We start from the raw sequence: 49,917 nt of genomic DNA on the forward strand, positions 1-49,917 counted from the left end.
CTACAACGAACCCAGCAGCCAACTATATAAACTCCATGAACAACTAGATAAACTAGTGATGGAAGCCTATAAATTTAAACCTGAAGATGACATTTTAGAGCAACTCTTAAAATTAAACCTAGAGCTAGGAAAAAAAGAAAAACAGAATCAACAGGTAATTGGACCCGAAGCAGTTTCTTAGATCCCACTTAGCGACCTTTGCGTTTAAACACCGGACAGGCGATCGCCCCAAAGATCCCCGACTTCTAGATAAGTTATGGTAGGGTATCGCTAATTATGTGAGAAGTCGGGGATCTAGTAGACTTCTAGCTAAATTATGGTAGTCAGATTCATCTGACATCAGCTATCAGACAGGGGTTTATAACCCCTGGTTTCTTACATCCCACCCCACCAAATAAAACATCTTCCCAACAAACACCTTTGCGAACCTTTGCGTGTACTTAGCGACCTTTGCGTTTAAACACCGTACAGGCGATCGCCCCAAAGATCCCCGACTTCTAGATAAATTATGGTAGGGTATCTCTAATTATGTGAGAAGTCCGGGATCTGGTAGACTTCTAGCTAAATTATGGTAGTCAGATTCATCTGACATCAGCTATCAGACAGGGGTTTATAACCCCTGGTTCCCTGGGTAGCATCAAACGGAGTTTATAACCCCTGACTCCTCTAAATAAAAAACAACTGAATAAAAAACATAAACTTAAGTTAAATTTTGTTAAAATCAGGAAGAGTGTTAACCTTCACAACCATCCCCTACCCCAGAGAAACTTGATGCTGCGACTCGAACATATCAGTAAAATATATCCCACAGGTGAAGTTCTCAAAGATGTTAACTGGGAAGTCAAACCTGGAGATCGCATAGGCTTAGTAGGAGTCAACGGAGCGGGAAAATCAACCCAGCTAAAAATCATCACCGGGGAAATAGAACCCACAGCGGGGGAAATAATTCGCCCCTCCAGCTTACACATAGCTTACCTGAACCAAGAATTTGAAGTAGATCCGAGTCGCACAGTCAGAGAAGAATTTTGGCGAGTCTTTGCGCAAGCAAATCAAGTACAAATTTCCCTAGGGGAAGTACAGAGGGAGATGGAGACCGCCAGTTTAGAAGAACTAGATAAACTGATTAACAAACTAGATCGCTTACAGCGAGAGTTTGAAGCCTTAGACGGGTATAACCTAGATGCAAGGATTGGGAAGATATTACCAGAAATGGGCTTTGATAGCGAAGACAGCGATCGCCTAGTCAGTGCCTTTTCTGGTGGTTGGCAGATGAGGATGAGTTTAGGTAAAATTCTCCTACAAAAGCCCGACCTATTGCTACTGGACGAACCGACGAACCACTTAGACTTAGAAACCATAGAATGGTTAGAAAATTACCTCAGAGGACTAACCACCCCCATGGTAATAGTTTCCCATGACCGGGAATTTTTAGATAGGCTGTGTACCCAGATTGTAGAAACAGAGAGGGGTGTTTCTACTACTTACCTAGGTAACTATTCAGCATACCTCCAACAAAAAGCGGAAAATCAACTAGCCCAGTTAAGCGCCTACGATCGCCAACAAAAAGAACTAGAGAAACAGCAAGCATTTGTAGACAGATTCCGCGCCAGTGCGACTCGTAGTACCCAAGCCAAGAGCCGGGAAAAACAACTAGAAAAAATCGAGCGCATCGAAGCACCCACAGCCAATGTAAAAACCTTACATTTTCGCTTTCCCCCTTCTCCCCGCAGTGGGAGGGAGGTAGTGATCATTAAAGACCTAACTCATATATATGATGATAAGATATTATTCTTAGAAGCTAGTTTACTAATTGAAAGAGGCGATCGCATAGCCTTTCTGGGTCCCAACGGAGCGGGTAAATCCACCCTATTAAGGGTAATAATGGGGACAGAACCAGCCACAGAAGGAACCGTAAAACTAGGAGACCATAACGTTATACCGGGATACTTCGAGCAGAACCAAGCGGAAGCCTTAGACCTAGAGAAAACAGTCATGGAAACCATCCATGATGAAGTTCCCCAGTGGACAAACGAAGAAGTGCGCACACACCTAGGGAGATTTCTCTTTACAGGGGACATGGTATTTAAACCAGTAGCGGCTTTAAGTGGTGGAGAAAAAGCGCGGTTAGCCTTAGCAAAAATGCTGTTACGTCCAGCCAACCTCCTAATTTTAGATGAGCCGACCAACCACTTAGACATTCCCGCCAAAGAAATGTTAGAAGAGGCGCTACAAAACTATGATGGGACAGCCATAGTAGTTTCCCACGACCGCTATTTTATTTCCCAAGTAGCCAACAAAATCGTAGAAATCCGGGATGGGGAATTTCGTGTTTACCTAGGAGACTATCATTATTACCTCGATAAAATTGCCGAAGAAAAAGAACAGACCAGACTAGCAGCAATAGCTGCGGAAAAAGCTGCTAAAAAAGCAGGGAAATCTTCTGGAAAAAGGAAATAAGTAAAAATTCACTTGCACTGTAGATTAGCAGTGGTATTATTCGGATATTACAGAAAGTAAAGGGCAAGACCATGACCAAAGCACCTGTTGCTCCTGTGGTGCTAGTCATTTTAGACGGGTGGGGCTACCGCGAACAGCAGCGAGGAAACGCAATTACCGCCGCTGAAACCCCCATTATGGAAAGCTTATGGGCAGCTTACCCCCACACCCTCATCAGCACATCAGGAAAAGCCGTAGGGTTGCCAGAAGGTCAAATGGGCAACTCGGAAGTTGGTCATTTGAACATTGGCGCTGGACGGGTAGTACCCCAAGAATTAGTCCGCATCTCCGATGCAGTCGAAGATGGTTCTATTCTCAGTAACCCAGCACTTGTGAAGATTTGCCAGGAAGTCCGCTCTCAAAATGGTAAATTGCATATAGTGGGGCTGTGTTCTGAGGGAGGGGTACACTCACATATCAGTCATCTGTTTGGACTACTAGACCTAGCCAAACAACAGGAAATTTCAGAAGTTTGTATCCACGCCATCACCGACGGTCGTGATACTCTCCCCGGGGATGGGATCAAAGCCATCAAGTTATTGCAAGCACAAATAGACCAGAAAGGCATAGGGCGTATAGTTACCCTCAGTGGTCGCTACTATGCTATGGATAGAGATAATCGTTGGGAGCGCATTCAACGCGCCTACGATGTCATGACAGAAGATGCTAACATTGATGAACGTCCAGCCGTAGAAGTTTTGGCTGCATCTTATGCCGAAGATGTGACCGATGAATTCATTCACCCAGTCCGCATTGCTCCAGGGACGATCGAACCAGGGGACGGTGTGATCTTCTTCAACTTCCGCCCAGACCGCGCTAGACAGTTGACTCAAGCTTTTGTCAGCCCCAAATTCACAGGCTTTACTAGAGCAAAAATTCAGCGGTTGTCCTTTGCTACCTTTACTCAATACGACCCAGAACTACCAGTGAAGGTAGCCTTTGAGCCGCAAAATTTGACGAATATTTTAGGTGAAGTCATCGCCAATCATGGTTTACAGCAGTTTCGCACCGCAGAAACCGAAAAATACGCCCACGTCACCTATTTCTTTAATGGCGGACTAGAGGAACCTTTCCCTGGGGAAGACCGAGAACTGGTCAGTAGTCCCATGGTAGCAACTTACGACAAAGCCCCGGGAATGTCAGCGGACGCAGTTACAGATGTGGCGATCGCCGCCATTCACAAGAGAATATACTCTTTAGTAGTGATTAACTATGCTAACCCGGACATGGTAGGGCATACTGGGAAAATGGCAGCCACCATGAGCGCTATTCAAACAGTAGACCATTGTTTGGGTCGCTTACTGAGTAGTATTACCCAAGTGGGCGGAACAGCAATTATTACTGCTGACCACGGTAACGCCGAGTATATGCTGGATGAACAGGGTAACCCCTGGACAGCACATACCACTAACCCAGTCCCCTTCATTTTAGTAGAAGGAGAGACCATTAAAATCCCCGGACATGGTACAAATGTAGAACTGCGCAAGGATGGTAAACTAGCGGATATAGCACCTACCATTCTGGAAATTCTCCAGTTACCCCAACCCTCAGAAATGACCGGACACTCCCTATTAATCCCGTCTGGGTATCAAGTGCAACCCACACGTACCCCCGTCAAAGCTGGTATATAAACCGACCCAGCAGTGAAGACCTTCTGACTCCTCACTGCTCCCCTACCGCCAGGGCACTACCACTCAAACAACTAGCCCAGAATGTGATATAATCCCTATGATTGGGAAAACATAAATAACCATAAATAACCATAAATTATCACGGACAGCCTGACCATGACAGTTAATATTACTACTATTGTGCAAACTATTTGGGCTTTTTCTGCTTTAGCCTTAATTATTTTAGTGTTACTACATAGCCCTAAAGGCGATGGAATTGGAGCCATTGGCGGACAAGCCCAATTATTCAGCAGCACCAAAAGCGCCGAAGATACCTTAAATCGAGTTACCTGGGCGCTGACAGTTATATTTATGGGTTTAACATTGCTGTTGAGTGCTGGGTGGTTACCTAAGTAAAAATCCGGTAAGAGTAGAATGGTATATAAAATAAAATACCCTAAGTCTTCCAGCCGTCAAGATTTCTATACACAAAGATTACTAGCAGTCCTGTCCTTATTCATCAGTACCGGGCTGCTAGTTATTTTGACAAATCTGCCATCTATTGCTACAGTAGGAAATACATCCTATACTACCCATCCCCTACCCCCCACCCTGGCGCAATGGCAAGATCACACAAATAGTGGTGATTACTTTGACCAAGTGGAAAAAACCCCGGTAGGTTATTTTATCTGGTCAAAATTTCCGATTCAAGTTTATATACAACCACCCACAGCAGCTAATCATACACAAGCTCAAGCATGGGTCAACACTGTTATAGAGACAGTAGAAGAGTGGAATGTTTATTTACCCTTGGTGGTAGTAGACAAGCCGGAAATAGCTGATATTAAAATTATCCGCCAAGTCCCACCTCTACAATTTACCCGTGGTCATCCCACGCAGGCCCGTTCGGCCCAAACTACCTATAAAGTATACGAAAACAATAGAACACTATATCACAAGTTTACTATCTTATTGAGTCCTAGTCAAACAGGGGTATATCTTCAAGCCGCATCCCGTCACGAACTCGGCCACGCCTTGGGAATTTGGGGTCATAGCGATTTACCCACCGATGCTTTATACTTTTCCCAAGTTAGCAATCCCCCGCCTATTTCACCCAGAGATGTGAACACCCTCAAACGGGTTTATCAACAACCGACTCATTTAGGTAAATAATTAGGTGTTGCTCAACTAAAAATGTCAGCCCCAGCAACACCCCAAACTACCCCAGAAATCTAAACCCGACGCAGATTTAGTAATTCTTCAGGAGATGCAAGCATATCAATGGCGACAAAGAAAATTTTGCCTTCGGGATTAATTAAGAAGCGCCAAGCAATATTCATTCCCACAGTCACACCAAACCAGGGAGTTTGTACAACACCTGTAATTTTTAGCTGCTTAGACCCATCGGTAAGGTTCTCACAGATACCTTTTTGTGGCATCATGTTTAATCCTTGGGCTTCTTCGCGCATATATTTGGCGATCGCCTCATGTCCGACAATGGGTTTTTGGAATGGTGGTTGGAGCGCACCGTCGGGAGTAAACAGACTAATAGCTTGATCAAAGTTATCAGCGTTCATCGCTTCAATGTAGCCCAGAACCGCCGGTTCTGTAATCCCGTCAATTTTCACTGAGGATACAGGGGGCGCAGTCCGAGTAAATGCTGGCTCCTCTACAGCTTTGGGGTAGCTACTTGGACCTACATCAGAGGTATCAAATCCCATGTTAACTACGGTGTTGCGCAGTACTGTAATTTGCTGACCAGGATCAAGTTTCTTGGTGGCTTCTAGTACAAATTGCACACCGGGACTCATTTGATAACCAGTGGGGATGGGAGCGACTACACCCTGTTTCATCAACTCTCCCAACTCGAACCAAAAAGCCAGCTTAGTATTTACACTAAAAAACCCATAGGAACGACTGATGGGTGAGTCAGCACGACTCGCAATATCCCGCATCACTCTTGTTTGCTCTTCCGCTGACATTTGCTTAATTTGGTTGAGCAAACTTTCTGCTAGTTGCAATCTGGCGGCCCCAGGCGCTGCGGGGGTAATTGTTTTCCCCATTTCCGTATACGCAAACCACAGATATGCTAGCTGGTCGTCAACACTGAGTTGGTCGAACAGGGCGATGGTCGCGGGAATCTGACTGGGAAGTTGAGTATTAGAAAAGATATTCTGAGCCGACTGGATAGTTAAAGCCATATTTACACAATAATTAGACGTTTACACCTTATGTAACATATTGTAAAATAAATCTTAAAATTTGTAAAGTTATTTGAGTGAATCTTGATAAGATGGCATAAAAGTCACCTCTGATACAGTATTGCTATAGCACTACGCATACACGTTAGGACATCATAATTGTGGTTTTAAGGGAACAGGGAACAGGGAACAGGGAACACCGAAGGATTGGGAAGGATTGGGAAGGATTGGGGAACAACAAGCAGGGAAATGTCCTAACACTTGTGGTTACTGCTGTAGTCAAAAAAATATGAAAAACCTAGGCGATCGCCATCAATCCCCTAGCTCAATGTGAATATTTGTAGAATTGATAGCCTAACTCCTCCGACTCAGAGGTACTGACCTATCTGCTAAAACTTCCCGATATAATTCCTCTAACTGACTGATATTTTTACTCAGGGTATAGCGGTCTAACACACGCTGTCTGGCCTTGTTTCCTAGGAGGGTGGTTAACTCCGGATGGTCTTGGAATAGGGGTAAAAGGGTTCTTAACTGCGATCGCACGGTCTTAGTATTCAGGACTACACCCGCCCCAGCCTCTAATACCTCCCCATCCGCACCCACATCTGTAGCCAAACAAGCTATTCCACAGGCCATTGCTTCCAACAGAGACAGGGATAAACCCTCAACCAGAGAGGGTAAAATAAAAACATCAGCACCCCGTAAAATTTCGATCCGCCGCTCTTCATCCGCCACAAATCCTAACCAGATAATCCCTGCATCTGAGCCATAAAACGGTTCCAAAGAAGACTTTAAAACCCCATCACCCACCATCAGTAACTTGCTCCCAGATCCCATCTGTGACTGCTTCCAAGCTCGTAACAGAGGTTCCAGGTTTTTTTCTGGTGCTATACGACCTTGATAGACAAACAACCGCTCCGCTTGGAATTGTGCTTTCACCCCCGAAACTCCGGGGGAATACTTCACCGCATCAACTCCATTGGGAATCACAGCGATTTTTCTTTCCTTTACACCCATACGGGCTAATAACTCCCGCTGAATTTGGGAAAATACAATCACCCGATCATAGTTCGCCAAACAAGGCGCATACAGCTGATAAGCTAACATCTGGGTTCCCGAAAGAAATTTTGCCCCCTTCCCCGCAAAAGCTGTATGAAACGTCGCAATCAAAGGTAAATTCAGTTGCTCGCAGATTTCGGGTAACATAAAGTCCAGAGGCGATAAACTCAAAGAGGCATGGACTACATCCGGTTTGATTTCCCGCAGAGACTCCGTTAATACCTTGGTTGCTTTTAACGTGGGAATTGTGTAAACCTGGGATTTATAAATGAAAGGTAGGGAAACTTCCTGGAAATTTGGACAATTTTCTGTTTCTGATTCTTCTTGAGCAAAGTGAAGAAAACTAACTTGGTGTCCCCTGTCTAGTAAAGCATTTGTTACTTCTCTACTGTAGGTGACATTACCGCAAAATGGTGATTTCTTTCCAATCCAGGCTATACGCATTCTTTATTAGCTATTTTGAAAAGCGGTTTCAATTGATCAACCTTTGAGTTACTCACAGCTCAAAGCCTCTGGTATTGTCAACTTCCCCTGAGTTTACCACGAAACCAAGATCATCTGGACTGTTGACTATGGGCGGGAACTATACCAAGTTAATATACCACCACAAAATACCGTAATAGCTAAAATCACAAAAACTGCTGGTAGTCCTATTAAGGTTTCACCTACCCCAGCTAAGGCTAAAGGTAAGGTCAAGGCAATATTAATCACATTATTTTGTAGCCCAAACACTTTACCCCGCATCTCTGGCGGCGTTTCCGTTTGAATCGCAGTTTGCATCGGGATACCTACCATAGACCCAAATACACCCAACAAAGCTACTAACAGTAAAATTATCCCTAATTGTGTTGTAAATACCGATAGCCCAATTAAAGTCCCTGACATCCCTAAGCAACCCCACAGACTCAATTCGCAGTAGGAGAAGCGTTGACCAAATTGACCCAGCATTGTCGCCCCAGCAGCCATACCAATCCCACCAAATGCTAGTAAAAAGCCAAATTGAGATGCTTTTAAGTTGGGAATTATTTCCGCCATCCGCACCGCTAGCACTGTTAAAGCTGCAAATACGGAAAATAGAATCGTCAGTTTTACTAAAGCATTGCGCAGTATAGAGTTAGCTTTGAGGTATTTCAACCCATCTCTTAAGTCAGCTAAGACGTGAGGAAATTCCGTGTCCGGATGGTGGGGTTTTTCTTTGGTCGCTAATAACAACAAAATTAACGCCGCTATCCCATAACTACCACCTACCAACAACTCTTTACCTAGTCCATCACTACCACCTATTTTTAACCATACTCTATCGGCGATCGCCAACAGTGGTTCACCCACTGCAAACCCCACAATCACTGAAGCCATCATGGTAGTCGTATATAGAGAATTAGCCGAGAGTAAATGCTGTTCTTCCACCACTAACGGGATTGTTGTTTGTTCTGCGGGCGCAAAAAACTGTGTCAGTGTGGAGACTAAAAATGTCACCCCCAATATAATTATAAAACCCACTGGTAACATCCCCACCGGCTGCCAATCATGTGTTAACCACAGTAACAAAGGTATGGATAACACTAACACCCCCCGTAAAACATTGGTGCTTACCAGCACATTCTTTTTCCGCCAGCGGTCTACAAATACACCCGCTACAGAACCAAACAGTACCGCTGGAATGGTAAAAGCCATCATTAAACCTGATACCCAACCGCTAATGCTCTGGTCACTTCCCTGAAACTGAGTATTAATCAATGCAATCATTAATACTAAGTATACTTTGTCCGCTATCTGGCAAAAAACCTGACCCCCCCACAGCGCCAGAAAATTAGGATTTTTTAACACAGGTAAAAACCCCTGGTCTGGTCTATTTTCCGGGTCACCAGTCCCCTCTAATTGGGGCGGTTTAGTTGGGGAAGTCACTACTGATAAACGGGTGGTAGCAATTTCCCCCGCCACATCTAATTGACACTGTTCTGGGCTGTGCGGAACAGCACTTAAGTGATTTGTGACTATAGGATCCGATACCCTATTGTGTTTTTTGGTGTTTGGTGATAGAGATGAGATTTTTCTATCTACATCAGACGGTTGCATCATGGTTAGCAGCAAAGTAAGAGTCAATCAAGGTAGCAGAGCGAATAGGGCGACCTAAATGATATTGAGCATATTGGCGCAAAATTTGCTCAATAGATAACCAGCGATAATTTTGGTTAGTATCTGTTGCTATTATCTCTGTTTCTGAGAGATATTGGAGCATAGCTAATTCTGTAGCATCCAACCGAGCACTTACCGGTATATCTTCCCTGTGCACAACCCTTTGGTAATTTAAGTTAGACTCGAGGGCTGAGGGTTGATGTTTTTCTTGGCGCAAATTTTCCCACGCCTGTAAACAGACTGTACCACCTGCTGTGACACTAAAGCCCACCCGCCAGTTAGGATCTGCGAAATTTGGCCTGATGGTATAGTTAGTTAAACAACAGGCTTGTACTTGAGGGCATAAACCTTCTAAAGCATAAAAGTGAAACACTGCATGAGCTAAATAAGCATAAATATTATATCTATCTGTTATATCTAATACTTCTAATTTATGAAGATATTTATGGAGTAACTGATAAATTTCCTCTTGGGGTTGCTCACTCAAGGCCTGACACAGCACTATTTCCGCTAAATATTGCCCTGCGGCAAATTTCCCCACATCCACAGCCAAACCCGGATAGGTTTTTACGGTATCCGCTTGTATAATTCTATCGAGGGATCGCCCTTTGGCTATGAGTAATTCATTGACCACAAATACCCCACTCCTACCCCCCAGGCTGGATTTAGCCTGGCGTGCTGCCGGTGCTATGGCTCGAATTAAACCCAACTGTGGTGTTAATATTGTTAATATTCTATCTGATTCTCCCAGGGCTTGGGATTTGAGATTAATTCCGGTAACTTTATAGGTTCTACTCATTAGTCATTAGTTATTTTCTGCCCACCAACCACCCTTTACTAGACTAGTCAGCTGTTTTGCTGGTCTTGGCCTTGGCGCAGCAAATCCATCGACCGAGATGTTCCCAGTCTGGTAGCACCGGCTAAGATCAGGTCTATAGCTTCATTGTAGGTGCGAATTCCCCCAGATGCCTTAATTCCCAACCGGTCTTTTGCCATTTCTTTTAACAGTCTGACATCCCCCACCGTTGCACCCCCATGCCAACCTGTGCTAGTTTTCAAGAATCCCGCCCCGGCCTCCATTGATATTTCCGCCGCCAGCTTTTTCTCTGGATCAGTTAGCAGGTTGGTTTCCAAAATCACCTTCACCAGTTGTCCGGTTGCTTCGCAAATTTCGGCAATCTCCCGGTGTACCGCCTCAATTCTAGCAGCTTTCAACCAACCTAAATTCATCACCACATCTAGCTCCGTAGCTCCATTTTCCACCGCTTCTTGAGCCTCATACAGTTTCACCCCTGAGGTGGTCGCCCCCGTAGGAAAGCCAATTACTGTACACACGTGGGGATTTTTACCATGGAGTAGTTCTGCTGCTTGCTTCACATAACTAGGGTGAACACAAACCGCCGCAAAATTAAATCTGTACGCTTCTTCACACCATTGCTCGACCTGCTCTGGGGTAGCTGTTGGGTTCAGCAGAGAATGATCGATAAATGGCGCAATATCAATATAGTCTGCCGCCATCTTGTGTTTTGCCTGTGATTAATATTTTTTTACTAAGTCACTTTAATATATTTATCCTATTTGAGTTGAGAAATTATCAGTGAGGAAAGGGAACAGGGAATAGGGAACAGGGAATAGGGAATAGGTGTGTACTTCATGAGCCTGAAAAAGGCTATAATATATCAAAACTAACAGTCACGCCAAGGCACAAAGTTATTACTTGTCCTTGACGGTTGTTTGTGCCATTAATTCACAGTTTCAGTCTGTGGTGATAAGCGTTTGATACTTTCCTGAACTAACCTGGATAACAGGTTCATCTGCTGGTTACTCTCAAAGACTTTTTGCACAGTCTGGCGTAATTTATCTAAATTCAAGACATTTCCCGAATCTAGGGCTTCTTCCTGTTGGGCAAAGTATGCCACTAAACTTAAACCTGCTACTCTAGTTAGGTAGGCTGCACTCACCCCTTGGACTATACCACCAGCCACAAAGGTGATAGCATTACTTTTTAAGACCATGCTCACAGCTTTGGTGGACAGTTCCACTAAACCTAGTTTCACCATTAAACCCCCCATGGTTACCCCTAGGGTTTGGGCTTGTTCTAGGGAGAATTTTTGCTGGTATATATTACCTAAGTCTATCACCATCTGGGCGTTAATCGCTGCTGTGGCTAAAATGTCTAGGGCTGGTACTGGGTTAGCAAAGGCAGCAGCCGCGCTGATCCATTGATATTGTTCAATAATGGGGATACTGCGATCGCCCCTGGTTTCATTCAGCCAGTTTTTCCCCGCCGCTTTCAACAACTTGGCTTTTCTCCAGGTAGTTGTCCAGATTAGTTGTTGTCTTTGCTGTGAGACAATTTTACTCAGATCCTCAATTAAACCCTCAATATCCGGTTCCGGTTGTTCCATCCACTCTTGGATATTACCATTACTTTCATGCTTGCGTACTTTGCGCGCCACAGGAGACGTTACCGTTCCCACTACATCCTCTGACATTCGCTGTTTTAATGACAGCAAAATGCTCTCCCGTTCCTCTGGTAAATACTGGTCCTGTTTGTTAAAAATTAACCGCACTGGTTGATTGGCTGCTTTTAACTGCTGTAAGCTCTGAAATTCCCAGTCTGTCAAATCACCATTAGTCAGGAACAACACAAAATCCGACTGTTTAACTGCTGCTAATATGGGTATATCTGATTGCTCTCCTGTCTGGGTAAATAAAGGGGTTGTTTCCCATAGGGTTACTTTGTTCTGTGTCCCCCCCCATCCCCTAGACTCCAACACCGCAACTAAACTACTTTTCCCTACAGATTTACCACCGGTGACAGCTATGGTAATTTCTTCGCGATCTAATTCTATCTGCAACTGCCCCAGTCTTCCTTGTAGCGTCTCTAAGGCCGGGTGGTTGACAGCTTCCTGTCCTAATTGCTTAATTATAGCTTCCCCTTGAGCGATCGCAGTTTCCACAGTTCCTCGTTCTTTCACCATACCATGTAACTGCTCTACACTCTGTTGGGGTTTATTTTTCTGCAATAACCACAAACCACCCCCCACAGCCACAGCACCCAACAAACCTACCTCTGTCAGCAGCTGCAAGATATAATCGTCCCAGCTTTGTAACATCCATAAGCCAAAGGATAGTCCCAATCCTCCCACTAAAATCGGTCGCTGCAACTTCACAACCATTGCTCCATTTTTTCAAGTTTCTCTCTTCAGAATAGATCAAAATCCCTCCATTCTATGCTAAATAACAACAGTTTGGCATCCTTGAGGATGTGTCTGATCAAGTACACAGTAATTTGTTACCTATTCGGTGTGTTCTCTGCTGACAAACCCGCGATGGGTCGATTTAGGTTCACCTGAATATTCACAGTAGACTGTAAAAGCGAGTCATCATTAATTTCCAGATACTCAGGACTAGTTTCTAATTTCTCTGTTCCTTTTTCAACTTCTATCCTATATTTACCCATAGGCATATTTTCTATGGTAAAAGCACCCAAGGAATTAGTTTGTGATAAAGATTTTTGGTTGGTTTCTACTTCAGTTAAGATGACATTTACCTCAGATAATCTTTCTCCAGTTTCATCTCTCAAAAGACCGCGGACAATATAATTATTTGCAGCCGCATAAAGCTCTTGTTTCAATGCATTAACTTGTAAGTTGATGTTATTTTCCCAAGGGGAAGAACTATCTATAATAAATTTCCCTGGTTCCACAATAAAATCACCGACCTTGATTTGATACTCTCCTGGAATCAGTTCTGGGAACTGAAAGAAACCCTGAATATCAGTAATAGAAGTAAAAGTTTTCCCGGATTCTCCATGAACAGCCATCACTTTAATTCCCTTCAAGTCTTCCTGGGCTTTATCCTTAAGATATCCACTCACCGTATAAGTGGGAATCTCTTCCCCCCTAGCTGTTTGTCCCGAACGGGGAATAAAAACCTGTAATTGTAAATTATTCGGGATTAATTCAGGGTCTTGTAGTTGCAGAATATTGGGAGTAATATTTAAATCCCCCACATTCAACTTATATTCTCCCAGGGGGAGATTTTCTAAAAAGAATATACCAGATGGACTAGTGATAGAAAAGTATCTTTTCTGGGTGGTAGTATTAATAGCTTCTATCCTAGCTCCATTAACCGGGTTACCTAATTGGTTTCTGAGAATCCCCTGGACTGTTGCAGTTTGGATAAAGGGGACTTTGACAATAGTATAAGCTCCAGGGGCTACTTCCACAGCATAGGCTTTTTGTTCAGGTTCCCATTCAATAGGATAACCAGCGGGATCTAAATCTAATCTATGGGTTCCTGGTGGCCCGGGAATAATAATTCCATTACCCATTAATGATAAGTTAGTCGCCTCTTTTAAAGAGCGATTATTTAGGATTAATAAAGGACGATAATTATCGGTAATTATCGCCTCATTGCGGTCTCGCACACCGTTATTATTTTGATCATAAAATGGCTGGACTAAAATCCCCCCTGCGGCTTCAAAGTGGCTAGCATTTTTTTTGTCTGTAGTGATACCATCTTGTAGATTTAAATTTAAATTCCACACCAATCCTACAGAGAAGTTAGAAGCAGTTCCTTGTACCGATGCGCCAGAATAACTCCCCCGTAAACTTAACCCAGCAAATAAATTAGGACTGGTGAGAGAAACTAGAGCACCTGAGGAAGAAGACCCAAAACCATAACCCAATTCCCAACTCCAATTAGTTCTATCTAACTGTTGCTGGGTTCGCAAGGAGTTGCCATCATGTCGCCAAGCTGCTACAAATAAAGAATGATCATCAGATTGCAAATAACGGGCGTATATTTGGTCTTTTACAGCAGAGTCTTTGTGGCGAGTCAGATTATTGACTAAATAAATATCGTGAAAAGAACCCTGAGAGTTGACAGGAAAAGTCAGGTTTTTCCACACCTGTGAGTCTTGTGCATTAAAGGAACTGCTAGTAAATTGTCTATAGGAGTTAGTTAACCCCAATTCCCAGTTGTTCCACTTCCAAGTACTGCGTAATCGCCGACCACCATCACTCTCAAAACGACTGTCGAAATTATGGGAGAGATTTCCCCATCTCCAACTAACTGATGTTTCCGCAAAAGCTCGGTTAAGGTTGTTAGTATCTTCATATCCTAAACCTAGGTTGGCGGATGCCCCAAATAATGATAGGTTACTAGAGGTTTTGAAATTAAAACCCCTGTCACTCAGGCTCATTTGTAACCTGATATTTTTTATGGGTTCTATACTGGTATTTATGCGCCAGAATCCCTGAGTATTGCCACTCCAAGCCATGTTAAAATTATCGTTGAATTTCCAACCACCATCAAAGCTGAAACTGCTGGTTTCTTTGGCGTTTCCAGAAAGACCACGGAGAGTAAAGGTGAGAGGTGAATGGGGATGGGTGTAAAAAATCTCTGCAAAACCGCGGATTTGGGCGCGATCATAAACACCACCCACTCCCACAGTCACATCGTTAGATACTCCGTAACGATAACCCACCCCCGTAACTAAACCATCAAAAGAACCCAAGGGTTGATCTGGTTGACGCTGACGCCATGTACCCGCAGAACTAAAAATAGCACTGCTCCCAGCGGGGAGTTGCTGATACAGAGGTTCAATAACTCGGGTTTCTCTTTCAGGAGTAGTAGCAAGATTACCGTTAGGATAGGAGAGAATTGTAAACTTATTACCTTGGACATTAGGAAAGGTATATCTCTGGGTCTGGTCTACTAGTACCTCATCTAATAAAACCCCAGCTCCCCAAATTTGTACTAAAGTTCCCTGTGGCGCCTTACCTTGAATGGTACGCAGAAAATCTCGGTTATTTAGTCGCAAATTCAGATCCCGCGCCGATCCGCCCCGTTGACTTTCATAACCAAAGCGATGAATATAACTATAACCCCAAAATTCTCCCGAATTTGAGGCTCCTGGATAAAATAGGCTCTGGTTACCGAAAATGTGATCTTGAGTGGTGTTTAAATTTTGAATTCTCAGGTCTTGGAGATAAGCTCCGTCAAAATTTGCTAAATCTGGTTGAGCAATCCTGGTTTGAAATGTAAAGTCCCCTAACTTTCCGCTGATGGTGGTTGAACCGCTATTGCTCAAGGTGTTATTTCTAGTTAGGGAAGAATTGACATTTTGACTCACACCGGCAATGGTATACTCAGGAGGAGTTACACGGGGTAAACCCTCTAAAATCACAGGTGGTTCTTTGTTGGTCTGTGAACCTTTTTTCAACAGCCAAGATCCTTCAAAGACAATTGCATAACTATCAATATCAAATCTAACTTCTAGGGGAAACTGACGGCGTATCTCTGCAATGCTGAGAGCATCACCAAGAGTTATGTCTGCAATCAATAATTTCGGGTCGAATTCTTTGACTAACCCGGGCGATCGCAATTGAACATTACCATTAGGTAAGGGAGTGACTGTAAAGCCAAAGGCCTCAATAATCGATTCATAGGGGATGAGCCATTGTTCAAAATCCAAGGCTTGAGTACCATCTTCACGCCCCTTGACCAACACACCAGATAAGATATCATATCTATCAAATTTTATCCCCACTGGCAGAATATCCTCAGGAGCATTTGTATTTCTGGTGGGAGATAATCCTAACAACTGCAACCTAGCTAAATCCTGACTGATTGGTTTGGAAGGATCATAATCACTGGGGAGATTTTCGGGTTTAGTAGGTGGTGGAACCGTCCCAGTAGTCCTAGATTCCCCAGAACCACCCCCACTGGGTAAGACATTCCTAGAAGTAATATTATCTGAATTAGTCGCCTGGGGAACATCCTCACCAGTTCCCACAGATGCCAAAATAGATTCTGACCATAGATTTAAACCAGAAAACCCAGAAACATTCTCAGAGGGGAATAAAGAGTCAAAATTGAGATTTTCTGGATTAGTAGGTGATGGAACCGTCCGAGTAGTGCGAGCTAACACAGAACTAGATTCCCCAGAAGGGAACACATCTCCCGCAATCACATTATTCCCAATAATTACCTGGGGAACATCCTCATCAGTTCCCACAGATGCCAAAATAGATTCTACGGACTTAACCTGAGTCCCTAAGAAATCCTGAGTAAGTATATTTTTGGAGATAGTAACCAGGGGAACGTTCTCAGAATCACTTGAATCTGGTATATATTGTGACTTGAGATTCAAGGTAGCAACATTCTGAGATGGTTCAGAAAATACGTATTTAAAATCTAGATTTTTAACAATGGTAATCTGTGGAATATCCTCAGAACAGGGTCGCAGTGAAGGGGTAGATTTTGCGGGGTTGAGGTCAGCAGGTAATACATCTTCTGGCGGTACATTTTCTGAGGTAGTTACAACCTGGAAAACAGATGATGAGAACATCTCAATCAAGCTGGAAACAAAGGGTTAGAAGAATGCAACATCTTCCCAGTCAAAGACTAATTTTAGTTTAGGTGAGGATCCCCAATAGAGACCAGGGAAAAAATTATTGTGCACTTCATTACTTAGGGAGTAGAGTCAAGGAACTTTTAAAAGTATAATTACCAGCTGGTAAAATTTGCCTGTTAAACAGTAGTTCCATACCTATTAAAAACCAATTAGGTTCAAAAGCTAAATCATCCCCATTAGTGCCAGCTTGTAACAAAACAGGGGTACTTCTGACCGCAGTTCCCTGTTTACCACTACCCACTACACTCCCCAAGGGAGTAATAGGATCATTCGCCACATAATCGTCAAGAGCATCACTAGGTTTACCTCTGTATAAAGTGGTAATCCCAGTGGAAATGTCATTATTTATGTTAGAAGTAGAACTTCCTGATACAAATTCAGGAGAAGTAATGATGGCATAGGTTCCCTGTAGGTTATTACAGGCTAACCTGACTTTGGCAAGAGTACCTCTGTTAAAGTCCGCAACCAAAGAGGTGGTATCCCCACCACTGAAACTGACTTGGAGACTTCCATTTGTATTAGCACTAATATCACATTCTTGAGCCACTTGACCCACAAACTCAAATTCCCGAGTTACCTGCGCCAGAACTAAACTACCCCGGGTGAGGATGGTAATCCAAATCACGGCGATGAGTATAACTTTAATTATACATAAATTATTCACTTGTACAAGGTACTGATTAACCAGCCTAAATACAGGATTCCTATTTAACAACATGATGAACTTTTAAGTTTAGTTAATAGTATGAATGTATACTTTCCATTGGAATATATCAAATCACAGATGTCAATTTTGTACATCGATCTCTACTTCCTAATTATGATGCTATAAATGTCTGATATAATCTACTTAGGTACTAGTACCATAAATAAATTTACTTACAGAATTTATGTGTTTTATGTGTGGGGAGTAGTACCCTGAGTTTAGCTCGACTTCAGAGGATGTTTGTCAAGTCATGATTAGTGTATCAACTATTGTTTGACCCCACCCTATTTTTTTTGCTAAATTACAGCCATGGAAACAAAAAAAATATCCATCAAGTCTATCTTCCCTAGGAATGAACCCCTAGGGTAATTACATTTATTTTGTGAAAGAAATATATCCCTATCTGGCATAAAATCATGATTATTACCCCAGGGTATATTATTATCAACTACATAATCAAGCCTTTTTCAAGCTAATAAAGTACACATCAATTGTCTATTCCCTGTTCCCTGTTCCCTATTCCCTATTCCCTATTCCCTGAAACTAAAAAACTTTTGACCTCACGACCATGGAAAATGCTATAATCACATGATAAAGATACTTTTGGTAGAAGATGAGCATCTACTGCGCCAAGGCTTAAGATATTTACTGGAGAACAAATATTCTGATTTACAGATTATTGGTGAAGCAGAAAACGGTATAGAAGCCATCCAGAAGGTGAAAATTTTAAATCCTGATCTAGTGATCATGGATATTAGTCTACCTAAAATCGATGGACTGGCTGCTACTAAAATTATTACCCAAAAGTTTCCCCATACTAAGGTAATTATTCTTGCTAGCTTTCATCGTCAAGATTATATAGACGAAGCAATTAAATTGAAAGTTAGTGGTTATTTATTAAAAAACATTTTCTTAGAAGAGCTAGTTGACTGTATTCATTTAGCTATGAAAGGTTATATGCAGTTTAGCCCTGGAGTGCTGAAAAAGTCCGATTTTCAGGAGCAAAGTCTGGGAAACCCACCAGAGTGGAATTTACCAATGAGTACAAATATGCAGGTAAAAGCTGCAATGGAGAAATTAACTAAACGGGAGAGAGAAGTACTAAGTTTAATAATTCTCGGTTGTTCTAATCGTCAAATTGCTGAGAAACTGTTTATTTCTGAAAGAACAGTTAAAAATCATGTTACCGGGATTTTAAGCTGCTTAAATGTTTCCACTCGTGTGGAAGCAGCAAACTTAGCTAGAACCTTTTTATCTATGTCAAACATAGTGGGAGCGTGAGAACCCCTACCCTTGGTAAACGTTGCGTCGCACGGATTATGGCCGGTGGGTAGCAACATCAGTTGAGAATCCCCTGTGTTTCAACCAGGGGAGATGCCAATTTCTTTACCCTGATTAATTAAAGGGTACTAGTACGGTCATATAAAAGTACTGGTTTAGATGATGACTAAAAATTAGGACTTGCAGATCGATGTAATTTTCCTATCCCATCCCATAGAGTGGCTTACAAGTGATCAATCACAACATCACTCAAAATCTTAAAAGACCAGGTAAAGATTAATGTCTAATTTGTTGCGTAAAGGCTCCATGTTAGCCACCATGGTGTTAGCCTCCGGCTCCATGATGTTGGCTGCTGCTCCTAGCTACGCTGGTAATGAAATCGAAGTCGAAGCCCTAGGCGATGTTATCCCCGCTTGCGACATTCTCGGTCAAACTGTTGGTAGACTGGTGGAATCAGTCCCTGGGGATGGTACTGATGAGTTGACCCGTGGGCGGTTAATTTCCGCAGCTGGTACTGATGCGCCTGGTCAGTTGGCTATTGTCGGCTTATCCTGTAACGCCGATAGTGACACCATTGCGACCATCACCTCCCCTGTGCAAATTAGTGGTCCAGACTTAGATATCAATGTAGCCACCACTCGGGCTTATCTTGATAATAGTACTAGTCCTGCGGAATTCTTGGGTGTATTAACAACAACATATGCCCCTGCAGGTTTCTCAGAGCTACCCCTAATGGCTGTAACCAGCGAAGTTGGTGGAGCAGTTAAGGTCAGTGACGCTGTAGTTCTGACAGGAGATGGTTCTGTTGCTACTATTCAGAATAGTGATGATAATTTCGCAGCCCTAGGGATTGGCTTTGAGGTAGAGGTGAACGGTTCCCGGATTCCTTCTGGTCAATTTGGCTTTGCGACCACCTTAAGTGTTGTTCCTCGCTAAGTCACCAGTTACCCACCCCATGGGGTTACTGGAGACCAACAAATAGTTACAGAATAGTCCCGGGTTTGTAGGTTGGGAGACAAATCTGTAATTCCCAAGTTGATGTTTGGTAATTCAAAGGTGACGGGGTGACCTCCTGTCACTTTGTCTTAGTCAAAAACCTACCCTTGTGATCTGCTCCCCGGTCTAACTTGGGGTAACCATTAATGTTGAAGTTCTTCCATCCAGCCCCCATGTTAACTACCATGGGGTTGGTCTGTGGCTTCATAACCTTAGCTGCTGCTCCTAGCTACGCTGGTAATGAAATCGAAGTCCAATCTCTAGGGGATGTCATCCCCGCTTGCGACATTCTCGGTCAAACCGTTGGTAGACTGGTGGAATCGGTCCCTGGGGATGGTACTACAGGTTTCACCCGCGGGCGGTTAGTTTCTACATATGACGTAGACCTAGATGAGGCTCTGGGTGAGATGGCCCTTGTGGGCTTATCCTGTAACCAAGGTGGTAACACCATGGCGACCATCACCTCCCCTGTGCAAATTAGCGGTCCACCGTTAGATATCAATGTAGCCTCCACTCGGGCGTATATTGCTACTGTTGATCCTCTGGGTCGTTTTGTCATCACAAATGCTGGAGAATTTCTCGATGCATTAGCAGACCCCGTCACGCGTTTAGGTTACACACCCTTACCCCTAATGGCTGTAACCAGCGAAGTTGGTGGAGCAGTGAAGACCAGTGACGCTGCAGTTCTCACAGGAACTAATGCTGTTGGTGATACTGATGGTTTCATCGCCCTGGGGATGAGCTTTGAGGTAGAGGTGAACGGTTCCCGGATTCCCTCTGGTCAATATAGCTTTGCGACCACCTTAAGTGTGGTTCCTCGCTAAGTCACCAGTTACCCACCCCATGGGATGATAGTTAAAGGATATTGAGGTAAGCACTATGTGGAATCAAACTTTATTGCGGAAAATCTGGGCTATACCGGGGATGGTGGTTGTTTCCACCAGTCTGCTGTGGGTAAGTCCTAGCTACGCTGGTAACGAAATCGAAATTCAAGCCCTGGCTGATATTATCCCCGCCTGCGACATTCTCGGTCAAACCGTGGGGAGACTAGGAGAAAAAATTGATGGTGATGGTAATAGTGATGGTTTCAGCCTTCCCAGAGTCCAATCTGCTCCCGATGGCGTGGGGGAGTTAGCCTTTGTGGGTTTGTCCTGTAACCTTGCTGGTAGCAGTACCCTGGCTACTATTACTTCTCCCCAGCAAGTTAGCGGTGGGGAACGATTACCGATTCTGGTAGCTACAACTCGGATGTATGCTGCTGCAGAGCGTGTTCCTGCTACTGGTGTTAACAGTAGTTTCACAACTTTAGCTGATAGTTTTGAGGGTGCTCTCCCCATCATCGCTGTTTCCGGGGATGAACGAATTAGAACCAGCGACGCTGTAAATATTTTAGGATTAGGTTCTGTCTACGACGCGTCAAACGCCACATTTGCCTTCGGCTTTGAGATTATTTCTAATATTGAGCGTATCCCCGCTGGTCAATATGCATTTTCCACGACTTTAAGTGTTGTTCCCCGGTGAGGTAACATAGTTACTTTGGGACCGTCAACCGTCAACCGTCAACCGTCAACCGTCAACCGTCAACCGTCAACATTCTGACCATAATTATTATGTTACGGAAGTTTCAAAAGCTGAGTTTGTTAGCTCTGAGTTTGGGTTGTGCTTTACTAATTGTTTTATTTTCCCTACCTACCCAAGCTCAAGTCAGTCTGTCTCCCTTAATGGTAGTGATGGATATGCAAAATGGGCAAGGACAACAATTAATCACTGTTCGTAATCGTACTGATAAAGCCTACCGGGCGCGCATCTATACTGAACCGTTTACTTATACTTCTAATGGGTTGCAATCCCTCAGTAGCAGTGATATGGACTTGACACCCTATCTGGTTTTTTCCCCTAGGGAAGTGCAACTGCAACCCAAAACAGAAAGGAATGTGCGCTTAGTAGCTAAGGTTCCCCGGGAGATTCAAAATAAGGAATTACGGGCGGTTCTCTATGTCCAAGACCTACGGGAGGTGGCATTAACTAGCCCAGATGCGATCGCCCAAGCGGCTATTAGTAGTAGAATTGGTATGCCTATCTATGCCAGAATTGGCAATGTGGCACCCAGTTTAACTGTTGTTGGTGCTAAGTACCAACCTGATCAAAAACGGGTGGCGATCAAGGTGAAAAATACTGGCTTAGGTTCTACCCGATCTTGGATAAATTGGAGTTTGTCCGGTCAGGGACAACAACCCATAGAAGGTAAGGAAACACCCTCTTCTATCGTTGCTAGTTCGGAAAGAGATATTTACATCGAAAACAATCCCGCCCTTGCAGCTCTCAAACCCGGTACCTATCAGTTAAGTGGCTCCCTAGACACGGAACGGGAACGGAACCAGCAGACTTTTAAGTTTAACGTTGCTTTGGAGGTTCCTCAACCCAAGGGGCGGTAAAGGGGGTATGGGGAAATTACACCCAAAAAAATAGAAAAAAACAGTACCATGTTAACACAAGGTTAACATGGTCTGAGTCATATCTTACTTATATTTGATGTGGTGGCGGGAAGTGGATTTGAACCACTGACCTTCGGGTTATGAGCCCGACGAGCTACCAGGCTGCTCTATCCCGCGTCGCTTCTTGACTTCTAAAGTATAACTATAAAGCCAGAAGTTTGTCAACTATAAAAATGATAATTCTCCAATGACTTCCAAACGCTTGTATTTACCCAAAATCATAAACTGCTCACTCAGACTTTGGGCGGCGCTGGGACTAATCCAACCCATTTGTTGCAGTAGGTGAATAGCCACGGCATATTTAGCGCGTTTTGCCCCATCCATGACCTTAATAGTTAGTCCCATACCTTCCCCCAGCCTACCAATACATTGCACTCCTTCGGCTCCGGACTTACTGATGAGTTCGCCGGGGGCTAAACGCATGAGTTCGGTGTCAAATTCCCCTACACCGGCTACCATGGCGGGGTGATGAGTCATAGCCCGGACAATGCGCTCCATATCGACATTGCTACTAGAAGCCAACAGAGCATATAAGGAGGCCATTTGACTGATTTGCATTAAATAGGTGGGAGCGCCGCAGTCATCATGGGCGCTGAGGAACTCCTCGGCGGGCATACGTAGCAGTTCGGCGACTTTGGTTAAAATTAACTGCTGTACAGGGTGCTTACGTTCTAAGTAGTTGTGTAAAGGCCAATGGCGTTGTTGACAAACAGCTAACATCCCGGCGTGTTTACCAGAGCAGTTATATTCTAGGGGGCTATTTTTACCTTCAGGTTGGGGACATTGGAGAGACTGGGGGTCAAGGTCAGCGCGCCAGAGAACATTAAAGACTTGTCTGACCTGTTGGATGGTTCCCTTGTGGGAACTGGTAATTATAGCTAAATCCCGATCGCTGAGATTATAGCGTTCTAGGGTGCCTGTAGTAGTAACTGCCAGTGCTTGAAAAGGTTTGAGTGCGGAGCGGACAAAGGCGGTAGTTTCGGAGTTACCAGCCACAGACAGCACCCGTCCCCGTTCATCGCAGACAACAGCCTGGACTATATGGCGAGATTCGACAATTCCTTCCCGTAGGAGACGGACTTCCAGAGGTATAGCTTGAGTGCGTTTTCCCATTGTCATGGGTGAAAATTTATTACCTTGTGTGATGATTTAGATGATTTAATTCTGAGTCATTGGTAACTTACCAATGACCAGATGAGGATTTATGAGAATTGCCAAACTATAGTACCAATAGCAAACATTCCCGCCAAGACAGCGGCAGTAAATGTTAACCGCTGGAGAATAGGCTTAATTTCGTAGGAGACAATTAAGCGATCGCGCATAATTACCTCTTGGGGCTTAGTCCAAGTTTGGCCATCATACCACCCCGACTCTTCATAAAACACAGTGGGATTATAGAGGCGATCGCGAATATAAAGCCAGCCCAAGAACAACCGAGCCAGGACCAGAATCACCCCCACACTAGCAGCTGCGGAACCACAGAGGAGAAAATGGGCCAGATGTTTATGTGGGGGGAAACTAGCGGCGGATACTGGACCTGCCACCAACCAAGACAAACTCCAAATTCCCACCAGCCTTGTGATATAATCGCGCCTATTCAAGATACAATCACAAAATAGCCAAGATGTTTTTAACTGTTCGTATTCATTGAGCGGTTGTTGCTCGGTAGGAACTGGACAATAAGAAACCGAAGGCCTAATCATGTTAGCTAACCCCCACCCTGTTCAGAACTTGTCAGAGAAACGTGTTCTGCGTGACCCCAGAATGCTTCTAAATTATAAAATTCCCTCTCTGTAGGCATCATGACATGAACAATCACTTCACCGTAATCGAGCAGCACCCAACTACCATCAACCTTACCCTCACTGTGGAGAGGTAGCCTTTGCCAATCAGCTTTTACCTGAGCCTCAATAGCATTGGCGATCGCCCTGACCTGTACCCGAGAATAACCGGTCATGATCACAAAGTAATCAGCCAGATAAGAGACATCTGCCACCCTGAGAACTAAGATATCACCCGCCTTACGTTCCTCAGCTGCAGCGGCGATGGTCGCCGCCAAATCTTCACTCACCTCTTTGGTTTCAGCCTTAACTCCCCGGATTGCACTTTTGATCTGGGAAACGGACTGTAATGGTAAATTTCCTTGGAAATAATCAGACATTAAACCTCAGGTGTTTTGTCCATTGTGTTACAATTCTACCCAATCACCGACCTACTTGCCAACAAACTGCCTGGCAAGTATGATGTGCTGGTTTTTTTGCATCCTAACAAAAAAACGGGGTTTCTGGTTTAAAATGCACATTAACAGAGCTAGTCCTAAGCTGACTATTTTATAGATAAAACTATACTTATGTTTACAAGCATTGACATAAGTGAGTTAAGAAAATCGCCCACTTGATATATAATACGATATCAAGTATTGAATTAAGACTATTGCCAACGCGAAAACCAAGCAATGATAGCGGTAGTCTTTCTTGTAAATCTTAAGAGAAATACCGCGTCTGGCTAAGGCGTGCAAGTCTACTAAGGGATAACCGCTCCCATGCTCCCGTTGAAGTAGAAAGTAAAGTCTAGCTTTGTCTAGGTTTTATATAGCAGCAGGCCAATCATCACTGAAATAGCTATACTCCAAAGTATACTTAATTTTTCTAGGGCTGGACTTTATGACATCCTACGCAACCTCCTTTGCTAGAGCAGAAATGGGCGAACTGCGGCGCTTAAAAGGGTTACTACCACCGGAATTACAAAGCTGGGTCACCGTTGAAGGAACAACCGAAGTTAACCCACCCCTGATCCGCTGTGAAGAAATTAGTAAAGACCAAGTAGAGATTCAAATTGACTTGGTAAAATGGGACGCTCTAGCAATGGATCAGCGCAATCTGTTGTTTTGGCACGAAGTAGCGCGGATTCAAAATGATACAATTCCCAAAGATGGGTGGGAAATGGCAGCATTAGCCATTGGGTTAGGCGGTGCTGTGGGTGAATTGTGGGTACAGGATGGATTATTGCTAGTATTAGCCTTAGCCCTGTGTGGAGTTTCCGGCTGGCGATTATATCAAAAAAATAATGGCGAAAAGCAAATCAGAGAATTAATTGCTGCGGACGAGAAAGCGATCGCCCTAGCGACCCGTTTTGGTTATAGCTTACCTAACGCCTACAAGAGCCTAGGTAGCGCCTTAAAAACCATGATTGACACAACGCCTAGTAAACGCCAAAGGTCTCGCTACGAAACCCGACTATCTGCCCTCAAACGCAGTGCAAATAAAGTCAAAGCCAAATCTAGAAGCGGCGACGAAGGCTGACCGTAAAAACAGGGGGCGGCAAAGTCCCCCGGAAAATTACCAAAAAATAGACGTGTAACTTACAATTGATTTAACATCTTGTGGGTTTGAGGTACAACCCTAACCTGGGGTACCAAAGGTTTAATCATAGCCTGCCATAATAAAACCTGTTGGGGAGTAGGTGCTAAGACACCCCCCAAAGGTGTCACCGGTTGTAAAAATATGGGAATATCTGGACTGACACCCGCCACCAAATCCGCGGAACGTTGCAACTCCGCCGGGTCTGTATTCTCAGAAATAATTATCTTGACAAAAACCTCAACTTGTGCATCAAAGCATAATTGTAAAAAGTTTGTATGTTCTAGCCAATAGGTTTCACCGCTGACACTAGGCAGTTTTAAATCCATACCCACAGAGTCCAGATAGGGCAAAATCATAGCCAGCTGTTCGGGGCGATGTCCTCCAGACTCCAAATATATAGGCAATTGGGTAAGAGATCGCACCGGGGGCAAAAATTCCTTTAAAAAGGCTGCATGAAGCAGGGGTTCGCCGCCAGTGAGGCTAATGCTATCGTGGAGAAAAGGTAAATTTTGCCGTTCCACCCATGCCATTAAACTGGTGAGAGGGACAGGGTTAGAGTGAAATTCAAAGTCGCGCAATCCAGGCGATCGCTCTATGCGACAAGTAGCCGGTGCATTCCAAGTATGAACGCTATCGCAGAAGTGACAGCGCAAGTCACATAAAGCAAAGCGAATAAAAAGTTGACGGGTCCCAACATGAAATCCTTCCCCTTGAATAGCAGAAAAGACCTCCATCAGGCGTGCTGTAGATTTTACCGTAGTTTTAGCAGTCATGGGATATGAGTAACGCGATCGCGCTGCGTCGGCACAAAAGCGGGTATGTTTTCTTTACTTCTTGTTCTATTGTGAATCGTCGCGGGCAATATCGGCTCTAATCTTCATCAACTAACTTCTGAATCCTTGAGTCAACAGACATCAGACAAAGTTAGGTAACCTGCTAGGACAAAACAATTTTCCCCGGCCGACATTTAGATAGAAACGAAAGTGCGGAGCCTCATGACCAGCCAACTCACACAGGAAGACTTTTTAGTAACGTCCTTCCAGGAAACTGTAATAGTGCAGATACCAGCCCGGTTAAGCGTACTTGAGGCGGTTAGCTTTAAGCAGACCTGCGAGGATTTAATTCAAGGAAACACCCCTCCCAAGGAAATTATTATTGATTTTGAGCAAACTACTTTTATGGATAGTAGTGGCTTGGGAGCCTTAGTCAGTAACTTCAAACAGACCCAGGTAAAAGGGATTAGTTTAACCTTGCGGAATATTACCCCCCAGGTAATGGCGGTACTCAACCTCACAGGGCTAGATCAAGTCTTTCCCATAGAGTCTAGCAGGGAAATTACAGAAGCTGAAAACCTCACACCTAACCAGCGCCTGGAACAATTACCACAGACTCATCCCTCAATAGCATCTTGGATGAAAAGATTTATAGATATTATCGGCGCAACAGTGGGTTTAGTAATTACAGGAATTTTATTTATACCCATAGTCCTAGCGATTAAACTGGATGACCCCGGCCCCATTTTCTTTAGTCAAGTCCGCTGCGGTTGGATGGGGAAACGGTTTAAAATTTGGAAATTTCGCTCCATGTGTGTAGATGCGGAGGCGAAAAAATCCCAAGTTAAGAACGAAGTTGAGGGAGCATTTTTTAAGAACGATAACGACCCGAGAATCACAAAAGTAGGTAAGTTCTTACGGCGTACCAGCCTAGATGAACTACCGCAATTTTGGAATGTCCTCCGGGGAGATATGAGCTTAGTAGGTACTAGACCACCCACCCCCGACGAAGTAGAACGCTACGAAGTGCCAGAATGGCAGCGTTTGGATGTCCGACCCGGTATGACGGGAGAATGGCAAGTTAATGGACGGTCTAAGGTACGCAGTTTTGAGGATGTGATTCGCCTAGATTTGCAGTATCAAAAAAATTGGAGCTTAATATATGATTTTAACTTAATTTTCAAAACCATCGCCATTTTATTTAATAAAAACAGTGGCGCAGTTTAGGTAATTTTCCTTAGTGGGGTGTTCAGATCCCGGAGTTTCTTTGAGAAATTCCGGGGATCTAATATTTGACCCCACCCTAACCCTCCCCTTGTAAGGGGAGGGGACTGGATTTTATTGTTTTTCTTCGGTGTTCCCTAAGATAAAAATTACCCGTTTAATACTTTCCAAACATCTTCTAAGACACAGTGCGATAGCGCGATCGCTGCTGTAAGCAGATCGCTCTAGGGTGGGGTATTCAGATCCCGAAATTTTTTTGAGAAATTCCGGGCATCTGAGATAAATATAAGATACAGCACTTTTCAAGTAAATAAAGTACACACCTTAATATCATAAATCTTGTGGGGTGGGCATCTTGCCCGCCCTACCGTACCCACTGAGATAAAATGCGCTGTATATTACAGCATGGTCTTACTTAAAAATTGCTGTAAATAACCGAGTAACACTGAATCTAAACTAAACATGGCTGTATCCGCTGCTATGTTTTTAATCAGATAACGCTGAGATAATGATTGTAAGCCATTGATTAACTCTGTAGATGACAGTGATAAATTTTTCCGTAAATATTCCCTAGATACAGGTTGTTGAGATTTACTCATTCCTAAAACTATTTTCTGTTCTATAGGTGATAATCTTTGGAATAACTCAGTTAAATAAATATTCATATCTTGAGTAATTACTAGGTTATTTTCCCCTAAAAACTCCCTCACACTACCAGCAAATAAATTGCTGATTAAACCAGCAATATCGCCCAGATAAATAAAATTACCCTTATAGAGTTTGATTAGTTGTAGTAATTCCTGTTCCGAATGGGATGTTAAACCCATACTTTGGAGAAAGTCTATATTATATAAACCCGACAATTCCCAACATTTACTTACAGATGAACCGGGGAATAATTCCTGATTTCTACAACGAATATCTGGAGGTTGTTCTTGACTAATTAGAATTATAGTGCTTTGATGTTCAAATTCTGTGAACATCTGAAATAACCCTTGATAATCTTGATATTGAGGTTGATATTTTCCTGCAAATTCCCCGGAACTAAATAGGGTTTGGACATCATCAAAGACAATTAAGCACTTTTGCTCGCGACATAACTGGGAAAATTGGTAGATGAGAGATTTCTCTGGTAAATTAGGTGTGATAGTTCCCGAATATTCTGTAATGACTTGATGTGATAACTCATTGACGGAAGATGGATATATTTTAAGATTTCTCCAGATAATTAGTTCAAATTTCTGTAAGTTGATATCAATAAACCTTTTAACTAAGGTAGTTTTCCCAATTCCCCTTTGTCCCAATATGGCTATTAAGGGAATATGATCATTTAATATCCAGTCTTGTAATAATTCTAGCTCTTGTTCTCTTCCGTAGAACTGGGTAACTTTTGGCGCTAGCTTTAAATCATAATAAGTTTTTATAGATTTTTCAGTGTTATCAGGTTGATTCGGTGGTTGATTTTGGGGATGATGGGGTTTTTCATAATTAGAATACCAAGTAATATTATTATTTCCATAATTAAGAATTTTAGAAAAATCTCTAACTCGTTCTAAAGTCCAACAGAAATTAGACTTATTAATATTTTCCCCCAAGTGTTGAGATAAGATTTTAAATAACTTGCGACTTTCATCACCAATATAACCCTCATCATAATCATAGGTTTCTGCAATTTGCTTATAAGTTCTACCTTTAAACACTTCTTCAATAATCTTTTTTTGTAAATCATCTAAATGCTGCTCTGTTTCAGTAAAGACTAAATTATCTACAAATTGTAAAATTTCTGTAACATTCATAAAACCTAGATTCAGTAGCACCTGTAGGAATTATAACTTAATTCCCCAGGAGATAATCAGGTTTTTTCAGGTATTTAGTTAATATTTTTTAATATAACATCAGATAATATCAGGTATTTTCTACTACAGCAAAAAACGATTTAAGTATAAAAAGGGTTAATCAGGGTTAAACCAAGCAGGATAATTGGAGAAACATCATGGTTAATCAACTTTATTATGGGGATAATTTAGAGGTTTTAAGACGTTATATAAAAGATGAGTCTGTTGATTTGTGTTATATTGACCCGCCTTTTAATTCTAAACGCAATTATAATCAAATTTATAATAATATAGGCTCAGAAGATAAAGCCCAAGCTCAAGCATTTATAGATACATGGGAATGGGACGACCACGCCATACATGGAATAGACGAAATTATTACTAATTACCATGGTTTATTTACTCAGCAATGTATTGATTTAATTATCGGGTTAGAAAATGTTTTAGGGAAGGGTAGTTTGCTTGCTTATTTAGTGAGTATGAGTTTAAGAATCACGGAGATTCACCGAGTTTTAAAACCTACCGGGAGCTTTTACCTACACTGCGATCCTAATGCGAGTCATTATTTAAAGTTAGTATTAGATGCTGTTTTTTGTTCTCAGGGTGGGGATTTTAGAAATGAAATTATTTGGGGTTATATTGCTCCAAGTGCTGCAAGAAAAGACTTTCCTAGAAAACATGACGTTATTTTTCGCTACACAAAAAGCCACAATTTCATATTTAACGATGACTCTATTAGGATACCTTACAGTGAGGAGTTTATTAAGAGAAGAAAATACTCAGAGGGAAAATCGGGTATTTATGCAGATAGGTCATTAGGTAGAGATGAGAATGATTTAAGTAGCTTTTCAAAAGGTAAAATACCCCCTTCTTGGTGGACAGATATAAAGTCAGGTGGACAAATCCCAAGAAATGAACGTTTAGGTTATCCTACGCAAAAACCAGAAGCACTACTAGAGAGAATCATCAAAGCGAGTTCTAACGAGAATGATATCATACTAGATGCCTATTGTGGATGTGGGACAACAATAGCAGTCAGCCAAAGACTAGAACGCCAATGGATAGGGATTGATATTACCTATCAAAGTATTAGCTTAATCTTAAAAAGATTAGAAGATAGTTTTGGGAAGGGAGTATTAGAAACCATAAATCTCCATGGTATACCTAAAGATATAGAAAGCGCGATCGCATTAGCTAATAAAACAGACGATCGCACCCGTAAAGAATTTGAGAAATGGGCAATTTTAACTTACACTAACAACAGAGCAGTAATTAACAATAAAAAAGGTGCTGATAAAGGTGTAGATGGGATCGTTTATTTCCAAGGTAATGATAAACGTGAGACAATGATTCTTCAAGTCAAATCAGGGAATGTCAAATCAGGAGATATCCGAGATTTACTGGGAACAATGACCCTACAAAATGCTAGTATTGCCATATTTATTACCCTGGAACCTCCCACTAGTCCCATGCTCAAGACTGCAAAAGAGGCGGGATTTTACCAAAATAAATACATGAGCCATAGTTGTGATAAAATCCAGATTGTAACTGTGGCGGATATTCTAGAGAAAAAACAAAGATTAAATATCCGGTTAAGTTATGAAGTGCTGAGAACTGCTGAGAAGCAGAAGGAAGTTAAGGTAAGTCAAACGGAGTTAGATTTATAAGACAGGAAACACCGAAGCGATAGCATTAAGACACAGTGCGATAGCGAAGCGCTGCTGCAAGCAGTTCGCGAAGCGCTGCTGTAAGCAGTTCGCTGTACAAGATGGTATTGTTTTTTAGAAGATAATAGCAATTACTTGTGTGAGTGCAGTTATCGCTGTTGATGCCAGATTCAAACAAGTATCAAATTTGTACTTTTGGTTTGGGATAAATTTCAAAAGCTAATTCATGGCGATAAAAACACACAGTGAATTCTGCAAAAAAGTTAAGGTGTCCAAGGATGACAGGTGCATTGGGGGATTGAGTCCAAGCGAATGCCAGTAGTATGGGTGTAAAGTTAGCAATTTGACCGGATAAAACCAACCCCCGTGCTTGATTGTTACCTAGATTGCCGCTGGTAAAAGAAGAAGATGCAAACTTCTTTGTCGCAAATCAAGAATATCCGGTCTGGTCGCCTTACGATTGTTCTCAGGCTGCCAATATTTTGATGAATCTTCTGGCTACAAAGCAACAAGAAAAGAATGGTTGACCTGTTCTCGCTTCACTGTGGGAAATCCCTCTAAAAAATCATCAATAGACTCTCCCGCCTTTAAATAATCCAGTAGGGTTTGCACAGGAACGCGAGTCCCTGTGAATACTGGCGTACCACTCATCACATCTGGCGATGCGGTAATGATTGCTGACTGACTCATTATACCCCTTCTTCAAGCATTGCTAGGCTATCTTATTCTAATCACTGGGCTGACGGTACACAAAAATCCTGAAGCACAAATATTGATAAAATGTAAACAGTCCTAAAATATTTCATGGTTTATGACTGTAAAATCACCCAGCCAAGAAGATAAATTACAGCCAAGCACGGATACAAACAACATTAAAGAAAAAGTTCTCTGTGTTCACTGTCATCGGACTGCCACCAATGGGATAAAATGTAAGGGTCTATGTGTAGCTGACAGTGACTATTAAACCTGAGCCAACCGAGTCACCTGGAAGAATACCCTAATCATCCTATATAGTGGATATTTCTACAGTCCCATGACAGAGATTAACTCGGAACTAAAACATATAGAAGAACTACGCCAGTTGTTGCAACAAGCTAGTTATGCTTATTATGTCCTAGATGCGCCGATTATGGAGGATGCGATCTATGACCAACTATATCGAGAATTGTATGAACTAGAAACTAACTATCCTGAATTACTGACCCCAGATAGTCCCACCCAGCGCGTAGGTGAGAAACCAGCAACACATTTTACTTCTGTACGTCATCACATTCCCCTCTACAGTTTGGAGAATGCTTTTAATCTTGAGGAATTGCAAAGATGGGATAAACGCTGGCGACGACAAGCACCTAATATAATAGATGGGGTAGAATACGTTACAGAATTAAAAATTGATGGTTCAGCTTTGGCTTTAACCTATGAAAATGGGGTTTTAGTTAGGGGTGTAACTCGTGGTGATGGGGTGGTGGGTGAAGATATTACGCAAAACGTGCGGACAATTCGTTCAATTCCCTTAAAGTTACATTTTGCTGGTTCCAAAAGTTTCAACCGGGTGGAAGTCCGGGGGGAGGCGTTTTTACCTTTGGAGGTATTTAAACAAATTAACGCCGAGAGGGAAAAATCAGGAGAGAGTTTATTTGCTAACCCCCGCAATGCTGCATCTGGTACACTCAGACAATTAGACTCCCGCATTGTCGCCCAGCGACGGTTAGATTTTTTTGCTTATACCTTGCACATTTCCGGGATGGATGATGCAAGTATTGCTAATACCCAATGGGAAGCTTTAGAGTTATTGGCAACTATGGGTTTTCCTGTGAATCCCAATCACAAACTCTGTGGTTCTATGGCTGAGGTAGCAGCATATTACCAATATTGGGATACAGAACGCCTATCTTTACCTTACATGACTGATGGGGTAGTAGTCAAGTTAAATTCTTTTAAGTTACAAGAACACCTAGGGTTTACCCAAAAGTTCCCCCGGTGGGCTATTGCTTTAAAATATCCAGCAGAAGAAGCACCAACCAGGGTAGAAAATATTTCTGTGAATGTGGGACGCACAGGGGCGTTAACGCCTTTGGCTGAAATGCGCCCTGTACAATTAGCGGGGACTACGGTTTCCCGTGCTACTTTACATAATAGCGATCGCATTATGCAGTTAGATATCCGCATTGGGGATACTGTGATTGTGCGTAAAGCTGGGGAAATCATCCCGGAGGTGGTGCGGGTACTCCCAGAACTGCGTCCAGCGGATGCTCAACCTTTTATTATGCCTACCCATTGCCCAGTTTGTGGTCAACCGGTGGTCAGAGAGTCGGGTGAAGCGGTGACACGCTGCGTTAATGCTTCCTGTCCCGCTATTCTCAAAGGGGAAATTGAACATTGGGTCAGTCGGGATGCTTTGGATATTAAAGGTCTGGGGGAAAAGTTAGTTTATCAACTTGTGGATAGGGGTTTGGTGGGTTCTGTCGCTGATTTATATGACTTGACAGAAAGTGATGTATGTGCATTAGAAAGAATGGGGAAAAAATCGGCAGAGAAATTAATCAAGGCGATCGCCCAATCAAAAAATCAACCCTGGTCTAGGGTATTATATGGTTTAGGTATCCGTCACGTGGGTAATGTCAATGCCCAATTATTAACTCAGAAGTACTCCACCGTAGAAAAGTTAGCCACAGCTAAACAATCGGAGATTGCTGGTATTTATGGTATTGGTGCGGAAATTGCCCAATCTGTATATCAATGGTTCCGCATTGATCCTAATCAATTGTTAATTACCCGATTGCAATCCGCAGGGCTACAACTAGCTACCAGGGAAGAAACAAAAACAGTGACTCAGGTTAATTCCCGATTAGCTGGTAAAATCTTGGTAATTACCGGGACATTACCAACTTTAACACGAGATGAGGCTAAAGAGTTAATTCAAACAGCCGGGGGTAAGATAACTAATTCAGTCAGCAAAAAAACTGATTATCTGCTTGTGGGTGAAGATGCGGGTTCTAAGTTAGCAAAAGCAGAAGCTTTAGGAATTTCTCAGTTGACTGAATCCCAGTTGTTAGAGATATTACAAACTTGACACTCCCCAGCAGTTAATTTATGCATCAAAGTTCCGGTCGTTGGCGTTTAGGTTTAGGATTATCGTTATTAACAGTCTGGTTATGGGGAATCCTACCGATCGCCCTGACTGTAAGTTTACAAGTTCTGGATGTCTATACTATTATATGGTTCCGCTTTTTGTTGTCCTTTGTAGTCCTAGCTGTATTGTTAGCATTGGGGGGTAAATTACCCGATTGGCAAAAATTGCGCTCTAGTTCAGGGATATTATTAGCGATCGCCACCCTATTTTTAGGATTTAACTACCTGCTATTTATGCAAGGGTTAGCCTTAACCTCAGCTGGGAACGCTGAGGTTTTGATTCAATTAGCGCCACTATTATTAAGTTTAGGTGGTTTGGTAATTTTCCGAGAGCGTTATACAGTGCATCAATGGCTAGGGGTGAGTATCCTCACCGGCGGATATATGATATTTTTCCATGAGCAACTGACTTTAATCACAGTCCAGGGAAGATATATTCTTGGTAGTGGTTTAATAGTTATAGGAGCAGCAGCATGGGCTATTTACGCCCTATGCCAAAAACAACTATTAAACTCCCTGTCCTCTGCTCAAATCATGGTGATTATATATGGTGGATGTGCTGTATTATTCACCCCCTTTGCTCAACCCGGAAAAATTGTCACCTTGAGTAGTTCCCAATTATTAGTTTTACTGTTTTGTGGTTTAAACACCCTCATCGCCTATGGTGCTTTTGCGGAATCATTACAACATTGGCCAGCATCAAGAGTTAGTGCAGTGTTAGCTATCGCCCCGATTATTACTTTAATTGCCGTTGCCACCGTATCAACAGTTTACCCTACTCTGATGCCCACAGAACATCTAACTGTAATTGGGATATTAGGCGCACTGTTAGTCGTAACTGGTTCAGTGGCGATCGCCCTAGGTAAAGCCAATTAGATTAATTATATTATACATGAGCTTACCAAATTTGCCCCTAGAGGGGTTTCTGAATTTAAATAAACCCTATGACTGGACATCTCACGACTGCGTAGCGCGGGTGCGAAAACTTCTGCGACTCAAACGTGTGGGACACGCGGGGACATTAGACCCTGCTGCGACAGGTGTTTTACCTATCGCCCTGGGTAAGGCTACCAGATTATTACAATATCTCCCAGAAAATAAAGCCTACACAGCGACCATCCGCTTAGGTGTGCAGACCACAACAGATGATTTACAGGGTGAAATCATTAGCTGTGAACCTTGTCCAGGGTTGACCCTGACTGAAGTTACCAAAGAAATGGCACAATTTCAAGGTAAAATTGAGCAAATCCCGCCAATTTATAGCGCCATCCAAGTTGATGGTAAACGCCTTTATGACTTAGCGCGCCAAGGTCAAACCGTGGAAGTACCTAAACGGACAGTAGAAATTTTTCATACAGAAATTTTAGATTGGCGATCGGGGGATTTTCCCGAATTGGATGTAGCGATCGCCTGTGGTAGTGGTACATATATTAGAGCCATTGCTCGTGACTTAGGCGCTATCCTAGGAACTGGTGGGACTCTTGCCGCTTTACTCCGTACCGCCAGTAGCGGTTTCAACCTTCAACATAGCCTCAGTTTCAGTGACCTAGAAACACAACTACAAACAGGGACATTTCAACCCATCTCCCCAGATGTACCTTTAGAACATTTGCCCTCAGTGACATTACCCAATCTCCCGGCTGTCAAATGGTGTCAGGGGCAAAAAATAACCCTAAATGGGGACTTTGCCGGCATAGCCAGAGTGTACAATCAAGACACCTGCTTTCTCGGTATAGGGAAACTAGAAGATAGCCTGTTAGTACCGACCACGGTAGTCACTCCCAAGTAGCCGTATCTTTTAATACAGATGGAATTTCCCCTTGGGATAGGGGAAATTCTAACAAAGTTTCCTTGTAACCCAAATATCCAGACTCAGCAAAAGATAACAGCATTCGGGACAGAGCTAACCATACTTCTGGTTCATACTCCCAGTCACGATCACGGGAAGCTCGACCCGCAATTGAACGTAAAGACCAAAAGTAAGAATTCCTCACCACAGAACCACCTTTTTTAAAGGCTGGTAAATCATCGTGGTGAATCAGGAGGATTGTATTTTCAATTTTGGCTCTCATTTAGCCATGATAGTTGATAACACGGTTGGATGAATTAATCTGTGGTTATTTTTCCCCCAGAGGCGGCTCGAAATTCAGAGAGTTTTCTGGGTAAGCCATTGCAGCTTTGGGAATTTCGATGACTGGGTTATTTAACGCCACCATCAGGGGGGAAATAGCAACTAGAGACTCCATAGTGTCTTGTGTAGACCCTCCTGGTAGTTTTTGCGCCAGTTGTGGTGTGTTCAGTTTACCACCGGGTAGCAAGGTTGATACAGCAGAGAGTACACAAGCCGCCACAGCAGTTCCTCCCATCCCCACAATTAGACGCAAACGCCGGTGCTGCACACGCTTTAACACTTGGTGGGCTGTGACTTCTGATGATTGCTGAACTGCTGGTACTGGTATACTCCGCAGACCTTGCCGGAGATTTAGTAACCGGGTATACAGGCATTGGACAGAGGCATCGTTTTCCAGCCATTCTTCCACTTGCCTACTTTCGGCGGCTGTTACCTCTCCATCGAGGTAAGCACTCAATAACTCGAAGCGATCGCGCTCCACCATATCCATAGCACCCGTTGATTCGTTAGTAGGGTGACCTGTACCTTCTGACACATCTTGAAGATTGAGCCGCAGGTCACGGTCATCAAATGAAGAATTACTTTTCATTGTAGCATTATGACCCATTCATATGCGGGCAAAAGCAGAGAAAAATCCGAATTAATTCATCAAATTAGGCCTCATGTGAGGGGGACTGTTGAAACTTTGCCATTAGCCGAGAAACACATTTATTGACAAGCCACTAAGAGGATGTCTTGTAAATTAAGCATTTAGATAATTTTGCAACTGAGTTTGTAATCTGGATCTAGCTCTAGCGATTCTGGATTTAACAGTACCCAAAGAAACACCGGTGATTTCGGCAATTTCTTCATAGGTCATCCCTTCGATTTCTCTGAGAATAATAGTAGTCCGAAATACCTCTGGTAAATCCGCGATCGCATCTCGCAGTTGCTCGTAAAACTCCCTAGTTGTCAGGACTTCCTCAGGTCCTGGGGTATCTCCAGGAATTTCCCAATCCATCTGGCCATCGTCCAGTGTACGGGGTGCATCCAATGACAACGGAGTAGTTACCCGCTTCCGTTTACGCAACTCGTCATAAAACAAGTTCGTAGAAATCCGACTTAACCAGCCCCGAAACTTCACGGGGTCTTGTAATCGGCTAATATTTCGATAGACTCGAATCCACACTTCTTGAGCTAAGTCAGCCCTGTCAGTCCAATCTGGAGCCAGGTGGTATAAAGTTCGCTCAACTTGACTTTGATAGCGCTTCAATAGCTCTGCAAATGCAGCCCGATCTGGACGCAGTCCAGTTTGACAGCGTAAAATTAGATCGTGATTAGAGAGTTTGTCAAGCACCGATGCTTCCGGGTATCTGGCATCCACAGTTGACCAGGATACAGTAATCGATTGGCTCATAGATCGTACTGAACTTTAAATCATCCCTACCTATTAGACAAGCTAATGGGTGCAATGTTCCAGGAAACAGTGACGGATCTCTGACTGGTACATGGCAGTATCTCACTTATGTCAATGCTTGTCAACATAAGTATAGTTTTGTATATAAAATACTCAGCTTAGGACTAGATCACATTAGGACATCAACAGATCAAGATCAAGTCAAGGTCTGTTTTCAGCCAAAATTTTGAGGCTTTGTGTAAATATATTGAAGCTTAGTTCTGTTAATATGGTCAAATGTACGAAAAACCTGACTTTTTAGGACAATTTTTGGGATGTTTGCTGAATAGCAGTATAAATTACAAGTAAATATTTTTATGCTAGTATAGCCTTTTTCAGGCTAATGAAGTACACATCAATTGCCTATTCCCTATTCCCTGTTCCCTATTCCCTGTTCCCTATTACCTATTACCTATTACCTATTCCCTGTTCCCTATTACCTATTACCTATTCCCTGTTCCCTGTTCCCTGTTCCCTGAAACTAAAAAACCTTGTACCTCACGAGCATGGAAAATGCTATCAAAACCTTGACAAACATAAGTATGTCAAAACAGAACAGATAAGTGTTGATAAATTATGGATAATTTGGGACATACTCAAAAACCAATTAGTCCCCTGAAGATGTTCAAGATAAACAATAAGCGATAGCAATGGTAAGAAGAAATGAATCTGCTGCGCGTATAGTTATGTTTCTGTGTTTTGGCACAGCCATTTTATCACTGGCTGTCCATTGGCGGCTAACAAAAATTCACAGCCGCCTGGAACCTGCCTATGGAAGTAATATAAATGACGCGATATTGCGGAAATTTCCACTGGGGAATAAATCCATTCAGCAGCCTGTGGTCGAGAATAGCGGGGTGACTGAGATATCAGATACACTCGGCAATACCACCCAAAATAATGAGTCATTCCTGAAAATACCATCAGTGTTTCCTGGAGAAAGCCCCAATTCTCAGGGTTTATCTACACCCAAATCATCTGATATAGAAGTAGTAGTGAAATTAAGCGATCGCCGTACCTATGTTTACCATACAGGTGAAGTCATAGCCAGTTACCCCATTGCCATAGGTAAGGAGGGTTGGGAGACCCCTACAGGATCCTTCCGGGTGAGGGATATGCAAAAATATCCGATTTGGCAGCACCCCATCACTGATCAAATATTTCCATCAGGTGCCGATAGTCCTTTGGGAGACCGATGGATTGGTTTTTGGTCAGATGGACGCAATGAAATTGGTTTTCATGGCACCCCAGATATACACTTATTGGGACTTGCTATCTCTCATGGCTGCTTAAGAATGCGTAATGAGGATGTTCGTTCATTATATAATAAACTAACAGTCGGCACCCTTGTTTCCGTGGTGCCTTGACTTTTTACCTATCTTAATTAATAGCACCAAATCGCCAAGGGACAGGATCAACAGATTTGCCGTTGACATATAAACCCCAGTGCAAATGTGGACCGGTGGAAGCGCCGGTAGAACCAACCGTCCCAACTACTTGACCTGCGGTCACAAAATCACCCTCTTTAACCTTAATACTATTGAGGTGTAGTAAAATACTAGTTACTCCCTGTCCATGGTCAATCCCAACGGTGTTGCCATGAACTCGGAACCCTGCCGACACCGTACCTACCAAAGCAACTGTTCCAGCCGCCGGGGCCACTACTGGTGAACCCGTAGGACTAGCGTAGTCTAGCCCACGATGGTAGTAATCTGGGGCAAATTTACCATTATAGTAACGCCGGACACCATAAATGGTAGTAATCCTACCGACATTGGGTTTCACCATGGGGCCATTCCAATGCTTTTGAGGGGTTTGTAGTGCTTTGAAAGCTGCTACCCGCTCTAGTTCATGTTCTGTGGCCTTGACCCCCGCCCTCCCCGGTGGTAAATTAATCCGTTGTGTAGGGAAGGTGCGATGACGCAAATTTACTGCCAAGTTTCGCTCTTGAGCATCCCCGGTAACCTTGAGTGTTATCCTGCCGGCTTTATCTAGTGGAGTTGTAGGAATTAAAGCCCGATATTTACCAGAGTCGATGGGAAAAGCTGGATAAGAATTATTACCTATGGATACAGTGGGATTACTAACAATCTCTGGATTAGTGACGTTAATTACCACAGATAAAGTATCACCCAGATGAGGATTGCTGGGAGTTACCTGTTCTACTTGCAAAGCAAGTAGAGGTAAAGCTAAGATGACAACTAAAGCAGATGTAAAGATGCCAATCAAGATGATGTGGCGGTTGGGTTTCCACCCTTTAAGACTTAAATAGGACAACCGATACATATTCGCTTACACTCAGGAAATCAGGGGGGAATTACGCGAATCTATTTAAATTTTTACCTTCACAGCAGAGGTATCAACTAGTTTACCATCTTCCATCTGCACAATACGATCAGCAATATCCAGAATGCGATTGTCGTGGGTCACCATGAGGATTGTACAAGCCTGTTCCTTGGCCAGTTTGTGCATCAGGTTGACCACATCCCGACCCGATTGACTGTCAAGAGCTGCAGTCGGTTCATCCGCTAAAACTAGAGGGGGATGGCTGACCAAAGCCCGGGCGATGGCTACTCGTTGTTTCTGTCCTCCCGATAATTGGTCAGGATAATAATCAAGGTGATTTCCTAAACCTACCTGCTCCAACATCAGAGCCGAACGGGTTTGCATCTGTCCAAGTCCAATATGCTTGTGCAGTTCCAAACCCATTCTGACATTTTGCAGTGCTGTCAAACTACGGTGCAGATTGTGCCCTTGAAAAATATAACCGTTATGCTGTCGCGATCGCACTAATTCTGCCGCACTAGCACCGCAAAGTTCCCTGTTTAACACCTGCAAACTACCAAACTGGGGAGAACGCAACCCACCCACTAAAGTCAGGAGCGTAGTTTTACCCGAACCAGAGGGGCCAGTCAAAATAATAATTTCACCACGTCGAATCTCTAGATGAATATTAAATAAAACTTGCTTACGCAATGAACCTTCTCCAAAGTAGTGATCGAGATTGCGGATGGAAATGACTGGAAGCATAGCAGTTTTAAATTTTACCTTTTCAAGCTTTTTTCATGCTAATGAAGTACACACCAAGTTCCCTATTCCCTATTCCCTATTCCCTATTCCCCATTCCCCATTCCCTATTCCCTATTCCCCGTTCCCCGTTCCCTGTTCCCTGTTCCCTATCCCCTGCTCCCTATCCCCTGTTCCCTGTTCCCTGTTCCCTGTTCCCTGTTCCCTACGAGCCGGGTAAATGCTATATAGTTCCATCTAAAACATATCCGCCGGGTCAGCAGAGCGTAGTTTACGAGTGGCGATCGCCCCGGAAATTGAGCACATAATGATAGTTAAAACCAGCACGTGTAAAGCCCGGGCTGCGGTCATATACATAGGTAGATTTGTAGCGGTGCGAGTCATTTGGTAAAGTCCCAAAGACACTGCTACCCCTGGAATAAACCCCAATGCTCCTAAAATCAAAGCTTGTTCAAACACTACACTTAAAAAGTAGTAATTGCGATATCCCAAAGCCTTAAAAGTAGCATATTCCCTGACATGGGCATTGACATCAGTAGAAAGAACTTGATAAACCAGAATCACCCCCACAGCAAACCCCATGGATACACCCAAACTAAAAATAAACCCAATGGGGGAATTGGTGCGCCAGAAATTGTTTTCAAATTCAATAAACTCTGGGTGGGTCATCACCCTGACATCATCTCTGAGGTAGGCTTGTAAAGCCTTTGCTACCTTTTTCGGGTCATAACCGGGTTTGACCTTGAGCAAACCTAAACTGATATTGCTGGCTGGGCGTCTAGAAAACAACCGTAAAAAGTTTTGATCACTGGTGATTAAGCTACCATCAGAACCAAAGGAAGCCCCGACGGTGTATAAACCACTAATGGTAATAGTCCGCCCCTCTATTTCAGTAGTGACTTTTTCACCTTGATTAATTTTGGCGATCGCCTGTTGGTAATCACCCCGAGCATTGCGGTCAAATAACACAGTATCAGGTAGTTTGATAGACTGTAACTGCCGATTCACTTCCGGTAAATCAAAAACTGGCTGATCTGGATTAAAACCGATGACTTGTACCGATGTCTGGCGGTGGGTTTGGGGATTCTTCCAAATGATGTTATTCACATACATTGCTTCTGCTGAGTTCACCCCCGGTATATCCATAGCCTGATAAAGCCGCCGCCGAGAAAATGTCGGCATATTTTGCATACTACGGGCTTGGGGACTGGTTAAAAGAATATCTGCCTGTAAACTGCGATGTAGTCTAGTGTTACTGTCATATAGCGCCGTCTGAAAGCCCATCTGCATGAACATCAAAACATCCGCAAAAGCAATCCCTGAGAGTGCTACCAGCAGGCGGCTTTTTTCGTGACTCAGTTGCAGCCATCCTAGGGGCGTGCGTCGTCGCAGTTGTTGGATTAGTCCCATCATAGGTTGTGCTGAGTAGGGTTAATCGGAAAATTGACATAGTTGGGGAATTTTCTCCTAAGCCCCCTGTCCATTGCTGATTGGTGTAACTAATTACGAATTAGTCAGTTGAATCACTGCCTTAACTTGCATATTGGTTAATTTGGCAGCCTTCTGACTGGAAGTTTCATCTAGTCGGATATAAACCTCAAGGACTCTGTTATCAATATTACTTGTGGGGTCTGTATTAATGAGATTTTGCCGCCGCACTTGTAAGCCAATCCGATCTACTACCCCTTGCAGTTCAATAGGGACAAAATTACCAAATACCTCTACTTTCTGCCCTGGATGAACTTTATTGATATCGCTTTCGTAAACCTCCGCAACTACATACATCTGGCTGGTTTGCCCAATGTCAGCAATACCATTACTTGAAATTAATTCTCCCGGACGGGAATGGATCTCTAATATTTGTGCATCTTGAGGCGATCGCACATAAGCCTGCTGGAGATTGATTTGGGCCCGCTTCATAACTGCTATAGCCCGATTCACTTCGGCTTGAGCTGCTTCGATATCCACCTGTGGCACTTCAGTGATGCTATTAAGTGTTGCTCTAGCTGCGTTAATTTTTTCCTGGCTAGTTAACTGAGTGCGAGTTAACTGTGTTTGTGCTGCTTGTAAATTTTTCTGGGCTGTTTCCAGTTTTAAGCTCTTGCTGTCTCTTTGGGAGGCTGATATTGCCCCTTGTTTATACAGTTCTTCATATCTTTGGTTTTCTATCGCCGCATTCCCCACTTCCGCCAGCCATCGGGCTACAGTGGTTTCTTGGGCAGCAATATCACCTTGGCGTTCTGCCTCTAAGCCGGCAATTATCGCTTGTTGTGCTAAAATTTCTCCACGTCTAGCACCTGCTTTGATGCGCTTTAAGTTCGCCTGTTCTACTTTCACTTGTTCCTCAGCCTCTTGCAAGGCCGCCAACAGGCGATCTCGGCTGTCTAAAATCGCTATCACCTGCCCTGCTTTTACCCTGTCCCCCTCTGTGACTAAAAGTTCTTCTACCCGACTTCCTTCCGGCAACATGGGAGCAGAAATTTTAATCACTTGTCCTTTTGGTTCGATGCGTCCTAGTGCTGTTACGGTTGTTAAATCAGGGATTATTGCTGCTGGGCTGGACTCATTTTGATTTAATTTATCCTGGAATTTAAATACCGTATAAACACTAGTACTGATTAGAGTTAAAGATACAATAATGGCTATAACAAGGGGCGGACGTAAAATCGATGGGGATGATGATATAGCTCGATCTAGCTTTGAGTTTTGCACAATAGCATACCTTTGAAGCAATTCCAAATACACTGATTCAAATCAGAAAAAATCCTATTTTGGTAAATGTCCCGCCTAACTCTCTTTTATCACTCACCAGAGAAAATAGATGTGATACTGTCCGGTGAATTTTGGACATAATCATGGGGTTCCACTCCACTAACTAAAAATTTTCACTGAGGTATTAGTCTGTACACGAGAGATAAATAGTTTCTTTGTGGTCATTACCTACATTTTTCCTCTGTAGACTAGGAATCGCTGCTATGGTTACATAATCCCCAAAATGAACTACAAGATACAAAACTAAACCGTTTAGTTCTATAATAGAATTATACTAAACCGAGTAGTTTAGTCAAGCGATTACTAACAAAAGTGTGAAAATATTGATAATGTTAAGGACTATTGGCACATGATACGCCCAAAAGGTGGAGAAACTGACCGCTCGAACTCAGTAGAGAAAAGGGAAAAAATTCTGCAAGGGGCGATGCAAGAATTTTTAGCTCGTGGGTATGCAGCTGCGAGTATGGATAGGGTAGCAGAAGCAGCAGGAGTTTCTAAAGCAACAGTATACAGTTACTTTCAAGATAAAAAAGGATTATTTAAAGCATTAATTGAGAAATTAGCCAGAAAAAGGTTTTACTCCATATTGGGGTCACAACCCTTACATGGAGAACCCTATGTTGTCCTACGGCGGTTAGCAGTGACAGCCTTAGAACAGATGGTCAAAGATAAAGAATATCAGTCATTTGAACGGCTATTAATGGGGGAGTCGGCGCGGTTTCCCGAGTTAGCCCAGGTTTTTATTTACAGCATCGCTAAACCAGCCATAGAGACCATCAGTAAATATTTAGCAGCTCACCCGGAATTAAAAATACCTGACCCAGAAGCAACAGCCAGAATTCTCATTGGCTCCTTAGTCCACTTCGTGACTACTCAAGAAATTATGCATGGTAAAGACATTATACCCATGGAAGGCGATCGCCTGATTGATGCCCTCACACACTTAATTGTCAACTGCGCCGAATAACCTGTTTTTTGTGTTTTTCTCCCTCTAGAGAAGGAACTCATCACAGGGATAATTTTTTAGATTGTTCTTAGTATAGCACTACGCATACACGTTAGGACATCATAATTGTGGTTTTAAGGGAACAGGGAACAGGGAATGGGGAACAACAAGCAGGGAAATGTCCTAACACTTGTGGTTACTGCTATAGATGTATAAATTTTCCCCAAGGTAAAACATCATGACTAAGAAACTCAACAATCTACATCAGCCAGTTAGTCACGACTATCAAGACACTGCACCAACAGTCAAAGAAAGAAACTTAACCGCCAACCCAGGGGATGTTATAGACGAGTCTAAAACCCTAGAGGAAAAAGCGCAACAGATAGCCGTGAATGTGCCAGATATCACAGGAGACCAGATTACAGTCCCAACGTACTTTGTGGTAGAGTATCCTGATGGCACAAAAAAAGCACTCCACCATGTCAAAGACGCAGAAGAAATTTCTGATGTGATTCGCGCAGCAAGGCTAGATGAACATGGCGATCGCATTTGGTGGTAGTTTCAGTGTGGTAATAAAGAAGTGAAAACAGTGGATTTAGTTGTACAATTAGAAAACGAAAATGTCAAAACTTTTTGTCTTTCAGCCGTGCAGCTTTGTAGCTTGAAAAAAATTAGCTTATTTAGCATCAAAATTGGTGATCAGTGGCCACTATAGGAATGCTCTAATGATTGCTTGTCTTGCATGATCATACAGCTTGTCTGAAGATAGACTACATCGGTTTGACAATAGAGCAGTTCTTTTAAATTTTCAACTTATGCCAACAGAATTACGGGATGCGATCGCCCCACAAGAAATAGAACGCCGGCGCAACTTTGCGATTATCTCTCACCCCGACGCGGGTAAAACCACACTCACCGAAAAACTCCTCCTCTACGGGGGAGCAATTCAACAAGCTGGCTCCGTCAAAGCTCGTCGTTCCCAACGCCACGCCACCTCAGACTGGATGGCCATGGAGCAACAAAGAGGGATTTCCATCACCTCCACAGTATTACAATTCGAGTATCAAAATTGTCTCCTCAATCTTTTAGACACCCCAGGACACCAAGATTTCAGTGAAGATACTTACAGAACCTTGGCAGCAGCGGATAATGCAGTCATGCTCATTGATGCAGCCAAGGGGCTAGAAACCCAAACCCGCAAATTATTTGAAGTTTGCCGACTGCGTTCCCTGCCTATCTTTACATTTATTAATAAACTCGACCGTCCCAGTATGTCGCCCTTAGAGCTAATTGATGAAATTGAGCGGGAATTGGGACTGTCAACCTATGTAATTAACTGGCCGATTGGCACAGGAGACCAATTTCAAGGGATTTTTGACCGTCAACACCAGCAAATACATCTATTTCAAAAGAGTGGCGACCATGGTACAAGAAAAGCCACAGATACTATTATCGCCGCCAATGACCCCAGAATAGAGTCCCTTGTAGGTGAAAATTTGTATCACCAACTGCAAGAAGAATTAGAAATTTTGGATAGTTTGGGACCCACCCTAGACCAAGAAGCAGTGCATCGAGGTGAAATGACCCCGGTGTTTTTTGGTAGTGCAATGAATAACTTTGGGGTAGAATTGTTTCTCAAGTCCTTTTTAGAATATGGACTCAGACCCACCCCCCATGAAAGTAACAAAGGTAAAATTGACCCGACATATCCAGAGTTTTCTGGCTTTGTCTTCAAATTACAAGCTAACATGGACCCCAAACACCGCGATCGCATTGCCTTTTTAAGGGTGTGTTCTGGTAAATTTGAAAAAGATATGGTAGTTAACCATGCGCGCACAGGTAAAACAGTGCGTCTTTCCCACCCTCAAAAGTTATTCGCCCAAGAAAGAGACACAGTAGAGGTAGCATATCCAGGGGATGTAGTAGGTTTAAATAACCCAGGGACATTTGCCATTGGAGACACTGTTTACATAGGCGACAAGTTGATTTATCCCAGTATACCCTCCTTCTCCCCAGAACTATTTGCTTACTTGAGGAATGCCGACCCAACGAAATATAAGAATTTTAATAAAGGAGTAACAGAACTACAAGAAGAGGGAGCCGTACAAATTTTACACTCCACAGATGAAAGCAAACGTAACCCCATTTTAGCAGCCGTTGGTCAACTGCAGTTTGAAGTAGTGCAGTTTCGTCTAGTCAATGAGTACGGAGTGGAGACCTACTTAGAAGCTTTACCTTATTCAGTAGCGCGTTGGGTAACTGGAGGTTGGGATATTTTGGATAAAGTCGGGCGTTTATTTAACACCTTTGTGGTAAAAGACCGTTGGGAGCGTCCCGTACTGTTGTTTAAAAACCAGTGGAACCTAGACCAAGTTAAGGGAGACCACCCAGAACTAGAATTAAGTCCCATTGCGCTCCCCCCCACAACCGAGAAAGCCTGAAATTAAAGCTTTTTTTGAGATAGCCAAACAACCCACGCTTATAAGCGTGGGAACACAGCGCAGTCAGCTAACGGAATAACAATACAGGAATATTGCTACTTCTGAGCAGTTGAGCGGTGGTACTCCCAATGACTAAATGGCGAATGCGACTGTGACCGTAAGCGCCCATGAGCAAAAAACTAATATCTGCTTGGCTAATATAATGAGTGATAGCTGTTTCTGGGTCACCCTCTAAAACACTACAAACTGGCTCATATCCAACGGTTTGCAAATATAGCTTACCTTGATGTTGTGTTTGAGTTGCCGTTTCCAGCTTCCCAGTTTTAGCCACAGTCAGCAAATGAATTTCTAAATCTGTCAATACAGGATAAGCGGCTAAAAATTGGAGAATATTGTTACCCGTAACACTACCATCATAAGCCACTAACAGGCGGGAAATTGGTTTAAATTCCTGCGGTGTAACTAAGCATGGTTTAGTACTACTGCGCACAATGCGATCTATATTAGCCCCTAAGTGACCCGAAGCAAATTCTGCACCTTCTCCCCGTTTCCCCAAAACAATCAAATCTGCATCTTTCTCAAACTCATCAAAACAATCTACCAAAAACCCGGTTTTATTGGTTAACTGCACATCTGTGACACCTTCAGCTTTGAGAATTGCCGCAGCATTTTGTAAAATCAATCTAGCGCGTTGATTATTCAGCTTGGCTTTTTGATGTTCTAAATTGACCAGCTCATGCAATAAGTTTTCAGCGCTCCCTAGTCCAATAGTACCACTGAGGTTACCAGTAGAAGCTACTTGTTGACTACGAATATCAGTCACAAATAAAACATTAATGTGACAACCAAACTTGAGAGCAAACCAAGCACCATATTTATAAACATTTTCTGCAAAAGAGGAGCCATCGGTACAAAGTAAAATATTTTTCATGATGCTGTTAAAATACTATTGTTTGTTCAAACCATCGGCTTTAGGATACATAGCCAATTTATTCAGCAAGGTTGCACTAGCTTCATTTAGTCCCAGGACTTCCACATCTGCACCATTACGGCGAAATTTCAGCACTGCTCTATCAAGTACCTCCACTGCTCCTTGGTCCCACAGGTGAGCATGAGTCAGATCAATACTCACCCGCTCCACTAGTTCGGTAAAATCAAAAGCAGCGAGAAATTCATCTCGTGATAAAAAGAAAATTTGACCAGCTACCTTATATGTGCGATGGGAACCGTCCTCACTCAGCACTTTATCCACAAACACTAACTGAGCAATTTTGTTAGAGAAGAATAAAGTACTCATGACGATACCGGTAACTACCCCCAGGGCAAAATTGCGGGTAAAAATAGTCACAAACATTGTGGTTAACATGACCGCAGTTTCCGTGGTGGGGATGCGGCGAATATTCTGAAAGGATGACCAGCGAAACGTACCAATGGACACCATAATCATTACGGCTACCAATGCAGCCATGGGCATTTGTCTGACCCAATCCTGTAAAAATAAAATAGCAATTAATAGGAAAACTCCGGCCGCAAGGGTGGAGAGTCTCCCCCTACCACCAGACTGGACATTAATTACCGATTGTCCAATCATTCCACATCCTGCCATGCCGCCAAAGAAGGCAGTGACGATATTAGCAATACCTTGTCCTTTAGCTTCTTGGTTTTTATCGCTGGGTGTATCTGTGAGTTCATCCACTAAAGCAGCAGTCAGGAAGGAAGCTAATAAACCCACGATCGCTAAGGTGAGGGAATAGGGCAAAATAATCTTTAAGGTTTCCAGATTCCAGGGGACTTGGGGTAGAGCAAACAAGGGTAAACTCTTGGGTAGTTCTCCCATATCCCCTACTGTGGGAACTTCTAGTTTTAGCGCCATGGCGGCGATCGTCATCACTGCTAAAGCTACTAAGGGGGAGGGTACTGCTTTGGTAAAGCGGGGTAAAATGTAAATAATTACCAAAGACAGGAGCGTTAATATATATACAGTGGGGGGAACGTTGGTGAGTTGGGGTAACTGGGCCAGGAAAATTAACACCGCTAAGGCGTTAATATAGCCAATCATTACCGCTCTGGGTACAAATTTCATTTGGCGACCCAGTTTGAGCACCCCAAATACAACTTGAAACACCCCGGTTAAGAGGGTGGCGGCGAATAGATATTGTAAGCCATGATCTTTGACTAAATTAATCATTAATAGGGCCATTGCGCCCGTGGCCGCGGAAATTGACCCCGGTCTACCTCCTAAAAAGGCGGTGATCACGGCAATAATAAATGAGGTGTAAAGCCCGACTTTGGGATCAACCCCGGCGATAATGGAAAAGGCGATCGCTTCTGGAATCAAAGCTAGTCCCACAACGGCCCCCGCCATGATATCCTGTCGAGTGTTAGAAAACCACTCTCGCCGCAAAATTGATACCTTCAAATTTCCTCCTAGGATTGTTATTCATATCAAAAAATTACCAGTATTTTGGCGCACTCCCACTAATCTACCTCTGTGGGGGAATGCTGACCTGGTAAATAGCTCGGATCAACTCACAAAAAGCCAAATCTCCAGGCTTAACTGATTGAGTCCTACATCCAAAAGGAATTACAGTTACTCTGGTTTTCTGCTGTAACTAGCTTGAAATAGTTGCTAATAATATGGACAAATATCCAAAGCATTAGTTCGGAAGTTTTACTTTCACTGGACAAACTACAATGCCCTCTATCCCATTTGCAAAAGCATTTGGGACTGCTTTTCTCATGATGTTATAAGATCCATTAACA

At 43.1% G+C, this 49,917-nt stretch carries 44 protein-coding genes and 1 tRNA gene; 20 read left to right on the plus strand and 25 right to left on the minus strand.

The features are described from left to right. The 5 genes from PN447_RS17255 to PN447_RS17275 form a co-directional block, all read left to right on the plus strand. Nucleotides 1–181, plus strand: a 181-nt coding sequence (locus PN447_RS17255; protein WP_271764240.1) for a hypothetical protein, incomplete at its 5' end; no start/stop codon positions are given. A gap of 590 nt (nucleotides 182–771) precedes the next feature. Further along, nucleotides 772–2,457 (plus strand): ABC-F family ATP-binding cassette domain-containing protein, encoded by a 1,686-nt coding sequence (locus PN447_RS17260; RefSeq protein ID WP_271764241.1) that lies wholly within the window; start codon nucleotides 772–774, stop codon nucleotides 2,455–2,457. Between the two features lie 71 nt (nucleotides 2,458–2,528). Then, on the plus strand, nucleotides 2,529–4,127 hold the full coding sequence (gene gpmI / locus PN447_RS17265; protein ID WP_271764242.1) for a 2,3-bisphosphoglycerate-independent phosphoglycerate mutase: 1,599 nt from the start codon (nucleotides 2,529–2,531) through the stop codon (nucleotides 4,125–4,127). Between the two features lie 156 nt (nucleotides 4,128–4,283). Further along, entirely contained in the window at nucleotides 4,284–4,523 is a 240-nt protein-coding gene (gene secG, locus PN447_RS17270) for a preprotein translocase subunit SecG (protein ID WP_271764243.1), read from the plus strand. Between the two features lie 18 nt (nucleotides 4,524–4,541). After that, complete coding sequence (locus PN447_RS17275) at nucleotides 4,542–5,279, plus strand: peptidase (RefSeq protein ID WP_271764244.1); 738 nt, start codon at nucleotides 4,542–4,544, stop codon at nucleotides 5,277–5,279. Nucleotides 5,280–5,338: 59 nt separating this feature from the next. Here PN447_RS17275 and PN447_RS17280 read toward each other — a convergent pair whose 3' ends face one another. The 8 genes from PN447_RS17280 to PN447_RS17315 all read right to left on the minus strand — a co-directional run bounded on the left by PN447_RS17280 (nucleotide 5,339) and on the right by PN447_RS17315 (nucleotide 17,649). Further along, a complete protein-coding gene (locus tag PN447_RS17280; protein ID WP_271764245.1) occupies nucleotides 5,339–6,307 on the minus strand; it encodes an orange carotenoid protein N-terminal domain-containing protein in 969 nt (322 codons plus the stop codon). A 354-nt stretch (nucleotides 6,308–6,661) separates the two neighbouring features. Next, nucleotides 6,662–7,810, minus strand: coding sequence for a glycosyltransferase family 4 protein (locus PN447_RS17285; RefSeq protein ID WP_271764246.1), 1,149 nt, complete (start codon nucleotides 7,808–7,810; stop codon nucleotides 6,662–6,664). Between the two features lie 126 nt (nucleotides 7,811–7,936). Continuing rightward, the gene (locus PN447_RS17290) at nucleotides 7,937–9,442 is read right to left on the minus strand and encodes an MFS transporter (protein WP_271764281.1); all 1,506 of its coding nucleotides are present in this window, start codon (nucleotides 9,440–9,442) and stop codon (nucleotides 7,937–7,939) included. Next, entirely contained in the window at nucleotides 9,429–10,301 is an 873-nt protein-coding gene (gene recO / locus PN447_RS17295) for a DNA repair protein RecO (RefSeq protein ID WP_271764247.1), read from the minus strand. The genes PN447_RS17290 and recO overlap by 14 nt, the downstream gene beginning before the upstream one ends. Nucleotides 10,302–10,348: 47 nt before the next feature. Then, the gene (deoC, locus tag PN447_RS17300) at nucleotides 10,349–11,020 is read right to left on the minus strand and encodes a deoxyribose-phosphate aldolase (RefSeq protein ID WP_271764248.1); all 672 of its coding nucleotides are present in this window, start codon (nucleotides 11,018–11,020) and stop codon (nucleotides 10,349–10,351) included. A 224-nt stretch (nucleotides 11,021–11,244) separates the two neighbouring features. Next, on the minus strand, nucleotides 11,245–12,684 hold the full coding sequence (locus PN447_RS17305) for a YcjF family protein (protein ID WP_271764249.1): 1,440 nt from the start codon (nucleotides 12,682–12,684) through the stop codon (nucleotides 11,245–11,247). A gap of 116 nt (nucleotides 12,685–12,800) precedes the next feature. Next, nucleotides 12,801–16,865: an MSCRAMM family protein gene (locus tag PN447_RS17310; protein ID WP_271764250.1), complete on the minus strand. Its 4,065-nt coding sequence runs from the start codon at nucleotides 16,863–16,865 to the stop codon at nucleotides 12,801–12,803. Nucleotides 16,866–16,983: 118 nt separating this feature from the next. Then, nucleotides 16,984–17,649: a hypothetical protein gene (locus PN447_RS17315; RefSeq protein ID WP_271764251.1), complete on the minus strand. Its 666-nt coding sequence runs from the start codon at nucleotides 17,647–17,649 to the stop codon at nucleotides 16,984–16,986. 576 nt (nucleotides 17,650–18,225) lie between these two features. Between PN447_RS17315 and PN447_RS17320 the strand changes: the two genes are divergently transcribed. From PN447_RS17320 to PN447_RS17340, 5 genes are all read left to right on the plus strand, one after another. After that, nucleotides 18,226–18,918, plus strand: a complete 693-nt coding sequence (locus PN447_RS17320; RefSeq protein WP_271764252.1) for a response regulator transcription factor — start codon at nucleotides 18,226–18,228, stop codon at nucleotides 18,916–18,918. Between the two features lie 279 nt (nucleotides 18,919–19,197). Next, on the plus strand, nucleotides 19,198–19,854 hold the full coding sequence (locus PN447_RS17325; RefSeq protein WP_271764253.1) for a hypothetical protein: 657 nt from the start codon (nucleotides 19,198–19,200) through the stop codon (nucleotides 19,852–19,854). Between the two features lie 206 nt (nucleotides 19,855–20,060). Continuing rightward, a complete protein-coding gene (locus PN447_RS17330; RefSeq protein ID WP_271764254.1) occupies nucleotides 20,061–20,738 on the plus strand; it encodes a hypothetical protein in 678 nt (225 codons plus the stop codon). A 55-nt stretch (nucleotides 20,739–20,793) separates the two neighbouring features. Beyond that, nucleotides 20,794–21,435, plus strand: a complete 642-nt coding sequence (locus PN447_RS17335) for a hypothetical protein (RefSeq protein ID WP_271764255.1) — start codon at nucleotides 20,794–20,796, stop codon at nucleotides 21,433–21,435. A gap of 89 nt (nucleotides 21,436–21,524) precedes the next feature. Then, a complete protein-coding gene (locus tag PN447_RS17340; RefSeq protein ID WP_271764256.1) occupies nucleotides 21,525–22,349 on the plus strand; it encodes a fimbrial biogenesis chaperone in 825 nt (274 codons plus the stop codon). 100 nt (nucleotides 22,350–22,449) lie between these two features. Here the strand turns inward: PN447_RS17340 and PN447_RS17345 are convergent. The 4 genes from PN447_RS17345 to rsfS all read right to left on the minus strand — a co-directional run bounded on the left by PN447_RS17345 (nucleotide 22,450) and on the right by rsfS (nucleotide 24,570). Further along, nucleotides 22,450–22,526: transfer RNA gene (locus PN447_RS17345), tRNA-Met, on the minus strand. 48 nt (nucleotides 22,527–22,574) lie between these two features. Then, complete coding sequence (locus PN447_RS17350; protein WP_271764257.1) at nucleotides 22,575–23,528, minus strand: asparaginase; 954 nt, start codon at nucleotides 23,526–23,528, stop codon at nucleotides 22,575–22,577. Nucleotides 23,529–23,611: 83 nt separating this feature from the next. Then, nucleotides 23,612–24,112 (minus strand): CGLD27 family protein, encoded by a 501-nt coding sequence (locus PN447_RS17355; protein ID WP_271764258.1) that lies wholly within the window; start codon nucleotides 24,110–24,112, stop codon nucleotides 23,612–23,614. A 5-nt stretch (nucleotides 24,113–24,117) separates the two neighbouring features. Further along, nucleotides 24,118–24,570: a ribosome silencing factor gene (rsfS, locus tag PN447_RS17360; protein WP_271764259.1), complete on the minus strand. Its 453-nt coding sequence runs from the start codon at nucleotides 24,568–24,570 to the stop codon at nucleotides 24,118–24,120. Nucleotides 24,571–25,072: 502 nt separating this feature from the next. On the opposite strand from rsfS, the gene PN447_RS17365 reads away from it, so the two are divergent. After that, nucleotides 25,073–25,711, plus strand: a complete 639-nt coding sequence (locus PN447_RS17365) for a DUF3318 domain-containing protein (protein WP_271764260.1) — start codon at nucleotides 25,073–25,075, stop codon at nucleotides 25,709–25,711. A 59-nt stretch (nucleotides 25,712–25,770) separates the two neighbouring features. Here the strand turns inward: PN447_RS17365 and PN447_RS17370 are convergent, their stop codons facing one another. Beyond that, complete coding sequence (locus PN447_RS17370; protein ID WP_271764261.1) at nucleotides 25,771–26,544, minus strand: 7-carboxy-7-deazaguanine synthase QueE; 774 nt, start codon at nucleotides 26,542–26,544, stop codon at nucleotides 25,771–25,773. Nucleotides 26,545–26,766: 222 nt separating this feature from the next. On the opposite strand from PN447_RS17370, the gene PN447_RS17375 reads away from it, so the two are divergent. Then, entirely contained in the window at nucleotides 26,767–27,771 is a 1,005-nt protein-coding gene (locus tag PN447_RS17375; protein ID WP_271764262.1) for an anti-sigma factor antagonist, read from the plus strand. A gap of 111 nt (nucleotides 27,772–27,882) precedes the next feature. On the opposite strand, the gene PN447_RS17380 is transcribed toward PN447_RS17375, so the two are convergent. Continuing rightward, nucleotides 27,883–28,089: a hypothetical protein gene (locus PN447_RS17380; RefSeq protein WP_271764263.1), complete on the minus strand. Its 207-nt coding sequence runs from the start codon at nucleotides 28,087–28,089 to the stop codon at nucleotides 27,883–27,885. 77 nt (nucleotides 28,090–28,166) lie between these two features. Then, nucleotides 28,167–29,564 (minus strand): AAA family ATPase, encoded by a 1,398-nt coding sequence (locus PN447_RS17385; protein WP_271764264.1) that lies wholly within the window; start codon nucleotides 29,562–29,564, stop codon nucleotides 28,167–28,169. Between the two features lie 197 nt (nucleotides 29,565–29,761). On the opposite strand from PN447_RS17385, the gene PN447_RS17390 reads away from it, so the two are divergent. Beyond that, nucleotides 29,762–31,270, plus strand: coding sequence for a DNA methyltransferase (locus PN447_RS17390; RefSeq protein WP_271764265.1), 1,509 nt, complete (start codon nucleotides 29,762–29,764; stop codon nucleotides 31,268–31,270). A gap of 498 nt (nucleotides 31,271–31,768) precedes the next feature. Here the strand turns inward: PN447_RS17390 and PN447_RS17395 are convergent, their stop codons facing one another. After that, the gene (locus PN447_RS17395; protein ID WP_442867113.1) at nucleotides 31,769–31,960 is read right to left on the minus strand and encodes a DUF433 domain-containing protein; all 192 of its coding nucleotides are present in this window, start codon (nucleotides 31,958–31,960) and stop codon (nucleotides 31,769–31,771) included. A gap of 343 nt (nucleotides 31,961–32,303) precedes the next feature. Here PN447_RS17395 and ligA point away from each other — a divergent pair, with 343 nt between their 5' ends. From ligA to truB, 3 genes are read left to right on the plus strand one after another with little or no spacing between them, the layout of a single operon-like run. Then, nucleotides 32,304–34,343 carry an NAD-dependent DNA ligase LigA gene (gene ligA, locus PN447_RS17400; RefSeq protein WP_271764266.1) on the plus strand — a complete coding sequence of 680 codons (2,040 nt, stop codon included), beginning with the start codon at nucleotides 32,304–32,306 and terminating at the stop codon, nucleotides 34,341–34,343. Nucleotides 34,344–34,363: 20 nt separating this feature from the next. Next, complete coding sequence (locus PN447_RS17405; RefSeq protein ID WP_271764267.1) at nucleotides 34,364–35,278, plus strand: DMT family transporter; 915 nt, start codon at nucleotides 34,364–34,366, stop codon at nucleotides 35,276–35,278. A 16-nt stretch (nucleotides 35,279–35,294) separates the two neighbouring features. Continuing rightward, nucleotides 35,295–36,191: a tRNA pseudouridine(55) synthase TruB gene (gene truB / locus PN447_RS17410; RefSeq protein WP_271764268.1), complete on the plus strand. Its 897-nt coding sequence runs from the start codon at nucleotides 35,295–35,297 to the stop codon at nucleotides 36,189–36,191. Here the strand turns inward: truB and PN447_RS17415 are convergent. From PN447_RS17415 to PN447_RS17425, 3 genes are all read right to left on the minus strand, one after another. After that, nucleotides 36,178–36,474 carry a hypothetical protein gene (locus tag PN447_RS17415; RefSeq protein ID WP_271764269.1) on the minus strand — a complete coding sequence of 99 codons (297 nt, stop codon included), beginning with the start codon at nucleotides 36,472–36,474 and terminating at the stop codon, nucleotides 36,178–36,180. The two genes, truB and PN447_RS17415, sit on opposite strands and share 14 nt — an antisense overlap. Nucleotides 36,475–36,519: 45 nt before the next feature. After that, on the minus strand, nucleotides 36,520–37,122 hold the full coding sequence (locus PN447_RS17420) for an anti-sigma factor family protein (RefSeq protein ID WP_271764270.1): 603 nt from the start codon (nucleotides 37,120–37,122) through the stop codon (nucleotides 36,520–36,522). Between the two features lie 153 nt (nucleotides 37,123–37,275). Further along, nucleotides 37,276–37,929, minus strand: a complete 654-nt coding sequence (locus PN447_RS17425; RefSeq protein ID WP_271764271.1) for a sigma-70 family RNA polymerase sigma factor — start codon at nucleotides 37,927–37,929, stop codon at nucleotides 37,276–37,278. Nucleotides 37,930–38,612: 683 nt separating this feature from the next. Here PN447_RS17425 and PN447_RS17430 point away from each other — a divergent pair. After that, on the plus strand, nucleotides 38,613–39,335 hold the full coding sequence (locus tag PN447_RS17430) for a L,D-transpeptidase (protein WP_271764283.1): 723 nt from the start codon (nucleotides 38,613–38,615) through the stop codon (nucleotides 39,333–39,335). A gap of 13 nt (nucleotides 39,336–39,348) precedes the next feature. Here the strand turns inward: PN447_RS17430 and PN447_RS17435 are convergent, their stop codons facing one another. The 4 genes from PN447_RS17435 to PN447_RS17450 all read right to left on the minus strand — a co-directional run bounded on the left by PN447_RS17435 (nucleotide 39,349) and on the right by PN447_RS17450 (nucleotide 43,707). Continuing rightward, nucleotides 39,349–40,254 carry a M23 family metallopeptidase gene (locus PN447_RS17435; protein WP_271764272.1) on the minus strand — a complete coding sequence of 302 codons (906 nt, stop codon included), beginning with the start codon at nucleotides 40,252–40,254 and terminating at the stop codon, nucleotides 39,349–39,351. A 45-nt stretch (nucleotides 40,255–40,299) separates the two neighbouring features. Beyond that, the gene (locus PN447_RS17440; RefSeq protein WP_271764273.1) at nucleotides 40,300–40,998 is read right to left on the minus strand and encodes a DevA family ABC transporter ATP-binding protein; all 699 of its coding nucleotides are present in this window, start codon (nucleotides 40,996–40,998) and stop codon (nucleotides 40,300–40,302) included. A gap of 234 nt (nucleotides 40,999–41,232) precedes the next feature. Then, the gene (devC, locus tag PN447_RS17445) at nucleotides 41,233–42,408 is read right to left on the minus strand and encodes an ABC transporter permease DevC (protein WP_271764274.1); all 1,176 of its coding nucleotides are present in this window, start codon (nucleotides 42,406–42,408) and stop codon (nucleotides 41,233–41,235) included. A 90-nt stretch (nucleotides 42,409–42,498) separates the two neighbouring features. After that, on the minus strand, nucleotides 42,499–43,707 hold the full coding sequence (locus PN447_RS17450) for an ABC exporter membrane fusion protein (RefSeq protein ID WP_271764275.1): 1,209 nt from the start codon (nucleotides 43,705–43,707) through the stop codon (nucleotides 42,499–42,501). 409 nt (nucleotides 43,708–44,116) lie between these two features. On the opposite strand from PN447_RS17450, the gene PN447_RS17455 reads away from it, so the two are divergent. From PN447_RS17455 to prfC, 3 genes are all read left to right on the plus strand, one after another. Beyond that, nucleotides 44,117–44,734 (plus strand): TetR/AcrR family transcriptional regulator, encoded by a 618-nt coding sequence (locus PN447_RS17455; RefSeq protein WP_271764276.1) that lies wholly within the window; start codon nucleotides 44,117–44,119, stop codon nucleotides 44,732–44,734. A gap of 217 nt (nucleotides 44,735–44,951) precedes the next feature. Continuing rightward, nucleotides 44,952–45,272 carry a hypothetical protein gene (locus tag PN447_RS17460; protein ID WP_271764277.1) on the plus strand — a complete coding sequence of 107 codons (321 nt, stop codon included), beginning with the start codon at nucleotides 44,952–44,954 and terminating at the stop codon, nucleotides 45,270–45,272. A gap of 256 nt (nucleotides 45,273–45,528) precedes the next feature. Next, the gene (gene prfC, locus PN447_RS17465) at nucleotides 45,529–47,154 is read left to right on the plus strand and encodes a peptide chain release factor 3 (RefSeq protein ID WP_271764278.1); all 1,626 of its coding nucleotides are present in this window, start codon (nucleotides 45,529–45,531) and stop codon (nucleotides 47,152–47,154) included. Between the two features lie 67 nt (nucleotides 47,155–47,221). Here prfC and PN447_RS17470 read toward each other — a convergent pair whose 3' ends face one another. Beyond that, complete coding sequence (locus tag PN447_RS17470) at nucleotides 47,222–48,085, minus strand: universal stress protein (protein ID WP_271764279.1); 864 nt, start codon at nucleotides 48,083–48,085, stop codon at nucleotides 47,222–47,224. Between the two features lie 15 nt (nucleotides 48,086–48,100). Then, entirely contained in the window at nucleotides 48,101–49,519 is a 1,419-nt protein-coding gene (locus PN447_RS17475; protein WP_334311112.1) for a SulP family inorganic anion transporter, read from the minus strand. Between the last annotated feature and the right edge of the window lie 398 nt (nucleotides 49,520–49,917).

The organism is Anabaena sp. CS-542/02 (assembly GCF_028331085.1).
In the GTDB taxonomy this organism is placed as follows: domain Bacteria; phylum Cyanobacteriota; class Cyanobacteriia; order Cyanobacteriales; family Nostocaceae; genus Anabaenopsis; species Anabaenopsis arnoldii.

What these genes read in the sequence shown, in the direction of transcription:
- PN447_RS17365 (WP_271764260.1), top strand. Translation starts at nt 25,073, where the DNA reads ATGACATCCTACGCAACCTCCTTTGCTAGAGCAGAAATGGGCGAACTG.
- PN447_RS17285 (WP_271764246.1), bottom strand. Translation starts at nt 7,810, where the DNA reads ATGCGTATAGCCTGGATTGGAAAGAAATCACCATTTTGCGGTAATGTC.
- PN447_RS17315 (WP_271764251.1), bottom strand. Translation starts at nt 17,649, where the DNA reads ATGTTGTTAAATAGGAATCCTGTATTTAGGCTGGTTAATCAGTACCTT.
- deoC (WP_271764248.1), bottom strand. Translation starts at nt 11,020, where the DNA reads ATGGCGGCAGACTATATTGATATTGCGCCATTTATCGATCATTCTCTG.
- PN447_RS17335 (WP_271764255.1), top strand. Translation starts at nt 20,794, where the DNA reads ATGTGGAATCAAACTTTATTGCGGAAAATCTGGGCTATACCGGGGATG.
- devC (WP_271764274.1), bottom strand. Translation starts at nt 42,408, where the DNA reads ATGATGGGACTAATCCAACAACTGCGACGACGCACGCCCCTAGGATGG.
- secG (WP_271764243.1), top strand. Translation starts at nt 4,284, where the DNA reads ATGACAGTTAATATTACTACTATTGTGCAAACTATTTGGGCTTTTTCT.
- PN447_RS17370 (WP_271764261.1), bottom strand. Translation starts at nt 26,544, where the DNA reads ATGACTGCTAAAACTACGGTAAAATCTACAGCACGCCTGATGGAGGTC.
- PN447_RS17460 (WP_271764277.1), top strand. Translation starts at nt 44,952, where the DNA reads ATGACTAAGAAACTCAACAATCTACATCAGCCAGTTAGTCACGACTAT.
- PN447_RS17260 (WP_271764241.1), top strand. Translation starts at nt 772, where the DNA reads ATGCTGCGACTCGAACATATCAGTAAAATATATCCCACAGGTGAAGTT.
- recO (WP_271764247.1), bottom strand. Translation starts at nt 10,301, where the DNA reads ATGAGTAGAACCTATAAAGTTACCGGAATTAATCTCAAATCCCAAGCC.
- PN447_RS17415 (WP_271764269.1), bottom strand. Translation starts at nt 36,474, where the DNA reads ATGAGAGCCAAAATTGAAAATACAATCCTCCTGATTCACCACGATGAT.
- PN447_RS17405 (WP_271764267.1), top strand. Translation starts at nt 34,364, where the DNA reads ATGCATCAAAGTTCCGGTCGTTGGCGTTTAGGTTTAGGATTATCGTTA.
- PN447_RS17320 (WP_271764252.1), top strand. Translation starts at nt 18,226, where the DNA reads ATGATAAAGATACTTTTGGTAGAAGATGAGCATCTACTGCGCCAAGGC.
- gpmI (WP_271764242.1), top strand. Translation starts at nt 2,529, where the DNA reads ATGACCAAAGCACCTGTTGCTCCTGTGGTGCTAGTCATTTTAGACGGG.
- truB (WP_271764268.1), top strand. Translation starts at nt 35,295, where the DNA reads ATGAGCTTACCAAATTTGCCCCTAGAGGGGTTTCTGAATTTAAATAAA.
- PN447_RS17470 (WP_271764279.1), bottom strand. Translation starts at nt 48,085, where the DNA reads ATGAAAAATATTTTACTTTGTACCGATGGCTCCTCTTTTGCAGAAAAT.
- ligA (WP_271764266.1), top strand. Translation starts at nt 32,304, where the DNA reads ATGACAGAGATTAACTCGGAACTAAAACATATAGAAGAACTACGCCAG.
- PN447_RS17440 (WP_271764273.1), bottom strand. Translation starts at nt 40,998, where the DNA reads ATGCTTCCAGTCATTTCCATCCGCAATCTCGATCACTACTTTGGAGAA.
- PN447_RS17290 (WP_271764281.1), bottom strand. Translation starts at nt 9,442, where the DNA reads ATGCAACCGTCTGATGTAGATAGAAAAATCTCATCTCTATCACCAAAC.
- PN447_RS17325 (WP_271764253.1), top strand. Translation starts at nt 19,198, where the DNA reads ATGTCTAATTTGTTGCGTAAAGGCTCCATGTTAGCCACCATGGTGTTA.
- PN447_RS17455 (WP_271764276.1), top strand. Translation starts at nt 44,117, where the DNA reads ATGATACGCCCAAAAGGTGGAGAAACTGACCGCTCGAACTCAGTAGAG.
- PN447_RS17435 (WP_271764272.1), bottom strand. Translation starts at nt 40,254, where the DNA reads ATGTATCGGTTGTCCTATTTAAGTCTTAAAGGGTGGAAACCCAACCGC.
- PN447_RS17305 (WP_271764249.1), bottom strand. Translation starts at nt 12,684, where the DNA reads ATGGTTGTGAAGTTGCAGCGACCGATTTTAGTGGGAGGATTGGGACTA.
- PN447_RS17355 (WP_271764258.1), bottom strand. Translation starts at nt 24,112, where the DNA reads ATGATTAGGCCTTCGGTTTCTTATTGTCCAGTTCCTACCGAGCAACAA.
- PN447_RS17350 (WP_271764257.1), bottom strand. Translation starts at nt 23,528, where the DNA reads ATGACAATGGGAAAACGCACTCAAGCTATACCTCTGGAAGTCCGTCTC.
- rsfS (WP_271764259.1), bottom strand. Translation starts at nt 24,570, where the DNA reads ATGTCTGATTATTTCCAAGGAAATTTACCATTACAGTCCGTTTCCCAG.
- prfC (WP_271764278.1), top strand. Translation starts at nt 45,529, where the DNA reads ATGCCAACAGAATTACGGGATGCGATCGCCCCACAAGAAATAGAACGC.
- PN447_RS17475 (WP_334311112.1), bottom strand. Translation starts at nt 49,519, where the DNA reads ATGGCGGGGGCCGTTGTGGGACTAGCTTTGATTCCAGAAGCGATCGCC.
- PN447_RS17330 (WP_271764254.1), top strand. Translation starts at nt 20,061, where the DNA reads ATGTTGAAGTTCTTCCATCCAGCCCCCATGTTAACTACCATGGGGTTG.
- PN447_RS17280 (WP_271764245.1), bottom strand. Translation starts at nt 6,307, where the DNA reads ATGGCTTTAACTATCCAGTCGGCTCAGAATATCTTTTCTAATACTCAA.
- PN447_RS17395 (WP_442867113.1), bottom strand. Translation starts at nt 31,960, where the DNA reads ATGAGTCAGTCAGCAATCATTACCGCATCGCCAGATGTGATGAGTGGT.
- PN447_RS17375 (WP_271764262.1), top strand. Translation starts at nt 26,767, where the DNA reads ATGACCAGCCAACTCACACAGGAAGACTTTTTAGTAACGTCCTTCCAG.
- PN447_RS17385 (WP_271764264.1), bottom strand. Translation starts at nt 29,564, where the DNA reads ATGAATGTTACAGAAATTTTACAATTTGTAGATAATTTAGTCTTTACT.
- PN447_RS17275 (WP_271764244.1), top strand. Translation starts at nt 4,542, where the DNA reads ATGGTATATAAAATAAAATACCCTAAGTCTTCCAGCCGTCAAGATTTC.
- PN447_RS17340 (WP_271764256.1), top strand. Translation starts at nt 21,525, where the DNA reads ATGTTACGGAAGTTTCAAAAGCTGAGTTTGTTAGCTCTGAGTTTGGGT.
- PN447_RS17390 (WP_271764265.1), top strand. Translation starts at nt 29,762, where the DNA reads ATGGTTAATCAACTTTATTATGGGGATAATTTAGAGGTTTTAAGACGT.
- PN447_RS17310 (WP_271764250.1), bottom strand. Translation starts at nt 16,865, where the DNA reads ATGTTCTCATCATCTGTTTTCCAGGTTGTAACTACCTCAGAAAATGTA.
- PN447_RS17425 (WP_271764271.1), bottom strand. Translation starts at nt 37,929, where the DNA reads ATGAGCCAATCGATTACTGTATCCTGGTCAACTGTGGATGCCAGATAC.
- PN447_RS17420 (WP_271764270.1), bottom strand. Translation starts at nt 37,122, where the DNA reads ATGAAAAGTAATTCTTCATTTGATGACCGTGACCTGCGGCTCAATCTT.